The 56606-nt window shown below is 64.3% G+C and carries 54 protein-coding genes and 2 riboswitches (2 of these 56 running past the window's edge); of the genes, 20 read left to right on the top strand and 34 right to left on the bottom strand.

Annotation, left to right across the window (positions count from 1 at the left end; genetic code table 11):
- A protein-coding gene (locus tag QD208_RS02770; RefSeq protein ID WP_279835525.1) for a sugar phosphorylase crosses the window boundary here: on the top strand, positions 1-135 show its 3' portion. It extends 1764 nt beyond the left edge of the window; the window shows 135 of its 1899 coding nt (coding positions 1765-1899); its start codon lies beyond the left edge, outside the window; the stop codon is at positions 133-135.
- 87 nt (positions 136-222) lie between these two features.
- Here QD208_RS02770 and QD208_RS02765 read toward each other — a convergent pair whose 3' ends face one another.
- The 10 genes from QD208_RS02765 to QD208_RS02720 form a co-directional block, all read right to left on the bottom strand.
- Positions 223-1434, bottom strand: coding sequence for a hypothetical protein (locus QD208_RS02765; protein ID WP_054555542.1), 1212 nt, complete (start codon positions 1432-1434; stop codon positions 223-225).
- A gap of 41 nt (positions 1435-1475) precedes the next feature.
- Positions 1476-2372, bottom strand: a complete 897-nt coding sequence (locus QD208_RS02760) for an HAD-IIB family hydrolase (protein ID WP_153636354.1) — start codon at positions 2370-2372, stop codon at positions 1476-1478.
- Positions 2373-2668: 296 nt separating this feature from the next.
- Positions 2669-3970 (bottom strand): TRAP transporter large permease subunit, encoded by a 1302-nt coding sequence (locus QD208_RS02755; protein WP_043331381.1) that lies wholly within the window; start codon positions 3968-3970, stop codon positions 2669-2671.
- Positions 3970-4626: a TRAP transporter small permease gene (locus tag QD208_RS02750; protein WP_153636355.1), complete on the bottom strand. Its 657-nt coding sequence runs from the start codon at positions 4624-4626 to the stop codon at positions 3970-3972. Before QD208_RS02750 ends, QD208_RS02755 begins: the two co-directional genes overlap by 1 nt.
- A gap of 169 nt (positions 4627-4795) precedes the next feature.
- Positions 4796-5878 (bottom strand): TRAP transporter substrate-binding protein, encoded by a 1083-nt coding sequence (locus QD208_RS02745; protein WP_153636356.1) that lies wholly within the window; start codon positions 5876-5878, stop codon positions 4796-4798.
- Between the two features lie 92 nt (positions 5879-5970).
- On the bottom strand, positions 5971-6870 hold the full coding sequence (locus tag QD208_RS02740; protein WP_153636357.1) for an FCD domain-containing protein: 900 nt from the start codon (positions 6868-6870) through the stop codon (positions 5971-5973).
- 222 nt (positions 6871-7092) lie between these two features.
- Complete coding sequence (locus QD208_RS02735; RefSeq protein ID WP_153636358.1) at positions 7093-7374, bottom strand: DUF6506 family protein; 282 nt, start codon at positions 7372-7374, stop codon at positions 7093-7095.
- A 277-nt stretch (positions 7375-7651) separates the two neighbouring features.
- The gene (gene glyA, locus QD208_RS02730) at positions 7652-8914 is read right to left on the bottom strand and encodes a serine hydroxymethyltransferase (protein WP_054555546.1); all 1263 of its coding nucleotides are present in this window, start codon (positions 8912-8914) and stop codon (positions 7652-7654) included.
- 232 nt (positions 8915-9146) lie between these two features.
- Positions 9147-11870 carry an FtsX-like permease family protein gene (locus QD208_RS02725; RefSeq protein ID WP_279835521.1) on the bottom strand — a complete coding sequence of 908 codons (2724 nt, stop codon included), beginning with the start codon at positions 11868-11870 and terminating at the stop codon, positions 9147-9149.
- On the bottom strand, positions 11863-12666 hold the full coding sequence (locus QD208_RS02720; RefSeq protein ID WP_054555547.1) for an ABC transporter ATP-binding protein: 804 nt from the start codon (positions 12664-12666) through the stop codon (positions 11863-11865). Before QD208_RS02720 ends, QD208_RS02725 begins: the two co-directional genes overlap by 8 nt.
- 92 nt (positions 12667-12758) lie before the next feature.
- On the opposite strand from QD208_RS02720, the gene QD208_RS02715 reads away from it, so the two are divergent.
- Both QD208_RS02715 and ppk2 read left to right on the top strand, forming a co-directional pair.
- Positions 12759-13499 carry an arylesterase gene (locus QD208_RS02715; protein ID WP_225347103.1) on the top strand — a complete coding sequence of 247 codons (741 nt, stop codon included), beginning with the start codon at positions 12759-12761 and terminating at the stop codon, positions 13497-13499.
- Positions 13500-13689: 190 nt separating this feature from the next.
- Positions 13690-14610 (top strand): polyphosphate kinase 2, encoded by a 921-nt coding sequence (gene ppk2 / locus QD208_RS02710; RefSeq protein ID WP_225347104.1) that lies wholly within the window; start codon positions 13690-13692, stop codon positions 14608-14610.
- Between the two features lie 39 nt (positions 14611-14649).
- Here ppk2 and QD208_RS02705 read toward each other — a convergent pair whose 3' ends face one another.
- On the bottom strand, positions 14650-15570 hold the full coding sequence (locus QD208_RS02705; RefSeq protein ID WP_043331386.1) for a DMT family transporter: 921 nt from the start codon (positions 15568-15570) through the stop codon (positions 14650-14652).
- A 144-nt stretch (positions 15571-15714) separates the two neighbouring features.
- On the opposite strand from QD208_RS02705, the gene QD208_RS02700 reads away from it, so the two are divergent.
- Complete coding sequence (locus QD208_RS02700) at positions 15715-16740, top strand: zinc transporter ZntB (RefSeq protein ID WP_225347105.1); 1026 nt, start codon at positions 15715-15717, stop codon at positions 16738-16740.
- Between the two features lie 65 nt (positions 16741-16805).
- On the opposite strand, the gene QD208_RS02695 is transcribed toward QD208_RS02700, so the two are convergent.
- A complete protein-coding gene (locus QD208_RS02695; protein WP_054555551.1) occupies positions 16806-17129 on the bottom strand; it encodes a SelT/SelW/SelH family protein in 324 nt (107 codons plus the stop codon).
- A 353-nt stretch (positions 17130-17482) separates the two neighbouring features.
- Here QD208_RS02695 and QD208_RS02690 point away from each other — a divergent pair, with 353 nt between their 5' ends.
- The 5 genes from QD208_RS02690 (at position 17483) to QD208_RS02670 (ending at position 23586) form a co-directional block, all read left to right on the top strand.
- On the top strand, positions 17483-18790 hold the full coding sequence (locus QD208_RS02690) for an MFS transporter (RefSeq protein ID WP_225348163.1): 1308 nt from the start codon (positions 17483-17485) through the stop codon (positions 18788-18790).
- 263 nt (positions 18791-19053) lie between these two features.
- The gene (locus QD208_RS02685) at positions 19054-19494 is read left to right on the top strand and encodes a PAS sensor domain-containing protein (RefSeq protein WP_043331389.1); all 441 of its coding nucleotides are present in this window, start codon (positions 19054-19056) and stop codon (positions 19492-19494) included.
- Positions 19495-19792: 298 nt separating this feature from the next.
- Positions 19793-20038, top strand: coding sequence for a hypothetical protein (locus QD208_RS02680; protein WP_225347106.1), 246 nt, complete (start codon positions 19793-19795; stop codon positions 20036-20038).
- A 193-nt stretch (positions 20039-20231) separates the two neighbouring features.
- On the top strand, positions 20232-21893 hold the full coding sequence (ettA, locus tag QD208_RS02675; RefSeq protein WP_043331392.1) for an energy-dependent translational throttle protein EttA: 1662 nt from the start codon (positions 20232-20234) through the stop codon (positions 21891-21893).
- 316 nt (positions 21894-22209) lie between these two features.
- Positions 22210-23586, top strand: coding sequence for a DUF2254 domain-containing protein (locus QD208_RS02670; RefSeq protein WP_107336204.1), 1377 nt, complete (start codon positions 22210-22212; stop codon positions 23584-23586).
- A gap of 157 nt (positions 23587-23743) precedes the next feature.
- Here the strand turns inward: QD208_RS02670 and QD208_RS02665 are convergent, their stop codons facing one another.
- From QD208_RS02665 to ftsB, 14 genes are all read right to left on the bottom strand, one after another.
- Complete coding sequence (locus QD208_RS02665) at positions 23744-23905, bottom strand: DUF1328 domain-containing protein (protein ID WP_043331394.1); 162 nt, start codon at positions 23903-23905, stop codon at positions 23744-23746.
- A gap of 429 nt (positions 23906-24334) precedes the next feature.
- Positions 24335-24718 carry a hypothetical protein gene (locus QD208_RS02660; RefSeq protein ID WP_225347108.1) on the bottom strand — a complete coding sequence of 128 codons (384 nt, stop codon included), beginning with the start codon at positions 24716-24718 and terminating at the stop codon, positions 24335-24337.
- 8 nt (positions 24719-24726) lie between these two features.
- Entirely contained in the window at positions 24727-25644 is a 918-nt protein-coding gene (gene lpxL / locus QD208_RS02655; RefSeq protein WP_107336203.1) for an LpxL/LpxP family Kdo(2)-lipid IV(A) lauroyl/palmitoleoyl acyltransferase, read from the bottom strand.
- Positions 25645-25704: 60 nt separating this feature from the next.
- Positions 25705-26856, bottom strand: a complete 1152-nt coding sequence (gene alr, locus QD208_RS02650) for an alanine racemase (RefSeq protein WP_225347110.1) — start codon at positions 26854-26856, stop codon at positions 25705-25707.
- Between the two features lie 379 nt (positions 26857-27235).
- On the bottom strand, positions 27236-28606 hold the full coding sequence (locus tag QD208_RS02645) for a TolC family outer membrane protein (protein ID WP_225347111.1): 1371 nt from the start codon (positions 28604-28606) through the stop codon (positions 27236-27238).
- A 382-nt stretch (positions 28607-28988) separates the two neighbouring features.
- A complete protein-coding gene (rpoS, locus tag QD208_RS02640; protein ID WP_043331399.1) occupies positions 28989-29966 on the bottom strand; it encodes an RNA polymerase sigma factor RpoS in 978 nt (325 codons plus the stop codon).
- A gap of 61 nt (positions 29967-30027) precedes the next feature.
- Positions 30028-31281 carry a peptidoglycan DD-metalloendopeptidase family protein gene (locus tag QD208_RS02635; protein ID WP_225347112.1) on the bottom strand — a complete coding sequence of 418 codons (1254 nt, stop codon included), beginning with the start codon at positions 31279-31281 and terminating at the stop codon, positions 30028-30030.
- The gene (locus QD208_RS02630) at positions 31274-32227 is read right to left on the bottom strand and encodes a DUF368 domain-containing protein (protein WP_225347113.1); all 954 of its coding nucleotides are present in this window, start codon (positions 32225-32227) and stop codon (positions 31274-31276) included. Before QD208_RS02630 ends, QD208_RS02635 begins: the two co-directional genes overlap by 8 nt.
- On the bottom strand, positions 32224-32880 hold the full coding sequence (locus tag QD208_RS02625) for a protein-L-isoaspartate(D-aspartate) O-methyltransferase (RefSeq protein ID WP_225348164.1): 657 nt from the start codon (positions 32878-32880) through the stop codon (positions 32224-32226). Before QD208_RS02625 ends, QD208_RS02630 begins: the two co-directional genes overlap by 4 nt.
- Before the next feature lie 184 nt (positions 32881-33064).
- Complete coding sequence (surE, locus tag QD208_RS02620) at positions 33065-33811, bottom strand: 5'/3'-nucleotidase SurE (protein WP_043331401.1); 747 nt, start codon at positions 33809-33811, stop codon at positions 33065-33067.
- Positions 33812-33862: 51 nt separating this feature from the next.
- The gene (locus tag QD208_RS02615) at positions 33863-35038 is read right to left on the bottom strand and encodes a tRNA pseudouridine(13) synthase TruD (RefSeq protein ID WP_318527663.1); all 1176 of its coding nucleotides are present in this window, start codon (positions 35036-35038) and stop codon (positions 33863-33865) included.
- Positions 35031-35531: a 2-C-methyl-D-erythritol 2,4-cyclodiphosphate synthase gene (gene ispF / locus QD208_RS02610; protein ID WP_276315245.1), complete on the bottom strand. Its 501-nt coding sequence runs from the start codon at positions 35529-35531 to the stop codon at positions 35031-35033. Before ispF ends, QD208_RS02615 begins: the two co-directional genes overlap by 8 nt.
- Positions 35532-35622: 91 nt before the next feature.
- A complete protein-coding gene (locus tag QD208_RS02605; protein WP_225347114.1) occupies positions 35623-36420 on the bottom strand; it encodes a 2-C-methyl-D-erythritol 4-phosphate cytidylyltransferase in 798 nt (265 codons plus the stop codon).
- A complete protein-coding gene (ftsB, locus tag QD208_RS02600) occupies positions 36417-36821 on the bottom strand; it encodes a cell division protein FtsB (protein ID WP_225347115.1) in 405 nt (134 codons plus the stop codon). The genes QD208_RS02605 and ftsB overlap by 4 nt, the downstream gene beginning before the upstream one ends.
- A gap of 123 nt (positions 36822-36944) precedes the next feature.
- On the opposite strand from ftsB, the gene QD208_RS02595 reads away from it, so the two are divergent.
- Positions 36945-37256, top strand: coding sequence for an NGG1p interacting factor NIF3 (locus QD208_RS02595; RefSeq protein ID WP_166018843.1), 312 nt, complete (start codon positions 36945-36947; stop codon positions 37254-37256).
- A 52-nt stretch (positions 37257-37308) separates the two neighbouring features.
- Here the strand turns inward: QD208_RS02595 and QD208_RS02590 are convergent, their stop codons facing one another.
- Positions 37309-37893, bottom strand: coding sequence for an NUDIX hydrolase (locus QD208_RS02590; protein WP_054555560.1), 585 nt, complete (start codon positions 37891-37893; stop codon positions 37309-37311).
- Positions 37894-38035: 142 nt separating this feature from the next.
- Here QD208_RS02590 and QD208_RS02585 point away from each other — a divergent pair, with 142 nt between their 5' ends.
- Both QD208_RS02585 and QD208_RS02580 read left to right on the top strand, forming a co-directional pair.
- Entirely contained in the window at positions 38036-38665 is a 630-nt protein-coding gene (locus tag QD208_RS02585) for a CoA pyrophosphatase (protein WP_054555561.1), read from the top strand.
- Between the two features lie 161 nt (positions 38666-38826).
- Positions 38827-39492: a 2OG-Fe(II) oxygenase gene (locus QD208_RS02580; protein ID WP_225347116.1), complete on the top strand. Its 666-nt coding sequence runs from the start codon at positions 38827-38829 to the stop codon at positions 39490-39492.
- Positions 39493-39548: 56 nt separating this feature from the next.
- Here the strand turns inward: QD208_RS02580 and QD208_RS02575 are convergent, their stop codons facing one another.
- Entirely contained in the window at positions 39549-41021 is a 1473-nt protein-coding gene (locus tag QD208_RS02575; RefSeq protein WP_279835515.1) for an MFS transporter, read from the bottom strand.
- A 247-nt stretch (positions 41022-41268) separates the two neighbouring features.
- Positions 41269-42003, bottom strand: a complete 735-nt coding sequence (locus QD208_RS02570; RefSeq protein WP_225347118.1) for a class I SAM-dependent methyltransferase — start codon at positions 42001-42003, stop codon at positions 41269-41271.
- A gap of 331 nt (positions 42004-42334) precedes the next feature.
- Here QD208_RS02570 and QD208_RS02565 point away from each other — a divergent pair, with 331 nt between their 5' ends.
- The 6 genes from QD208_RS02565 (at position 42335) to thiC (ending at position 50219) form a co-directional block, all read left to right on the top strand.
- On the top strand, positions 42335-43369 hold the full coding sequence (locus QD208_RS02565) for a lysophospholipid acyltransferase family protein (RefSeq protein WP_225347119.1): 1035 nt from the start codon (positions 42335-42337) through the stop codon (positions 43367-43369).
- Positions 43370-43439: 70 nt separating this feature from the next.
- The gene (locus QD208_RS02560) at positions 43440-44771 is read left to right on the top strand and encodes a PQQ-dependent sugar dehydrogenase (RefSeq protein ID WP_225347120.1); all 1332 of its coding nucleotides are present in this window, start codon (positions 43440-43442) and stop codon (positions 44769-44771) included.
- A gap of 517 nt (positions 44772-45288) precedes the next feature.
- Positions 45289-45999 carry a TIGR04283 family arsenosugar biosynthesis glycosyltransferase gene (locus QD208_RS02555; RefSeq protein WP_225347121.1) on the top strand — a complete coding sequence of 237 codons (711 nt, stop codon included), beginning with the start codon at positions 45289-45291 and terminating at the stop codon, positions 45997-45999.
- Positions 45992-46717, top strand: a complete 726-nt coding sequence (locus tag QD208_RS02550; RefSeq protein WP_225347122.1) for a TIGR04282 family arsenosugar biosynthesis glycosyltransferase — start codon at positions 45992-45994, stop codon at positions 46715-46717. The genes QD208_RS02555 and QD208_RS02550 overlap by 8 nt, the downstream gene beginning before the upstream one ends.
- A 135-nt stretch (positions 46718-46852) precedes the next feature.
- Positions 46853-46979, top strand: a riboswitch (TPP riboswitch).
- A 146-nt stretch (positions 46980-47125) separates the two neighbouring features.
- Positions 47126-47785: a thiaminase II gene (gene tenA / locus QD208_RS02545; protein WP_043331406.1), complete on the top strand. Its 660-nt coding sequence runs from the start codon at positions 47126-47128 to the stop codon at positions 47783-47785.
- 157 nt (positions 47786-47942) lie between these two features.
- Positions 47943-48083: riboswitch (TPP riboswitch) on the top strand.
- Between the two features lie 126 nt (positions 48084-48209).
- Positions 48210-50219, top strand: coding sequence for a phosphomethylpyrimidine synthase ThiC (thiC, locus tag QD208_RS02540; RefSeq protein WP_225347123.1), 2010 nt, complete (start codon positions 48210-48212; stop codon positions 50217-50219).
- A gap of 129 nt (positions 50220-50348) precedes the next feature.
- Here the strand turns inward: thiC and QD208_RS02535 are convergent, their stop codons facing one another.
- From QD208_RS02535 to QD208_RS02520, 4 genes are all read right to left on the bottom strand, one after another.
- Complete coding sequence (locus QD208_RS02535) at positions 50349-50627, bottom strand: peptidylprolyl isomerase (RefSeq protein ID WP_043331408.1); 279 nt, start codon at positions 50625-50627, stop codon at positions 50349-50351.
- 200 nt (positions 50628-50827) lie between these two features.
- Positions 50828-51196 (bottom strand): phasin family protein, encoded by a 369-nt coding sequence (locus tag QD208_RS02530; protein WP_043331409.1) that lies wholly within the window; start codon positions 51194-51196, stop codon positions 50828-50830.
- A 467-nt stretch (positions 51197-51663) separates the two neighbouring features.
- On the bottom strand, positions 51664-52959 hold the full coding sequence (locus QD208_RS02525) for a nuclease-related domain-containing protein (protein ID WP_225347124.1): 1296 nt from the start codon (positions 52957-52959) through the stop codon (positions 51664-51666).
- Positions 52960-53088: 129 nt separating this feature from the next.
- Positions 53089-54420 (bottom strand): GNAT family N-acetyltransferase, encoded by a 1332-nt coding sequence (locus QD208_RS02520; RefSeq protein ID WP_225347125.1) that lies wholly within the window; start codon positions 54418-54420, stop codon positions 53089-53091.
- Positions 54421-54523: 103 nt separating this feature from the next.
- Here QD208_RS02520 and QD208_RS02515 point away from each other — a divergent pair, with 103 nt between their 5' ends.
- Positions 54524-54913: a DUF4190 domain-containing protein gene (locus tag QD208_RS02515; RefSeq protein ID WP_225347126.1), complete on the top strand. Its 390-nt coding sequence runs from the start codon at positions 54524-54526 to the stop codon at positions 54911-54913.
- Positions 54914-55083: 170 nt separating this feature from the next.
- Positions 55084-56256: a nicotinate phosphoribosyltransferase gene (pncB, locus tag QD208_RS02510; protein ID WP_043331412.1), complete on the top strand. Its 1173-nt coding sequence runs from the start codon at positions 55084-55086 to the stop codon at positions 56254-56256.
- 195 nt (positions 56257-56451) lie between these two features.
- On the opposite strand, the gene QD208_RS02505 is transcribed toward pncB, so the two are convergent.
- A protein-coding gene (locus QD208_RS02505) for a dienelactone hydrolase family protein (protein WP_225347127.1) crosses the window boundary here: on the bottom strand, positions 56452-56606 show its end. The gene runs 712 nt beyond the window's last position; only the last 155 of its 867 coding nucleotides appear in the window; the start codon falls outside the window, past its right edge; it ends in the stop codon at positions 56452-56454.

Here is a 56606-nt window from a genome sequence, read left to right as displayed (position 1 = left end):
AGCTGGCAAGGCGTCGCGCTGACCGACCACCTGTGCCACGACAAGGCCTACGACCCCACCATGGCTCGCCGTCCCTATCAGGCGGCCTGGCTGATGGAGCAAACAGTGCGCCCGCCGGCCATCGAGGTCGTCTGACGCCCGCGTTTCTTCCTCTGCCTACGACAACGGGGCTGCCAGTGGCAGCCCCGTTGTCGTAGGTCTTGCTGTTTCCCGCCGCGAGCCTTACTGGTTGTCCAGCTCCACCGCTTCGTGCATGCGCTCGAGCAGGTCCGGCACGGCAGACTGCACCCGGTTCCAGCTCGGGATGAAGGGCTTGTCGCGCGGATTGTCGAGGAAGGCGCTGCCGGCATCCATGATGTTGGCGGCGAACAGCTCCACCGCCGCTTCCTCACTGTGGCGGTCCACCGTCAGGCCATTCATGACGGCATCGTTGTAGTAGGTCTCGATCAGGTCCAGCGCGATACGGTAGTAGGTGGCCTTGATGGTGCGGAAGGTCTCGCCGTGCATCTCGACGCCCAGCGTGGCCAGCTTGCGATACATGGCCTTGGCGATGTCCAAACTCATGCGATTCAAACCGCCCAGCGCATCTTCCTCGGACAGCGGCTGGTGCTTGTGATCGTAGGCATCGGCGATGTCCACCTGACACAGACGCTTGGTGGAGTAGTTGCGATGGACCTCGGACAGCACGCCGATCTCCAGCCCCCAGTCACTGGGAATGCGGATGTCCGCCAGCACGTCGGTGCGCATCGAGAATTCGCCGGACAGCGGATAACGATAGCTGTCGAGATAATCCAGGTACGGCAGCGGGCCATAGACCTTCTTGAGCGCACGGATCAACGGCGTGACCATCAGGCGTGCCACGCGGCCGTTCAGCTTGCCCTGGGCGATGCGCGAGTAGTAGCCCTTGCAGAACTCGTAGTTGAACTGCGGATGGGCTACCGGGTAGATCAGGCGCGCCAGCAGGCCGCGGTCATAGGTGACGATATCGCAGTCATGCAGTGCCACCGCCTCGGCGATGCCCGAGGCCTGGACGTAGCCTGAGCAGTACCAGACATTGCGCCCCTTGCCGGCTTCCATCGGCGCCAGGCCATGCTCGGTCAGCTCCTCATCCAGCGCCCGCAGACGCGGGCCGTCGTTCCACAGGATGCGGTGATGCTGCGGCAGATGTGAGAAGAACTCCTTGGCATGCTCGAACTGGTCACGGTCGGCGCGGTCCAGCCCGATCACGATCTCGCTGAGGTAGGGCACCTGCGCCAGCTCCTCGACGATATGCTTGAGCGCCGGGCCTTCCAGCTCGGAATACAGCGACGGCAGAATCAGGCTCATCGGTCGCTTGCGGGAGAAGCGCATCAGGTCCGCTTCGAGATCTTCCACCGGACGATCGGTCAGGTTATGGAAGTTGGTGATGATGCCATTCTGGTAAAAATCGCTCATGTCAGCTCCTTGTCATGCCGAAGACACGCATCAGGCAGGCGTCAGGCGCCCAGACCTCTGGATGTCCATTCTTCCGGCTGGCCATTGGCCAGCCAGTGACGCAATCCCTCGACCCATCCCTGCGGTCCGGGGAGATTGGCGCGAAAACAGCGGCGCTCATCCGCCAGTAGCGGATAATCGGCAAGCTCCCGATCACGCTGAGAGGTATCACCGACGCCGGGGATCAGCACAGCGTTGTCGACCGCGGCCAGCAGTGGCAGGTCATTGGCGCCATCGCCGAAGCCCAGCGTCCAGGGGCGCACCCGCTCGTAGAGCCGGTAGCGGGCGATCAGATAGCGCGCTGCCACGCCCTTGTCGCTGTCCCCGGTCACGTGATGGAAGCGCCCACCACGTGTCAGCTTGAGGCCATGGCTGGCCAGACGCGTGCGAAAGTCCTCGAGACGCTCCGGCGCGTCACGCCACACCAGCGGTTCACTGGCATCACGCTGTCCCGCCAGGGCCGCGTCGCCCTCCCCCAGCCCCGTCAGCTCGCTGATTCTCGCCACCGACATCGAGGCAAAGCCCTCGAAGGCGAACTCCCCGCTCAGCTCCTCCAGCACCGCGAGAATCCTGTCGCGGGGCATCGCCACCGCGATACGACACAGGCCGTGTGCGTCCGGGGCGCTGGCCTCTTCCAGCGGGTAGGCACTCAGCCAATCGGCCGGCAACGCCACCACGCCGCCGTTTTCGGCGATCCACGGCTGGCCCGCCAAGCCCAGCGAGTCCATCAGCGGCGCCAGTTCGGCCGCCGTCTTGGAGGTGTTGGGGACGATCCAGGCACCGCGCGCGCGCAGGCGGGTCAGCCAGCTGCGCGCCGCCCCAGGCGAGTAATCGTGGTGATCCAGCAGCGAGCCATCCAGATCGGTCAGCAACAACAGCGGTGCTTGAGTCTCTGACATGTGAACTCTCCTCGTGAAGTGCTGCAGCGTGTCGGGGGTCACCTCGACAGGATCTCGTGGCACCGGACAGGCATTGCAAGAGCATTGCAGGGAATGTGCCAAGATGGTGCAGCTGCCATGACAGCCTGCCCCTTCTCACCGTGGCTGTGTTTGTGCGTCCGCTCATTTGCACCATAAAAGAGCACAAAGCCTGCCATGCATGCCCCCTCGCCACACGACGGCGCAAATCTTTCGTCACCAACGACGACGCCCTCGCATCTGCGAGGGCGTCGAGTCTACGGCTAAGTCTGTTGAGACTAGACCAGCCACAGCGACAGTTGCGGCCACAGCAGCAACATCGCCAGCACGCACAGCTGGATGGCGATGAACGGCAGCAGCGAGACGAAGATATCCTTGAGACTGATGCCTTCCGGTGCCACGCCTTTCAGATAGAAGGCGGCAGGCCCGAAGGGTGGCGACAGGAAGGACACCTGCATGTTGACCGCGAACAGCACACCGAACCATACCGGGTCGTAGCCGAGCTGCACGATGATCGGCACGAAGATCGGCAGGGTCAGCATCGCGATGCCGATCCAGTCGAGGAACAGCCCCAGCAGCAGCAGGATCGCCATCATCACCATGATGATCGCCAGCGGCGGGATATCCAGGCCGAGAATCATGCTCGACACGAAGCGGTTGCCGCCCATCAGGTTGTAGACCCCGACCAGTGCCGCCGCGCCGATACCGATCCAGATGATCATGCCGCAGGTGTTCATGGTCTGGGACAGCGCACGCTGCATCAGGGTGATGGAGAACTCGCCGCGCAGCATCACCGCCACCAGCACGCCGAAGCTGCCCATCGCCGCGGCTTCGGTCACCGAGGCCACGCCACCGTAGATGGAGCCCAGCACCAGCCCCGCGATGACCGCCGGCACACCGATGGCCTTGAGCAGCTCACGCTTGCTCTGGAAGCTGGCGCGGCGCTCCTCCTCGGGCATCACCGGCCCCAGTGAAGGGTTGCGCAGGCAGCGGATCAGCACGTAGATGATGTAGCTTGCCATCAGCACGATGGCCGGGGTGATCGCCGCGGTGAACAGGTCCGCGATCGACTGGTTGGCGATCAGGCCATAGATGATCAGCACGATGGAGGGCGGCATCATGGTGCCCAGCGAGCCGCCGGCACACACCACGCCGATGGCGATGTGCTTGTCATAGCCGAGCCTGAGCATCTGCGGCAGTGCCAGAATCCCCAGCAGCACGATCTCGCCGCCGATGATGCCGGACATCGCGGCGAGGAAGAACGCCACCACGATGGTCTGGATCGCCACGCCGCCGGGCAGTCGCCCTGCCATCACGCGCATGGCATTGAACAGGTCCTTGGCGATCCCCGAGCGATCCAGCAGCGAGGCCATCAACACGAACATCGGCACCGCCACCAGCGAATACTCGGTGACGAAGCCATAGACACGACTGGTGACCAGCGGCAGCGCCATCGGGCCGAACCAGCCGAAGGTGTAGGCCAGCGCGACCAGGCCGGTGACGAAGGCCAGCGGCAGGCCGGTGACCAGCAGCGCGAAGATGCCGCCGACCAGCAGCATCGTAGCCGTTGCAATATCCATCAGCGCGGCTCCTTGTGGTCAGCTGTGGCGTCGGGAGCGGCATCGGAAGTGGCGTCGGATGCGCCACTTCCCTCACTGCCGCCCTCGGGCGGGCGGGGCGAGAAGAAGGTCTGGTAGAGATGCCACAGCGCCTGCAGGGTCATCACCGCCAGCGCGAACAGGATCACGCCCTTGGTCAGCGCCGGAAACGGCGGATTCCATGAGGTGCCGGATCGCTCCAGCTGCCACTCGCCCAGCGGACTGTGCGAGGCACGCCAGAACATCACCCAGCCCGCATAGCTCATCGCCAGACAGAAGACGAACGTCATCACGTCATTGAAACAGTCCAGCACGTAGCGAAAGCGCGTGCCGACCAGGTCGTAGAGCACACGCACGCGAATATGGCGATTGTTGGCCAGGGCCGCCGGGCCGCCCAGCGCGAAGCTGGTCGCGACCAGGAAGATCACCGTCTCGTGCACCCAGGAGGTCGGCGAATCGAGGCCGTAGCGCATCACCACCTCGAACACGCTGATCGCCATCGCCAGCAATACCAGCCACGCCGCGGCGCGCGTGCCCTTGCCCACCAGGCGGTCCAGCGGCGTCCGCGTGCCCAGATTCGGGTCGTGGTCATCCGACGCCTCGGGTAGCCCCGGCGACGCCACATCATGTTCTGCCATATCGAATTCCTTGCTGACTCGCTGCCTCAAGGAGAATCGGCGCGCCCAGTGAGCACGCCGACCTTGATCTCCCGCGTCTTTATCGTTCTGCGATCGTGTGGCCAAAAGCGTGGTTAGCTGATGCCTCTTGCCACACGGCGGCTGGCGCCCATCCCGCGCGCCAGCGGGCTCACATCAGGTTGCGGTCGGTCAGGAAGCTGACCACGGACTCGTAGACCTTGCCGGTCAGCTCATTCTTCTCGGCCCACACCTTCCACTCCTGCTGCGCGATGCGACGGAACTTGGCGCGCTCCTCCGGCGCCATGTCGATCACCTCAATATCCGGATTGGCACGCGCCGCGCTCACCGCCTTGATGTCACGCGCCTTGAGGGTGAAGACCATGTCGTAGGCCATCGCATCGGTGGCGCTCTCCATGATCGCCTTGAGATCCGCCGGCAGGCCGTCCCAGATGCCCTTGTTCATCGACACCGCCACCATCGGCAGGGAGTGGAAGCCCGGGTAGGACGGGTACTTGGCGAAGCTGTGCAGGCCCTGGTCATCATTGGTGGCGAAGACGGTGTAATCCGCCGCGTCGATCACGCCCTTCTCCAGACCGGTGTAGACCTCGGAGCCCGGCAGGTTGACGGGCGCCGCGCCAGCTTTCTGGAAAATGTTGTAGACCATGCCTTCCGGGGCACGCACCTTGAGGCCCTTGAGGTCATCGACGGTGCGTACCGGCTTCTTGGAGACGAAGGACTCAAGCCCGGTGGCGCCCGCGCCGATCAGGTGCACGCCGTAGGGCTCGACCAGCTCGTTGTAGAGCTCCTCACCGCCGCCGTGCTGCATGTACTCGAGATATTCCAGCGGGTCACCCCAGGCGCCCACCAGATTGCCCAGCATGCCGAAGGCCGGATTCTGGCCCGAGAAGTAGGACGGATCGGTCAGGTGGCCCTGCAGGATGCCGGCGCTGACGGCGTCCAGCGTCTGGTTGGCCTGCACCACGGCATTGACCGGCAGGATCTCGATGGCGATGCGGCCATCCGACATGGTCTTGATGCTGTCGGCCCAGGCCTTCTTGACCTCGAACTGCGGCTCCCCGGCCGTCTCGGAGGTCTGGAAGGTCCATTCATACTCGGCGGCCCAGCTCGGTGTGGCGATCAGCGTGGCGGCCACGGCGGTGGACAGAGCCAGCGCCTTGAGCGTGACACGGGCGGGAGCGGCAGTGGTGCGCGGCGAGGTAGTGGTGAGCGGCGAGATAGTGGAACGCGGCATGGTGAAACTCCTGGCTTGTTGTTATGACGTTCTAGGGTCAGTGGAAGACGTGCAGGCACTTCCCGGCGTGGCGAAACGCCGCGAGGTGCCGTTCACTCGCTTGATAGCGGTGCAGACAGGCTGGGCAGCTGGCCGAAGCGGCGCAGCAGCTCCAGCGGTTCCTGGGCGCGCCCGGCGGGATGGCTGCCTTCAGAGGCCGCAGGCATGGCAAGCCCGAGGTCCTGACCGGTGCGGTCCAGCACATGCAGGGTCGCGGCGTGGGCGGCATCGGGCTGGCGCAGACGAATCGCCTCCATCACCGCGCGATGGCGGCCGAGGCTGTCGCCCAGCTCCGAGGCATTGTGATTGGAAGTCGCCACCAGCAGGCTGATCGACGGCTTGAGCACATGGCCAAGCTGCGCCCAGATGACGTTGTGGGTCGCGGCGAAGATGGCGTCGTGGAAGGCGATATCGGCGCGGTCGAACTCCTCCATGGCGCTGCCGCCATGCACCGCTGCGGCCATGCCGTCGTAGGCCTGCTCGATGGCGGACAGGTCCTGGGCGGTGGCCTCGGTGGCTGCCAGAGCGGCGACGAAGGGTTCGATGGAGATACGGAAGGCGTAGATGTCCCGCGCCAGCTGCGGATGCGGCATCGCGTAGCGCGTCATCCAGCCGGTCACGCGCGGATCGAGCAGATGCCACTCGCTGAGCGGATTGACGCGGGTGCCCTGGCCGGTGGTGCGGGTGAGAATCCCGGCATTGACCAGGCTCTGGATCGCGGTGCGCACGGTGGCGCGGCTCTGGGCGTGCTGATCACACAGGTCCAGCTCACGAGGAATCAGGCTGCCCGGCGGGTAGCGATTCTCGAAGATGGCCTGCGCCAGCCATTCGGCGACATCGACACGCGCGGTCGAGGTGTCTCCAGCTGAGGCAGACGCTGTGGATACGGGCGTTGAAGAAGAGGCATTGGTGCGCGGGCTGCCGCCAGCGGCACTCGTGGGAGGCGTGGTCATGATCGAACGTTCCTTGATGGCGTGGCGCGTCATTTGTAGCTCGCGCACATCCTTCATGGGATGCATCGCGGCGCGCTCTTGTCCGTCAAGGAATAGCCCATGTCAGACATGCCAACAAGACACCCTAGACCAAGGGTGGGACCCGACTTTGGTCACACCTTTACGCAAATCCCTGTTGCGAAAGGGCTATTCAGGTACTGGCAATTCCCCCGTGTGCTGGCGTCAGGCCGTGAATCGCACGCGGCCGATCGACACCGTACGCTCGGCACCGCTGTCTGCCACCACCGTTCTCAGCGCTGCCTCGCCTGCCGCGCCGAAGCTGGCCGACAGCTCGATCTGGCTGACGCCCTGGGCGACCAGCTCACTGACCAGCCGCTCGGCCGCCCTCAGCGTCCCCAGCGTGGCGACGGAAATGCGGACCTCGCCGCTGCCCTGACTGCTCAGTGAGGTATTGCCGCTGTTCTCGACCAGGATCAGAAAGGCATGGTGCTGCATGACGGCCATGAAAGCCTCCTTGCACGAAGATGAGCAGAGTGTGTCCGGCATCGAGAATAGCGTAGCGCGTCCGCTCCCGGGCACAGGCTGATCTTTCTGAGCGCTGGTTGACCACTCTCCCACCCCGCTGCGCACCACACCGCTCGGACTCGTCTGGCCGTGGTGCGGGCACAAAAAAACGCCTGCCGCTTGCGCGACAGGCGTTTCTTATCTGGTGCATGACAGCGTTACGCCTCTGTCAGCACTGCTACGGTGAGGGCCAGCCGGGCTGGCACCTCGTCACGCCTCAGGCGTAGACCGGCAGACGTGCACAGACGGCGGAGACCTTGGCCTGCACCTCGGCTTCGGCAGCGGCGGAATCGCCGGCGACCATCGCATCGAGGATATCGCAGATCCAGCCGGCCAGTTCCAAACACTCCTGCTCCTGGAAGCCACGCGTGGTGACGGCCGGGGTACCGATACGCAGACCGGAGGTGACGAACGGCGACTGCGGGTCACCCGGTACGGCGTTCTTGTTGACGGTGATGTGGGCACGGCCCAGCGCAGCGTCAGCGTCCTTGCCGGTCAGGCCCTGCTTGACCAGAGACAGCAGGAACAGGTGGTCTTCGGTGCCGCCGGAGACGACTTCGAAGCCGCGCTCCAGGAACACGGACGCCATCGCCTTGGCGTTCTTGACCACTTGCTTCTGGTAAGTGGTGAAGGCCGGGTCCATCGCTTCCTTGAAGCAGACCGCCTTGGCCGCGATGACGTGCATCAGCGGACCACCCTGGCCGCCCGGGAAGACAGCGGAGTTCAGCTTCTTCTCGATGTCGGCATTGCCTTCGGCGGACAGGATCAGGCCGCCACGCGGACCGCGCAGGGTCTTGTGCGTGGTGGTGGTGACGACGTGGGCGTGGGGCAGCGGGCTCGGGTAGACGCCAGCGGCGACCAGACCGGCCACGTGGGCCATATCGACCAGCAGGTAGGCACCCACTTCGTCGGCGATCTTGCGGAACTCGGCCCAGTCGATGATCTGGGAGTAAGCGGAGAAGCCGGCGATGATCATCTTCGGCTTGTGCTCACGCGCCAGACGCGCGACTTCGGCGTAGTCGATCAGGCCGTTCTCGCCCAGACCGTACTGCACGGCGTTGTAGTGCTTGCCGGAGAAGTTCGGACGTGCACCGTGAGTCAGGTGACCCCCCGCGTCCAGGCTCATGCCCAGAATGGTGTCACCCGGCGAGACCAGCGCCTGGAAGACGGCACTGTTGGCCTGGGAACCGGCGTGCGGCTGAACGTTGGCGTAGGTGGCACCGAACAGTTCGCAGGCACGATCGATGGCCAGCTGCTCGACCTTGTCGACGAACTCGCAACCGCCGTAGTAACGCTTGCCCGGGTAGCCTTCCGCGTACTTGTTGGTCAGCTGGGAGCCTTGCGCCTGGATGACGCGGGGGCTGGCGTAGTTCTCGGAGGCGATCAGCTCGATGTGAGCTTCCTGGCGAACGACTTCGTCGTCCATGGCGCTCAGGAGCGCATCATCAAAACCGGCAATCTGCATGTCACGGGTGAACATCGGGTGTCCTCGCCTGAAGGGTGATGACGACAGCGAATTCCGGCGCGGCCGGCTCGCCATCTGGGGGTAAGATCAGGACCAGCATGATACCTCAGCCAGCGGTCCGATTCACATGAATCAGCATCATTGTTAACGCAAGACGGCCCCATGACCGAGACAACGATCATGAGGCCGCAGGTTGAGGTCGTCAGGTGCCATCATCCGGCGCTGCGATGACGAGGCCTGATGGCGCTCACTGCAGGGCGCGCAGCCCCGCCATCGGCGGCTGACGCCTCACTTCTCTCGACAGCCAGAAGCCCAGCCCGCCGATCAGCACGCCACCCGTCAGCGGCAGCAGCACCCACAGCCACGGATGCAGCACCACCGGCAGCCCCAGCCAGCCGGAATAGAGTCCGACCGCCGCGCCTTCGGCGAGCATCGCCGCCAGCAGCCCACTGAGCAGGCCGAGCAGCACGAACTCAGCGGCCTGCAGGCGGGCCAGCAGCCCCTGACCGGCGCCGAACACCTTGTACAGCGCGCCTTCGTGCTCACGTGCCGGACGACTGGCTACCAGCGCCGCGTAGAGCACGCTGGCCCCCGCCAGCAGCACCAGCCCCAGAATCAGCTCCACCGCGCGCGACACCTGGGCGATCAGCTCCTGCACACGGGTCAGGATGGCGTCGATATTGATCAACGACACGCTGGGGTAGTCGCGCACCAGCGGCGCCAGCTTGCGCTCGTCCTCGAGATGAAACGCCGTCATGTAGCTGTGGGCGAAGCTCTCGAGCGCGCCGGGCGGAAAGATGACGTAGAAGTTGGGCAGGAAGCTGTCCCAGTCGACATGGCGCAGATTGACCACCTGGGCCTTGACGGTCTCGCTGCCGATGGTGAACGACAGGCTGTCACCGATGACCAGCCCCATGCGCTCGGCAAGCTCCTCCTCCATCGACACCGGCACACCCTGAGTGGCGGCGCGGCGACTGCGCGCCTCGCTGTCTGCATCGGCGAAGTCACTGATCGGCGTCCACTCGCCCGCCGACAGGCGGTTGTGGTCCGGCAGATCACGATGCCAGGTCAGGTTCAGCTCACGCTGCGGGACGCCCTGCTGCTCACCGTCCCCCTCGTCGCTGCGCCCTTCCTGCATGCCGCCTGCCGCCGGCTGATCCGACTGGGCTGCCTGCAGGCGCTGCTGGGAGCGTCCCAGCAGGGATTCGCCCTTGAGCGCCGTGATACGACCACGCACCATCGGGTAGAGCTCGCTCTGGCTGTCACCGGCCTGCTCATCCACCATCGCGGTCAGCTGCTCACCGAAGGCCTGCTGCTCTCCGGGCTGGATATTGATCGCGAAGTGATTGGGCGCATCGGTCGGGATCTGCGCCTGCCAGCGGGTGATCAGGTCACCGCGTACCAGCGCGATCAACGCCATCGCCGCGAAGGTCACGGCAAAGGCGACCAGCTGGCCGAGGCTGGCACCGCGCCGCCTGGCCAGCATGCCGCCGGCGAGGCGAATCGGCCGGCTCCAGCCGCCCTGACCGCGCATGCGCGCCACCACCTTGAGCATCAGCGACAGCAGCAGTTGCCCCACAACCATCAGCAGGCCCAGCGCGATGATGCCACCGACCAGCAGGCCGGCCGCCAGCATGAGGTCACCCGAGTAAAGCCACATCAGGGCGCCGAACACCAGACTGGCGATCGCCACCACCACCCACGCCGAGGCAGGCAGCGGGGCCAGTTCACGCCGCAGCACCTTGAGCGCACTGACCTGACGCAGACGCAGCAGCATCGGGCCGGCGAAGCCGACCAGTACCGCCAGCGCCGTCAGAATCCCTAACGCCAGCGGCAGCGGCCCGGGTGCGGGCAGCTCCAGCGGCAGGAAGCGCTCCAGCAGCGCCACCAGCCCCATCTGCCCCAGCAGGCCCAGCACCGCACCCCCGGTACTCGCCAGCAGGGCCAACCAGCCAAGCTGGGCCGCGAACAGCCGTGACAGTTGACGCTGAGAGGCACCGAAGCAGCGCCACAGTGCGGCGCTATCCAGATGCCGCTCCACATAGCGGCGCGTCGACATCGCCACCGCGACCCCGGCCAGCAGCACCGCCACCAGCCCGGCCAGACTCAGGTACTTGTCGGCACGCTCCAGTGAGCGCCCCAGACGCGGGCGGTCTTCGCGCACGTCCTTGAGCCGCACCTCGGCGTTGTCGGCACTCGCCAGCAGCGGCGCGATGGCATCACGCGCCTGCTGAACCGCCGCCGGATCGCCCGCCGCCAGCAGGCGATATTCCATCCGCGAGCCGGGCTGGATCAGACCGGTGGCGTCGAGATCTTCCATGTTGAACATCAGGCGCGGACTGAACTCGGAAAAGCCGCCCTGCTGATCAGGCTCACGCGTGATCAGGCCACTGATGGTGAGCTGCTTGCGTCCGACCGTCAGGGTATCGCCGACCTCGGCCGACAGCGCCATGGCCAGGCGCGGCACGATCCACGCCTCGCCCGGCGGCGGAATCTCCGCGCGTGAACTGGTGCCTGGCGCCTGAGCCTCCTCGCCCGTGGCATCCGACTCCAGCTCCACCCGGCCGGCGAGCGGATAGCCCGGCGACACCGCCTTGAGACTCGACAGCACGAAGCTGTCGCCGTGCGAGGCCATCGAGACCATGCCCAGCTGCGGCGACATCTCAAGCCCCGCTGCGCGGAAGGCCTCGGCAAAACGCGGGTCGAGCGGGTTGCTGGACTCCAGCACCAGGTCCCCGCCGAGCAGCTGGCTCGCCTGGCGATTGAGCCCACGGTCGAGACGGTCCAGGAAGAAGCCGATCATGGTGGTCGCGGCGACCGCCAGCATCAGCGCCAGAAAGAGCGCACGCACATCACTGGCGCGCAGGTCACGCAGCAGGCCACGCAGCGCCAGCGGCAGGCGCGCCCCACGCGGGCGCTGCGCGTTGGCGGAAGATGTCGCCGCGCGGTCAGACACCCGGGACTCAGACATCGTCGCCTCCTTGTGGCGTCGCCACGGCCGGCGCACTCGCCTCATCCTTCCACTCCACCAGCTTGCCGGCCTCGAGATTCAGGCAGCGATCACAGCGCCTGGCCAGCGTCAAATCATGGGTGACCAGAATCAGCGTGGTACCCCGCTCACGGTTGAGGGTGAACAGCAGCTCCGCGATGCGCTCGCCGGTGGCGGTATCCAGATTGCCGGTCGGCTCATCGGCGAACACCAGCCCCGGCCCCGCGACGAAGGCGCGCGCGATGGCCACGCGCTGCTGCTCGCCGCCGGACAGATGACGCGGCAGGTGATCGAGTCGCTCTCCCAGCCCGACCCGCGTCAGCCAGTCACGCGCCTGCGCCTCGATATCGCCCTGCGGGGCCAGCTCCAGCGGCATCAGCACGTTCTCCAGCGCCGTCAGCGTCGGCAGCAGCTGGAAGTTCTGGAACACGAAGCCGACCTGCCCCGCGCGCAGCGCCGCACGGCCATCCTCATCAAGCCCCGCAAGCGAGCTTCCGAACAGGCGGATATCACCCTCGCTCGGGCTGTCCAGACCCGCCAGCAGACCCAGCAGCGTCGACTTGCCGGAACCGCTGGCCCCGATGATGGCGACGCTTTCTCCGGCCTGCACGGCAAGCTCCAGGTCCTCGAGGATGGTCAGGCGCCCTTCGCCACTGGTCACCCGCTGCGCCAGCCCGCTCACTTCCAGCACCGGCGCAGGCGTTGCGCTGGCCTGCGCGTCTGACGAGGTTTGATCCGACGCAGGGGTCGCGTCGTTAATGGAGGCGTTATGTGACATCGTGTCTGCTCGCTTATGGTAGAGAACGGGGTGGGCACGAACTCCAGACCCCGAAACGGGTATGAATAGTGTGCAGATGATGGAGATGATGAATGCAGAAATGGCTAGTGAATCGGCGTGACACCCAGCGCCTGGCGCGCGGTGGCAAAGCCCCCGACACGCCGGGACTCAAGCGGCTGCGCAATGCCCTCGCCAGTTCGGCACTGGCCCTCGTGGCCGTGCTGACGCCTCAGGTGGCGCTGGCCGATGCGCCGGCCCCGTGGCTGGTGGTCGGCGACTCCATCTCGGCCGGCTACGGCATCGACAGCAGCCAGGGCTGGGTCGCGCTGCTTGACGAGCGCCTCGAGGACAGCCTGGGCAGCGATGCGCCTGAGGTCATCAATGCCAGCATCAGCGGCGACACGACCGAAGGCGGCCTCAACCGTCTGCCGGCCCTGCTCGCGCGACACGACCCTTCACTGGTGATGATCGAACTGGGCGGCAACGACGGCCTGCGTGGCCTGCCCCCCGCCCGCATGCAGGCCAATCTGGCCAGCATGATCGAGGCCGTGGAGGACGCCGATGCCCAGCCCGTGCTGCTCGGCATCGAGATTCCGCCCAATTACGGCCCGGCCTACACCGATGCCTTCCGTCAGGTCTACCGGGACCTGGCCGACGAATATTCCGTGCCGCTGGTGCCCTTCATCCTCGAAGGCATCGCCACGGCCCCAGCCAGCGAGAAGCTGATGCAGCAGGACCGCATTCACCCCACCGCCAAGGCGCAACCGCAGCTGCTCGACACCATCTGGCCGACACTCGCACCACTGGCGCAACAAGCGGCGTCAGCGGAGTGATCAATATCAGGCGCGGCGCATGTCACGACAGCTTGCATGCGCCTACCTTGCCGCGAGATGACAATCCGCGCCTGCCTGATCAGTGCCTGTCAGGCAGGCCATCTGGGCCATGAGGCCTTGCAGCGCTGACGTCATCAGCCCGGGTCGTCGGTCGTCGGGGCCAGGCCCCATCCTCACAGGGAGTACTGCCATGAGTAAATCCAACAACAGGAAGGCGGATGCCGGCAAGGCGCATTCGAAGGCCAGGGATGCCAAGCGCAAGGACGCCAAGGGCAAGGCCAGCAAGAAGCACGCCACTGGCGATGCCCCGCGCATGACGCTGGGGCCGGTCTCCAGTGACGCCTACCCCTACGACGAGCGCCTCAAGCGCAAGGTCTATGAGGCCGAGAAGCGCGCGCTGCAGATCGAGCTGCTCAAGGTGCAGCATTGGCTGCGTGACAGCGGCGGGCGTCTGGCCATCGTGTTCGAGGGGCGTGACGCCGCCGGCAAGGGCGGCACCATCAAGCGCTTCATGGAGTATCTCAATCCGCGTTTCGCGCGCATCGTCGCCCTCGACAAGCCCAACGAGACGGAAAAAGGCCAGTGGTATTTCCAGCGCTATGTCTCGCGCTTCCCCACCAGTGGCGAAATCGTGCTGTTCGATCGCAGCTGGTACAACCGCGCGGGGGTCGAGGCGGTGATGGGCTTCGCCACGCCGGAAGAAGTCGAACGATTTCTGGTGCAGGTGCCCCAGCAGGAGCGCCTGTGGGTCGAGGATGGCCTGCACCTGGTCAAGCTGTACTTCTCGGTGTCCCGCGAGGAGCAATCGATCCGCTTCGCCAAGCGCGCCGCCGACCCGCTGACCCACTGGAAGCTGTCACCGATGGACGCCGTGGCGCAGAAGAAATGGGATGAGTACACCAATGCCGCCGAGGCGATGTTCGCACGTACGCACAGCGATCATGCGCCCTGGACGCTGATCCGCTCCGACGACAAGCGCCGGGCCCGTATCGGCGCGCTGCGCCATGTGCTCAGTCAGCTCGACTACCCCGGCAAGGACAAGAAGATGATCGGCACCCCGGACCCGCTGATCGTGGTGGATGCCGATCGCCTCATCCTGCCCGACGACTGACGAGCGAGTGGCGGGCGGTGCGCTGACGGCGCGGCTCGCTCAGGTCGATTGTGACAGCTCCGCCGGCGCCTTCTGCAGCTGCTGCAGGCCGAGTCCGGCCAGAATCAGCACCAGCCCCGCCAGCGTCGAGGTCAGGATCGGCTCGCCGACGATGAAGTGCAGAAGCGTCAATGAGATGGGCGGCGACAGGAAGATCAGGTTGGAGACCTTGGCGGTGCGCGACACCTTGTGCACCGCCAGCTGCCAGAGCACGAAGGCGATACCCATCTCGCACAGGCCGACATAGATGCCCGCCGTCAGCGCCTGGGGGTTGGCGCTTGCGCCGATGAAGTTGCCGAAGCCCGGCCCGAAGGCCACCAGCAGCGTCAGCACCGGCAAGGCGATGCTGAAGTTCTGCCACTGGGCGACCAGCGGCGCGCGCGGGTCACGCGCATTGAGCAACCAGTAGAGCGCCCACAGCAGGGTCGAGCCCAGCGCCAGCCCGACGCCCAGCGGGTCGGCGAAGGCGACATTGAATATCTCGCCTCGCGTGGCGATGGTCCACACACCGGCGTAGGCGATCAGCCCCGCCGCGACATCGATGCGCGTCAGTCGCTGCGCGAGGATCGGCACGGCGAGAAAGGCCATCGCCAGCGCCCAGGTGTAATTGAGCGCCATCGCCTCCTGGCCCGGCAGCCGCGCGTAGGCGCCGAACAGCACCAGATAGTAGCCGACCGGATTCATCAGTCCGGCCCAGAGTGCCGTACGCCAGCCGCCGCGCCAGCCGGTGGTGAGCGCTTCGCGCAGCTTGCCCTGACGCCACATCAGCACGCCGATCAACAGCCACGACACCAGTGCCGCCAGCCATACCAGCTCCAGCGGCGACATCTGCTCAAGCGCCAGCTTGAAGGCGGTCGCCACCGTCGACCACAAGGCCACGGCGCCCAGACCGTAGAGCATGGCTTCCCTATCCTGACTCATGGCATCCTTCCTCGCATTTCGGGTATCGCCTTCCTGGCGATGAGTGTCATGGCGATGGCACCGACAATGCCCACGGCCTGACATTCGAGCATCGCGTGCCCTGCCCGCTGCTGCAAGCCGCGCCACCAAAAAGGAATTTCGTGAATGACTGATGCCACCGATCCGCAAGCCTCGCCGGCACCCGCGCCCTCTGCGGGAGATGCCCCGACCACGGCACTGGTCAGCGCCTATCGCCTGGATGGCAAGGGCGGCGCCAGCCTGCTCGATGACGACAGCCTGCGCGAGCAATGGCAGGACCCCGACGCGCTGATCTGGATGCACCTCGATTACACCCGCGGCGACGTCAATGACTACCTGGACGACCTTGCCCAGCTGGATGAGCCGAGCATCGAGGCCCTGACCGAGCTGGATACCCGCCCGCGCGTAGCGCGCTTCGGCGGCGGCATGGTCACCACGCTGCGCGGCATCAACCTCAATCCCGGCGCCGCGCCGGAGGACCTGCTGTCACTGCGCCTGTGGATGAGCCCGACCCGTCTGATCACCCTGCGCCGCCGGCCATTCCAGTCGATCACTCAGGTGCGTGAGCAACTGGAAGCCGGCCAGGGCGCGGAAAGCATCTCCTGGCTGCTGGCGATGCTCAGCGATGCGCTGGTCGATCGCGTGGCGGAGCTCAGCCATCGCCTCGATGAGCAGCTCGCCATCATCGAGGAAGACCAGCTCAATGATGTCGAGATCGACCCCGATGACATTACCCGCCTGCGGCGCCCCCTGATCACCCTGCGACGCTTCATGGGGCCGCAGCGCGACTGTCTGGCACAACTCTCCCAGGGGCCGTTGTGGATCGATGAACAGGCGCGTCTGGACCTGCGCGAGATCGCCAACCAGCTGTCGCGCTACGTGGAGGATTTCCAGGCCATGCAGGAGCGCGCGCTGATCATCCATGAACAGCGCATGAGCGAGCACAACGAGCAGCTCAACCAGCGTATGTATCTGTTGTCGGTCATCACCGCCGTCTTCCTGCCGCTGGGCTTTCTCACCGGCCTGCTGGGGGTCAACGTCGGTGGCATACCGGGCAGCGACAGCCAGTGGGGCTTCGCTGCCTTCGTCGGCATCACGCTGGGCGTGGTGGCGATGCAGATGTGGCTACTCAAGCGCAAGAAGTGGTGGTGAACGCGCCCATGGCGTAGCGGAGCTGCTTGCAAGCACTGCTTACAAGCACTGCTTACAAGCGCTGCTTACGAGCCCTGCTCACGACTGGCGCGGTCGATATGGCCCAGATCGCGCTCAGGGTCGAGCACATCACGCACGCGCTGCTTGAGGTCACGACTGTCGGGGAAGCCGCCGTCGCGCTTGCGCTCCCACAGTACCAGCCACTCCGAATCTGGGGTGGCCTGGCACAGCACCTCGAAATGGCCCCCGTGACTCGGCGCCAAGGCCACCTCACCGAGGTCTTCTCCGAAGGTGGACAGCAGTTCCTGTGCATACCAGGCCGCACGCAACAGCCAGTTGCAGCCGGTGCAGTAGTGAATCCGGACTTTCAGCGTGGATGCCTGATCCATGGTGGTGCCTACTCCAATCAATGATGTAATGATCACTTCACTGCACTGTCGCGCAATGGTCAACACCAAAACCTACACACAAACTGTACATAAACTATACTCGGCGCAGTCATTCCTTCAGTTGACGTCGCACTGCGATCGATCCTTCTTCAACCGGCGGCACGGGCGTGATCTGCATCACGACTTCCCGTACACGACGCCGATAGCGGAGCCCTGGCCACATGTCACCCCTGTCTTCCTCTACCGAGGCCTCCTCACCGTCAGACGCTCAAGACCGCGAGGCTGAGCGGGAGTCTGCAGACAAAGCCCACGAGAGGCCGTCGGGCAGCGGTCAGAGTCGCTTCTTCGAGCGCATGACCGGCGATGAAGATTCGCGCATGTGCAAGGACATCTCCGAGGATGCCTGCCACCAGCAACCCGGCAATTTCTGGCGTCATCTGCTGGCCTCGCTGGGTACCAAACTGGCCGACGAGATGGCCAGTGCGCGGCTGGTGCTGCCGTGGCTATTGGGGTTGATCGGGGCGCCGGTGTGGATGGTGGGGCTGCTGGTGCCGATTCGCGAGGCCGGCGCCCTGCTGCCTCAGCTGCTGGTGGCAGGCTTCATTCGCCCACTGCCGCAACGCAAGTGGGTGTGGGTCGCCGGGGCCTCCATCCAGGCGCTGATGGCACTGGGGCTGGTGATGATCAGCCTGCTTGCCGAGGGCAACTTCGCCACGCGTCACGGACTCGATGGCACCCTCGCGGGCAGCCTGGTACTGATCCTGTTGATCCTGCTGTCGCTCGGGCGCGGGGTGGCCTCCATCGCCACCAAGGACGTGCTGGGCAAGACCATCGCCAAGAAGCGCCGCGGGCGCCTGATGGGCTGGAGTGGCAGTGTGGCGGGGGCGATGACCCTGCTGGCCGGCGTCGCCTTGATGCTGCTGGGCGAGCAGCCCGGGCAGCAGGTGCTGGCGATACTGATGGCCATCGCGGCGCTGGGCTGGACACTCAATGCCCTGTGCGCCGCCATGATCCGCGAGGACAGCGGTGCCACCAGCGGCGGCGCCAATGCCTGGGAGACAGTGCGCGACGGGGTCATCCAGCTCAAGCATGACGCCGCCTTCCGCAACTTCAATCTGGCACGCGCCCTGCTGCTCTCAAGCGCGCTGGCACTACCGTATATCGCCTTGCTCGGCCAGCAGCAGAGCGGTGAGAGCCTGGGCGGACTGGGCGTGCTGGTGGTGGTGTCAGGACTGGCCGGCATGCTGGCCAGCCCCATCTGGGGCAGGCTGGCCGACACCTCCAGCCGCCGCGTGATGCGCAACGCAGGGGCCGGCGCTGCCGTCTGCTGCGCCCTGGCCGGCAGCATGGCCTGGTGGCCACAGGCGCTGGCCGACAACATCTGGAGCTACGCGCTGGTCTACGGGCTGCTGGTGATCGCCCACGCCGGTATCCGCCTGGGACGCAAGACCTACGTGGTCGATCTCGCCACCTCTGACAACCGCGCCCTCTACGTCGCGCTCTCCAACACCCTGACCGGCGTGCTTATGCTGGTACTGGGGTTGTTGATCGGCGGGCTCGCCCAGTGGCTGGGCAGTGAATGGTTGCTGATGATTCTGGCGGTCGTCGCGGCCTGTGCCGCGCTCTGCGCGCAGCGCCTGCCGGAGGTGGAGGACGAATGAACATCCGGGGCAGGCATGACGGCCCCCCTGTTACTCCCCTTTCTCCCCCTTCTCTATCTGATCGACTCTCACGCTGACAGGGCCTGACAACGATGTCGGGCCCTGTCACATTAGCGGCTGCGATTGCATAAGCCGCGTCTCCCCGCCATAGTGAAACCGATCATGGTGCTGGAATGTCCGGGCACACGGACAGGCACCCTATACCCGTACTCTCGGGCTCGGTCTTCAGGGCCGGGTTCTTAAGCCGCAAGGATCAGAGTCAGATGAAAAGACCCCACATGATCAGCCCCGAGCTGCTCGAGAGAGTCGTGAATGCCTCGGACGATGGCATCGTGGTGGCGGAACAGGAAGGCGATGAGAACATCCTGATCTACGTGAATCAGGGCTTCGAGCGCCTCACCGGTTACAGCGCCGACGAGATTCTCTACCGCGATTGCCGCTTCCTGCAGAATGATGACCGCGATCAGCCGCAGCTGGACAACATCCGTGCCGCGCTGCGCGACAAGCGCCCGTGCCGCGAGATACTGCGCAACTATCGCAAGGATGGCAGCCTGTTCTGGAATGAACTTTCCATGACACCGGTCTTCGATGAGCATGACAACCTGCAGTATTTCGTTGGTGTCCAGAAGGATGTCACCGGCCTGATGACCGCCAAGGAAGAGCTGGAACGCCTGCGCGCGGAGCATCCCAGCGAGTCCAACTGAGCGCCGGACGCTCAAGGCCGCTGAGTGAAGAACGGTCACTGAAGAACAGTCACTGAAAATCAGTGCCGCATTGCACCATCAACGCCCACCCCACCGGTGGGCGTTGTCGTTGTGGGCCTCTCGCCTTTGGCAGTTGGCGAAAGCCCTGACAGGTTGAGCGAAAGGCTTGTCATCCTCGTCAACGGGCGGTATATAGCCAGAGAGCCTTCGGCGCATCGCCGCTGGCGGTGCCCGGTGTCACAGGCCAGTCCAGGCGCTGGATATCGGGCAGGTCGTTCCAAGATCGTGAGGTCCGCCCATGGCCCGTGAACAATTCCTCGATGATATCGATGCCACGGCACTCGCCGAAGACAGCCCCACCGATGTGGACTTCGAGCTGTCGTCCTCCAGCTCACCTGCCAAGCCACAACGCAATGACTCCCGCCAACGTCTTGAAGCCCTGCTCGAGGAGCGCGCTCTGGCTCGCTCCATCCGTGAAGGCTGGGACGATGAAGCCGACGACGATGATCTGATCGACGCCAGTGACTGGGGCGAAGAGGAGTAAGCTTGCCACCAGCGGCGTGCAGGGGAAGGGATACCAGGGAGCGGACAGGCCATGGAAGGGGTCGACGTCAGGACAGGGAATGTCATGCAGTGAGTCGCCGCGCTCGCCTGGCACAGGCTGCCCGGCTGGCCAAGCGTGACGCCGGGCACTATCATCTGCGCGTCATTCCATTCTCCAACCAAATTGGGATTCCATGGCGCAATACGTCTATACCATGAACCGGGTGGGCAAGGTCGTTCCCCCGAAGCGCGAGATTCTCAAGGACATCTCGCTGTCCTTCTTCCCGGGTGCCAAGATCGGTGTGCTCGGTCTCAACGGCTCGGGCAAGTCCTCGCTGCTGCGCATCATGGCCGGCGTCGATCAGGACTACAACGGCGAAGCACGTCCCATGCCGGGTCTGAATGTCGGCTACCTTCCCCAGGAGCCGGAACTGGATGATTCCAAGAACGTGCGCGAGTGCGTGGAAGAATCCCTGGCTCACATCAAGAACGCCCAGACCGAACTTGATGAAGTCTATGCCGCCTACGCCGAGCCGGACGCCGATTTCGACGCCCTCGCCGCGCGTCAGGCCAAGCTGGAAGACCTGATCCAGGCCTCTGACGCCCACAACCTCGAGCGCAAGCTGGAAGTGGCCGCCGAAGCACTGCGCCTGCCGCCGTGGGATGCCAATGTCGGCGTGCTGTCCGGGGGTGAGCGCCGCCGTGTCGCACTGTGCCGTCTGCTGCTCTCGAGCCCGGACATGCTGCTGCTGGACGAGCCGACCAACCACCTGGACGCCGAATCCGTCGCCTGGCTGGAACGTTTCCTGCACGACTACTCCGGCACCGTGGTCGCCATCACCCACGACCGCTACTTCCTCGACAACGTCGCCGGCTGGATTCTCGAGCTGGACCGTGGCCAGGGCATTCCCTTCGAAGGCAACTATTCCTCGTGGCTCGAGCAGAAGGACGCTCGCCTGCAGCAGGAAGCCAAGCAGGAAGCCTCGCGCAACAAGGCCATCCAGCAGGAGCTCGAGTGGGTTCGTCAGAATCCCAAGGGCCGTCAGGCCAAGAGCAAGGCGCGTCTCAACCGCTTCGAGGAAATGCAGTCCGGTGATTTCCAGAAGCGCAACGAGACCAACGAGATCTACATTCCGCCGGGACCGCGCCTGGGCGACAAGGTCATCGAGCTGCACAACGTCACCAAGCGTTTCGACGACAAGCTGCTGTTCGATGATCTGTCCTTCACCATTCCACAGGGTGCCATCGTCGGTATCGTCGGCGGCAACGGTGCGGGCAAGTCCACGCTGTTCAAGCTGGTGACCGGCAAGGACACCCCGGACAGCGGCGAAGTCGTGCTGGGCGAGACCGTCAAGGTCGCCTACGTCGAGCAGCTGCGTGATGGCCTGGAAGACAATCAGACCGTCTGGGAAGCTGTCTCCGGCGGTCAGGACATGCTCAACATCAATGGTCATGAAGTCTCGTCGCGCGCCTATGTCGGCCGCTTCAACTTCAAGGGCACTGACCAGCAGAAGCGTCTGTCTGATCTGTCCGGTGGTGAGCGTGGCCGTCTGCAGCTGGCCCAGACCCTGAAGCAGGCTGCCAACGTGCTGCTGCTGGATGAGCCGTCCAACGACCTGGACATCGAGACCCTGCGTGCCCTCGAAGAGGCCCTGCTGGCCTTCCCGGGCTGCGCGATGGTCATCTCGCACGACCGCTGGTTCCTGGATCGCATCGCGACCCACATCCTCGCCTACGAGGGTGACTCCAACGTGGTGTTCTTCGAAGGCAGCTATACCGAGTACGAAGCGGACTATCACGCGCGTGTCGGCAACGATGCACCCAAGCGCATGAAGTACAAGCGTATCGACGCCTGATGAGCCGGCGGGGTCAGCCACGCTGATCGACGCAAGCCGCTAGACGCCCTCACCGGTCACCGGTGGGGGCGTCTTGCCATCGGGCCCTGCTGTTCGTTCCAGTCTGCCCGCTCTGTCCGCCTCGTTCGGTTCCGCCCGCTCTTGTCTGCCCTGCTCGGTTCTGCCCGCACTGTCCGCCTTGTTCAGCCCTGTTCTGCTTCTTTCCTCCCCTCCTCACCTCCTGCCCCCCTCCTGCCAGCACGTCACGCTGACTTGCAGTGCTCGGCGCGAGCCGTCATAACAGGAACTTGCCAATCCATCCGCTCGGGAATCGTCTATGAATCGCTGGCTACAGCAACCCCTCATGTGGCTGCGAACCTGGACCACCAGCATCGCCTATCTCCCCAGCATGCTGGCCATGGTCTATACCCTGCTGGGACTGATCTCGGTGATGCCCTCCGGGCTGCCGGACCCTTCCTCGCTGCCCAATAGCGACTTTTTCGAAGCACTGACCTTCAAGCAACATGACACCCCGCGCACCTTGCTGGCGGCGTTGGTCGGCGGCCTGATCTCGCTGATGGTCTTCAGTTTCACCATGGTGATGAGCGTGCTCACCCAGGCCGGCGCGCAGTTCTCCCACAAGCTGCTGCTGGGCCTGGTGACCGAGCGCCACCACCAGCTGGTACTCGGCCACTACCTGGGCAGCCTGCTGTTCCTGCTGGTCAACCTGATGGTGCCCAATACGGGCGACTCCCCGACCCTGTGGCGCTCGCTGGCGGTCTATCTCGGCGTGCTGATGATGGTCAATTGCCTAGGGATGTTCGTCTACTTCATCCATCAGGTCTCGCAGTCGGTGCAGATCAACGCCGTCGCGCGGCGACTGTCCGGCCGCACCCGCCTCTCGCTGGAGCGCCTGCGTCAGCGCAATCGGGACGATGGCTTCTGCGAGCGCGAGGTCAGCCGTGACGACGACCAGTGCCAACTGCTGCGGGCACGCCGGCGCGGCTACATCCAGCAGGTCGACTTCTCGGCGCTGCGCCAGCTGGCCATCAAGCATGACATGGTGGTGCATCTGGATTTCGCGCTGGGCGCCTTCATCGTCAGCGGCATGCCCTTGATGCGCATCGAGTGGCCCAACGGCCTGCCAGAGGGTGCGACGGCTGGGGAAGAACTCGATGAAGAACAGCAGGCCGAGTTGATCAAGAACCTGCGTGCCGCGCTTGGCTATCTGGATGGGGAGTCCGTCGAGGACCTGCACGAGCACGGCCTGACCCAGCTGATGGAAGTCGCCATCAAGGCGCTGTCGCCCGGCATCAATGACCCCGGCACGGCACGGCTGTGCATGCACCAGCTGACGGAGCTGCTCAGCGAGCGCATGTCAGTGCCGCTGTGCAATTGTTGCGTGGATGATCACAAGGCCGTTCGCGTCAGCTGGCAGATGGAGTCCTTCGCAAGCCTCCTCTACCGCTCCATCACTCCGATTCTGCATTATGGCCGTGATGACCTCTCGATCTGTCTGGCCCTGCTGGAGCTGTTGAAGACCCTGTCGCTGATGGGCGCGCAATACGGCCATCTGGTGCTGCTGCAACAGCATGCCGACAAGGTGGTGGAGGCGATTCTCGCCCAGGCCGAATTCGAGGTGGATCGTCGCTTCATCGAACACGGCCTGCAGGCCGGTCACCATCGTCTGAACCTGCCCAGCCCTCAGTGGTGAAAAGGCCAGCGCCTGAACGAGCAACGCCCGCGACGGTCGATCACCATCGCGGGCGTTGCAGTCTGTGAGCCGTACCATTTCTGAATCGTACTATCCGATCACATGACGGCTTGCGGCCTGTTGCCGTCAGTCTGACTCGTGGCAGGGAATCAGAGCCTTACGGCTTGCGGCGGCTCTTGAAGAAGGACACCAGGAACAGCACCAGGAAGATCACGAACAGGACCTTGGCGATGGTCGCTGCGGTGCCGGCGATGCCGCCGAAGCCCAGTACGGCGGCAATGACAGCGACGATCAGAAAGATGATGGCGTAGTTGAGCATGTCAATTCCTTATGTCATGTGAGAATTGTCGCGGCGGAGTCAGCCCCTGACGGATGACGCCTCAGGCGCACTCCAGGGTACTGAAAGCGGCGATCAGGAGGCGCGTCTGCCACCTGACTCGTTATTGCCAAGATGGTAATAAACTAAAGCTTTGTCAACATGATGTCGCACTTCAGTAAAAGAATTTGCCTCAGCCCTTGTGATGGGTTGAAAGCCTGCTCCGTCATCCGCACGTCTTGTCATAGGCACACGATAGGCGGCACTCGGTTGACCGCACGCATGCAGCTCGGACAGGTGATGTTGCTTGTCGGGTGCCGCTTTACACAGCAAAGACCCCCGTTCGGCGAGATGCCGAACGGGGGTCTTTGCTGTGCATCACTCGCGTCATCTCCCTGACAGTAGCGGGAGATCGATGCCGGGGGTGTCGGTCTACAGCGCGGCGATCAAGGCCTCGGCGTAGGCGACGAGATCGGGCTCGCTCATCACCTCGACGCGGTTCAATCCACTGTCGAGACTCGCCGGCTGGCCGTGGCGAACCAGCAAGGTGCGTGGATAGCCCGCACCGCCGATACGCTCACTCAGCTGTGCATGAGCATCGCTGAGATAGACCCCACGGGTCTGCTGCACGCACAGGGTCACCAGTGGCAGACCGCCACGGGCAAGCGCCGCCTCGAAGGCAGGCAATGCCGGACGCTGACGCTGGGTGCAATCCGGGCACCATTCCGCGACCTGATTGAGCACGAAGGTATCGCCAGCGGCCAACCGCGCTTCCACCTCGGCCAGGGTGACGTGAGAAGAGATGTCGTTGCTCATGGTTCACCTCAGTACAGGGACGGATCGGTTTTCTCGGGACGTGTCTTGAAGCGACGGTGCAGCCACAGATACTGCTCGGGATGCTTGCGGATCGCCCCTTCGATGAAGGCGTTGATGCGCGTGGCATCGGCGACGTCATCGCCACTCGGGAAGTTGTCCAGCGCCGGCAGATACTCCAGCGTATAGGTACGATTGTCCGGATTGCGATGGAACATCAAGGGCATCACCGGCGCGCCCGTCATGCGGGCGATCTTGGCCGTCAACTTGATGGAGGCGGCATCGATGCCGAAGAACGGCGCGAATACGCTGACCTCGCGGCCGAAGTCCTGATCCGGTGAATACCACACGCCATGGCCGCTCTTGATGCGACGTACCACGCCCCGCAGGTCGTGACGATCGATGGCGGTGCCGAAGATGCCATTGCGCGCACGGGTCATGAAGCGCTCGAACAGCGGGTTGTCGTGGGGGCGATAGACGACATCGGCCGGGAAGAACAGCGAGTGCAGTGCGCCGCCCAGATCCAGGGTCGAGAAGTGGATGCCCACGATGAGCGCCCCCTTGCCCTGGGCCATGGCGCGCTCCATGTGCTCCTGCCCCTTGAAGGTCACGCGATCACGCATGTGCTCAGGATCACGACACCAGCCGGTGGCCGTCTCGAAGATACCGATGCCGTTGGCGTGGAAGGTCTTGCGCACCTGACGCGCGCGCTCCGCCTCACTCCACTCAGGAAAGCACAGCTTGAGATTGGTGTCGGTGATGTGACGACGACGCTTGCCGAAGCGCCATGCCAGCTCACCAAGGCCACGCCCCAGCCACAACTTGGCGCACCAGGGCAGATAGGCCGAAGCCTTCATGGCACCGATGCCCAGCCAGGTCAGCCAGTAGCGGGGGTGTGCAAAACTCTCGGGATAGCTCTTCTTGGCCATGACTCTCTCGTTCGACGGGCAACGGCGGCCATTGTAGACCGCGCGAGCCTTGCCGTCAGGTCAGGCGTGCGTATCCAGCGGCTGAGCGCTGGCCAACTGCGCAACACCCTTGTCGTCCGCCACACTGCCAACGCCGCCATGATAGTGTCTGGGCACGCGCGGCAGCAGCCCCGTCAGCAGTGTATAGCTGATGGTGTCGCAGCTGGCGGCGACGCGATTGACCTCAAGCCCCTCGCCCCACAGCACCACACGAGAACCGACACCCGCCTCGGGCAGGTCCGTGATATCCACCGTCAGCATGTCCATCGACACCTTGCCGGCCAGCACCGTTTCCTGACCATCCACCAGCACTGGCGTACCATCCACGGCGTGGCGATCATAGCCATCACCATAACCGCAGGCGACGACACCGATACGCGTCGGACGCGTGGCCACGAAGCGCCCCGAGTACCCTACAGGCTCGCCGATGGCGATCTCACGCACGGCGATGATGGCCGAAGACAGCGTCATCACCGGCTTCAGGCGCCGACTGGCGTCATTGGCGCCTTCCAGCGGGTCTGCTCCGTAGAGCATGATTCCCGGGCGGTTCCAGGCCGCATGCGTCTCTGGCCAGGCAAGCGTCGCCGGAGAGTTGGCCAGACACAGCGGCAGCTCTGCCTCGGCCGCCAAGGCCGTCACCGCCGCCATCTGCTGCTGGAAGTAGTCTGGTGTCAGGCTGTCAGCGCTGGCGAAGTGCGTCATCAGGTGCAGGTCACGCGCCTTGCCACACGCCTCGAGGCGCGCCTTGGCGTCCAGCACCTGCTCGACCGTGAAGCCGAGACGATGCATGCCTGAGTCGAACTTGATCCAGCAGGACAAGGGCTGCGCAAGCTCACTCTGTTCGAGGGCCGCCAACTGCCATTCGCTGTGGATGGCGCACCAGAAGTCATGCTCGGCCGCCAAGGCATACTCCGCGGCCTCGAACACCCCCTCAAGCAGCACGATCGGATGAGAGATGCCGCCCGCCCGCAGCGCCAGCGCCTCCTCTATCGTGGCCACCGCAAAGGCGGGGGCGAGGTCCGCCAGTGCCTGCGCGCACGCCACCGCACCATGCCCGTAGGCGTCCGCCTTGATCACGGCCAGGGCGCGCGAATGCGGCGCCAGCTCGCAGGCCAGCTGATAGTTGTGACGCAGTGCATCGAGATCAATATCAGCGCGCAGTGGGCGGGACATGAGGGGACTCCAGGGTGATCGGTGAAAATGACAGACAGCAGAGCAAGCCCCTCAATTATTTTCCATCATCGCCGTCAGGTCACGCTGAAAAACACCAAACTTTCCCCAAATCACCGATAGAAACCACTGCCTTTTAAAACACATGCAGGATTTTCGACCAATACCACCACGAAACTGCCTGCCTCGAGGCCGCGCTGCCCTTGCGCGCTGCTTTTTCGGCACCTCCTGTCTGGCCATCACTTGCCTGATGAACACATGCCTGACGATCAGTGACCTGACCAACTGATGCCCTCAAACGCATGCCCCAAAACGCATGCACCCCCGCAGGCAGAGCCTGCGGGGGTGCATGCAGCACGTGGCGTAAGCCAGCGCGGGACGATCAGGGCGTCACGTTTTCCAGCTCGTCGGAGCTCTCATCATTCAGCACCAGGGACACCTGACGATCTGCCTTGAGGCTCTCGTTGAGGTCACGCACGCTGTTGATATCGATGATACCTGCCGCCTGACGCAGGTTGAGCAGGTCGAGCACATAGGTGTAACGCGAAGAGGCGTAGTCCGCCAGCGCCTGATACAGGGCCTGCTCGGCGTCCAGCACATCGACGATGTTACGGGTGCCGACTTCATAACCGGAGCGAGTCGCTTCCAGTGCGCTGCGGCTGGAGACGATCGCCTGCTTGCGCGCCTTGACGGTCAGGACGTCGCTGCGCACCTGGCTGTAGAGCGAGCGCACGCTCTGGGTAGTGGAGCGCTGCTGATCGAGCAGGTCGTACTGGCTCTGCTCGAGCAGATGGGTGCTCTGACGTACCTGGGCGGAGGTGCGGCCACCGGTATAGATCGGCAGGGAGGCCTGGATACCGATCTGGTTGTATTCCTGATACCCCCCGGCAGTATCGATGTCGGTTTCATCGTAGGAGTAGGTCGCGAAGGCGCCGACTTCCGGCAGGTGGCCTGCGCGGGAGGTCTTCACATCGCCTCTGGCGACATCGACACCCTTCTGGGCAGCACCGATCAGCGGGTTGTTGGACAATGCCATCTCGACCCACTTGTCGCGGCTGGCCGGCACCGGCGCTTCGATCGCCAGATCTTCTTCCAGACCATCGATGGAATCGTACTGCTGGCCCGTCAGCTGCTGCAGGGCCTCGAAGCTGACCTGCAGATCGGCTTCGGCCGCGATGCGCTGGGCACGCGCGTCATCGAATGATGCCTTGGCTTCCTGTACATCCGTGATCGCGATCAGACCGACCTCGAACTGCTGATTGGCCTGGTCCAGCTGGCGGGAGAAGGCCTTTTCCTGGGCGATGCGCGCATCGAGCACATCACGATTGTTCAGGATGGTGAAATAGGCAGACGCCACATCATAGAGCAGCTGCTGCTGATCGGAATCCAGCAGCAGTTTCTGCTGACGGGTGGTGTCCTTGCTGGTCGCGAGCTCATACCAGTCGGCAGCATCGAACAGCTGCTGGTTGACGTTGACCACGATATTGCTGTCGGTGTAATCGCCTTCGGTGCCGCTCTGGGAATTGCCGGTGACATCGGTACGCGACACGGTCCCCGTGGCAGTGATCTGGGGCAGCAGGTCAGCAAGCTCGATACGCTCATTGTCCTCGACGCTCTGATAGAGCGAGCGAGAGGAGGACAGGCTGGCGTTGTGGGTCAATGCATCACGCGTGATGTCGAGCAGATTGGCAGCCTGAGCCTGGGTCGCAAAACCCATCGCCAGCACCAGTGGCAGTATGCGAATGTTGGCCATGTATGCGTTGTTCCTGATCAGTGACAGTCGTGACCTGCATGGCGCCTCGAAAGCACCAGGACAAGGTAAAAGGTAGCTCACACATCGGCTGGACTACTGCCTCAGCCCTGCTCAAGCGGGTCGTGGAAAAAGTGGCCTTAGTCTAATCGTCGCTCTTTTGGGCGTCCAGTTAGTTGGCTAACTTTGTTGCACGATACAGCGTTTCCAAATTGACAACAGTGCCATGGGGCACCCTGCACTGAGCGCAGTACGTCAGAATGCCCCCACTCTGCCAGAATAATGATGACACAATATGAAAACGGCCCGCTCGAATCACGAGCGGGCCGTTTTCACTGGCAACATGCATCAGGGTATCGACAGCCATGACGACTGTGCCCGCGCATCATTCAAAGATGGATTCGAGCGTCAGCCCCTGCTTCTCGAGCATGCGCCGCAGCTTCTTGAGCGCCTCGACCTGAATCTGACGCACCCGCTCACGCGTCAGGCCGATCTCCTCGCCCACTTCCTCCAGCGTCGCGGCTTCATGACCGCGCAGCCCGAAGCGGCGCACCACCACTTCCATCTGCTTCTCGGTCAGTTCCGCCAGCCACTCATCGACATGCGCCTTGACGTCGACATCTACCAGACTGGACTCCGGGCTGGTGTCATTCTCGTCGGCGATGGTCTCGATCAGCGGCTTGTCGCTCTCGCCGCCCATCGGGTAGTCGACGGATGACACGCGCTCATTGAGCCCCAGCATCTTCTTGACGGTATCGACCGGCTTGTCGAGGAAGTCGGCGATCTCCTCCGCGGTGGCCTCGTGATCCAGTTTCTGGGTCAGCTGGCGCGCGGCACGCAGGTAGATGTTGAGTTCCTTGACGACGTGAATCGGCAGACGAATGGTGCGCGTCTGATTCATCAGCGCCCGCTCGATGGTCTGGCGAATCCACCAGGTGGCGTAGGTCGAGAAACGGAAGCCGCGCTCGGGGTCGAACTTCTCCACCGCGCGGATCAGCCCCAGATTGCCCTCCTCGATCAGGTCGAGCAGCGACAGACCACGATTCAGATAGCGCCGTGCGATCTTGACCACCAGACGCAGGTTGGACTCGATCATGCGCTGGCGACCGGCGGGGTCGCCCGCCTGTGCCAGACGCCCGAAGTAGACTTCCTCCTCGGGCTTGAGCAACGGGGAAAAACCAATCTCGTTGAGGTAGATCTGGGTCGCATCCAGGCTTTGGTAGTGCTTGCGCTCTTCACGATTCAAGGCGCGTTCGAATGCCGCCTCTTCCGCTTCTGCCTCAAGCGTATCGTCGTCCTCCTCGACATCCTCAAGGGACAACTCAACCTCAGCCTGATCGATATCCTTTTCCAGCATGCTCATGTCGATACCCCGTTGTCTCTGGTCTGGTGCCAGGAACTTGTTGTTGTGGCAGCGGTGGGAATCAGCGTTTAGGCAGGAATTTCAGTGGGTCCTTGGGCTGCCCATCCTCGCGAATCTCGAAGTGCAGCTGCGCACGTTCAGCGTCAGTGGCTCCCAGAGTGGCGATGACCTGTCCGGCGTCGATCACATCGTTCTCTGATACACGCAGAGTGTCGTTGTGGGCGTAGGCGCTCAGATAGCGGTCGTTGTGCTTGAGAATGATGAGGTTACCGTAACCACGTACTCCGCTTCCGGCGTAGACCACGATTCCCGGCCCTGCTGCCTTGACAGGTTGCCCCTTTTGACCAGCGATATCAATGCCGCCGGTGACACTCTCGGACTCGCCGAACTTGCCGATGATCTCGCCTTGCGTAGGCCACTGCCAGTCAACGTTTTTTACCGGAACATAGGTCTTCTTGGCCGGTGCAGCCTTGGCGGTTTCGCCAGCGACATTGGTGCCCTTTTCAACCTTGGCAGCCTCATTTTTCACGCTAGCGGCCGCTTTCTCGCGCTCTGCTGCGGCGGCAGCGGCGGCTTGCTCGGCCTTTTCCTTGGCGGCCTTGCGCGCCTCGGCCTGGGCGGCGGCCGCACTGGCAGCTGCCTCGCTGGCCGTCTGACTGGCTGTCTGACTGGCCGAGCTACTGGCCTGCGCAGCACTGCTGCTGGCCTGCTCTGCGCTGTCAGTGGCTGAGTTGCGCGCCGTCTCGGCGAGTGCCTCTTCACTGCCTTCCTGGTAGACAGGCCCCAGCCCGGCAGCCGCCGCGGCGCCGGTGGCGGCCGAGGACACGCCACCCGAGCCAGTCGTCAGCGACTGGGCCTGGCTGGTGCGCTGTTGCTGCTGAGCCATGGCGGATTCATCCGGTGCCAGCCAGTCAGGCAGTTCGCTGCCGCCGGCGATCGAACCATCACTGCCCCCGCCCATCGGCGTGGCAACAACGCCACCGCTCGAGGCGACGCTCGTGCCGGAAGCGCCCGCCGCACTGGCCGGCAGCTGGGTGTTGGGGTTCAGACGCAGCGTCTGCCCCGGCTGCAGGGTGTAGGGCGGATTCAAGCCGTTCATGCGCGCCACATCCCGGAAATCCTGGCCACTCTGCCAGGAGATGCCATACAGGGTGTCACCGCGCTGAACGGTATAGGTGTCGGAGGTGATACGCGCATTGCCGGCGTTGAGGTCCTGAACCTGCGGGCGAGTGGTCGCCGTGCTGCAGGCTGTCAGCGCACCCAGCGCCAGACCTGCCAACGTCAGTTTGATTCCCTTGTCCATCCTGTCACGCATGTTCCTGCTCCTTGCGGGAATTGCTGGAGTCGTCATCCGGGCCGGAGCGCTCTCCGGCAAACCAGACAAGCAATACGCCGGCCAGCATCAGGGCGAGTGCCGCCCACAGCTGGGCAGGCTCACCGGTCACACTGGTATAGGTATCCGGCATCATGAAGTGGTAATCCAGCGGAACCTGTTCACCCTTGGGTCCCAGACGATAATCGGTGATGGTGCGCCACGGCCACAATACCGGCAGCGAGCCGAGAATGAAGCCCGTCAGCAGCATCAGTGTCGCGGTGTGATGATGACGAAACAACCACGACAACAAACGCGAGAAGGTGAACAGCCCGATGGCGCAGCCGCTGCCGAACAGCATGATCAGCTGCAGATCGAAGCTCTTGATGCCAGTCATCACCGTGCCGTAGAGGCCCATGGTCAGCAACAGGAAGCTGCCGGAGACACCCGGCAGCAGCATGGCACTGATGGCGATGGCACCGCCGACCACCAGCACCCAGGAGGCATCGGTGGCGGCGGGCAACAGGCTGGGCAACTTGCTGGCCAGCACCAGCCCCAGCGCCAACCACACCAGATAGCCCATCCGGAAGGTGGTGATACGCCGCGCGACCACCACCCCGGAACACACCACCAGCCCGAAGAAGAAGGCGTTGAGCAGCAGCGGCTGCGCCTCCATCAACCAGGTCACCACATGCGCCACGCTGATCAGGCTGGCGAAGATGCCAGCGACCAGCGGCAGCAGAAAGGCCAGATTCAAATGCTGCCACAGCGCCTTGAAGCCCTGCTCACGCCATACGCCGATGGCGGAGGGGCCGAAGCGCTTGATGGACTCGATCAATTCTTCATAGATGCCGGTCACGAAGGCAATCGTGCCGCCTGATACCCCGGGCACGGCATCCGCCGCCCCCATGCCAGCGCCCTTGAAGAACACGCTCAAAGCTCGTTTCACCTGATCACTCCCTCGAGCAACGGCACGAAGCGCACGGCCTCGAACCGCTGAATATCCTGAGTGTCGCCGACGTGGCGCACTCGTGTCAGCCACTGACGATCACTGTCGTCCTCGGCCAATGGCACGATCATCACCCCCTGCGGGGCCAACTGCTTCAACAACGCCTGCGGCAGATGCGGTGCGCAGGCGGTCACCACGATCAGATCAAATGCCGAGTCATCGTCCTGCCAGCCATGCCCACCATCGGCATGGCGCAACGCGACATTGTCGAGTCCGAACCAGCCAAGGCGTTGAGCGGCCCTGGCATGCAGCACGGCGATGCGCTCGAGCGAAGACACCCGAGCGAACAGGCGCGCCAGCAGCAATGTCTGATAACCCGAACCGGTGCCGACCTCCAGCACCCGACACTCCTCGCGCGGGCGCGGCGCTTGCGCCAGGGCAAGCTCCGTCATGCGGGCGTGCATGTAAGGCTGGGACAGGGTCTGCCCCTGCCCCAGCGGCAGCGCGGTATCTTCATAGGCACGGTGCGCCAGCGCCTCATCGAGAAACAGGTGGCGCGGCTCACTGGCCATCAGCTCCAGCACCCGCTCATCGCGAATGCCGGCATCCTCCAGGCGCGCCACCATGCGGTCTCGCGTGCGCTGGGACGTCATGCCGATACCGCTCAGCTGCGCCGTGTCCGGTCGCCTGAGATGCAAGGGCCCGGCGATTCCCGCTGCGCTGTCTGACTGCGCAAGCGGGAAAGCGTTCTGATACACGTCCTTCATGGTCTTGATTCATATCCTTCGAACGAGGACTTCACAGCGAAATCTTGAGCCTTGGCTGGCGCTACGTCGCTCAGGTCAGCGCCTCGAGCCACTGCGCCACATCGTGACGCGCCCCGTGGGAGGTGAGATCCGTCATCAACGGCGTGATGGACACATAGCCTGCCGCGATGGCGGCGAAGTCGGTGTCATCGCCATCATCGATGCCATCGCCGGCCAGCGCGATCCAGTAGCGGGTACGGCCACGCGGGTCCTTGACCTCGATCGGGGCGCCCGCCGGGCCACGGTGGCCCTGACGCGTGACGCGAAAACCACGAATCTCGCTCCACGGCACATCCGGCACATTGACGTTGAGCAATGAGCGCGGCGGCAATGCCAGGGTCTCGGCCGCGCCGACGAGGCTCGCCGCCACGCGTCCAGCGGTCTCGAAGTGGGTCTTGCCGCACAGTGACATCGCGATCGCCGACATGCCCAGCGAGCGCCCTTCCATCGCCGCGGCCACGGTGCCGGAATACAGCACGTCATCGCCCAGGTTGGCACCATGGTTGATGCCGGAAATCACGATGTCAGGCTTCTCGTCCCAGACCCCATTGACGCCCAGGTAGACACAATCCGCGGGCGTGCCGTCGACGCTGTAGAAGCCGTTCTCCATCGCGGACAGCAACAACGGCCGACTCAGCGTCAGCGAGTTGCTGGCCCCTGAGCGGTCACGGTCCGGCGCGACCACACGAATGCGTGCCTGCCCGGCCAGCGCGTCATGCAGCGCCTTGAGCCCCGGAGCGTGCACGCCATCATCATTGGAAAGCAGAATCCTGCGCATCATCTCACTCCTTTGCGAATCATCGGATAGTCGTCATATCGCCTGACGGCACTACAGCAGCGGATGGGCGATCAGCTCACGCAACAGGCCCGTCGCGAAGCTGCCGCGCGGTAGATCGAAGTGCAGCCAGACACTGGCCTCGCCACCTTCGGTTTTTGCCTGCTCTGGCGTGATATCCCACTCCAGACGCGGCTTGCCGGGCATCAGGCGCAGCGGACGACGCTCCGCCTTGACGCCGGCCTTCTCGAGCCCCTCGCACAGCTGCGGCCAACGCGTGGCCAGGACCTGCTCGAGCTGGGCGACCTGCGCATGAGCCTCCGCCCGTCCGGTGCCCCACAGCGGGCCAGTGGGATGAATATCGCCACTCGCCAGGCGCTGCGCCAGCGTCTCGGCCGACTCGCTGCCATCGGTGACGAAGCGCGAGCCCGTCCCGTTGAGCGCAAACACCTCACCGCTCAACGCCGTCGCCCAGCAATGCGCCTTGAGGCGCGCAGCCAGCACCTCGTTGAACAGGAAGCTGCGCGCGGTCGACAGCAGCATGCCGCTGCGGTCATCACGCTTGCGCCAGCCACGCACCAGCACGGCACGTGCCCGGCCGAGATTATGTCCCTGATGCCCGAAGCGCTGCGGCCCGAAATAGTTGGGCACACCATCACGTATCAGCGTCTGCCAGCGCGCCTCGAACTCGGGATGCGCGACGGCCTCACCACTGACACGCAGCGCGAAGCGGTTGCCGCGATGCACGCCACGCTTGAGCTTGCGCGGATGACGCACGCTGGCCAGCACGCGGACGCCCTTCTCGGCCAGCGCATCGCTGAGATCCTGCGGCGCTTCACGCCCCGGCAACCACACGGAGACCCACTGCTGGGTGATCGCCTGCTTGTCCTTGAGACCGGCCACGCCGATATCACGCGACGCGACCTCACACAGGCCGGCCAGTTCACGGCACAGCTCATCGGTGGTCAGGCCACGTTTCTCGACCCACAGCCACTGATGCTCGCCGTGACCTTCGGGCACGAAGTCCATCAGCTCGGTGACCCGGAAGTCCTCCGGCGTGTGACGGAAGTCGCCGGCTCCCAGCGGGCCGCCATGCGCATGCGGCCAGCGCTGCATCAACTCGGCTTCCTTGACCCACGCCTCGCTGCCCGCGGCGTCCAACGCCGTCAGCGCCTCGGCAAACAGCGCATCCGCCTCGGGCGACTCAGACATGTCATTCACTTCAGACATGCTCGGCTCCGACCGCGGTCGGCAGCGCGCCCAGCAGCACCACCGCCTCGGCGGCGATGCCTTCCTTGCGACCGGTGAAACCGAGCCGCTCGGTGGTGGTGGCCTTGACGTTGACGACCGCCAGCGGCACGCGCAGGTCTTCGGCGATCACTTCCCGCATCGCCTGGATGTGCGGCGCCATCTTCGGCGCCTGCGCCATCACGGTGAGATCGACATTGCCGACCCCGAAACCGGCGGCATTGACCAGCCCGATCACGTGGCGCAGCAGGCCACGGCTATCGGCGCCGGACCACTCGCTGTCGGTGTCCGGGAAATGCTTGCCGATATCGCCCATGCCACAGGCACCGAGCAGCGCATCGCACAGCGCATGCAGCAGCACGTCACCGTCGGAGTGCGCCACGAAGCCATGCTCGTAGGCGATCTTCACGCCACCGATCATCAGGTGATCGCCATCGCCGAAGCGATGCACATCGAAGCCGTGGCCGATGCGCAGGGCCATCGGCACATGGCCAGCCTGCGGGGAAGAGGTCGCGGATTGCGCAGAGGAAGTGGCAGCAGCGGGTGTTGCAGATTGCTCAGTCATGTCAGGCAGATGTCCGGGGGCTATCGGGAAGCGCCTCGCGCGCGGCCAGCAGCAGGCGCGCCATGGCGAGGTCTTCCGGATGGGTGATCTTGAGATTGTCGCGGGCGGCGGCGACCAGCACGGGGGCACGGCCACAGGCCTCCAGTGCCGAGGCCTCGTCCGTGATAAGCGCGGGGTTATCCCCAAGCGCTTCACGCAGCGCCCGCCGCAACAGGCCCAGCGGGAAGGCCTGCGGCGTGAAGGCATGCCACAGGCCGACGCGGGATTCGGTGTGCGCGATGCTCGGCGCGCGCTCTTTATCGCCATCGCCATCGCCATGCGGGCGGGAGTCGCCGGCCGGCGCGGCGCGCTTCATGGTGTCACTGGCGGGGGCCGCGAGGATGGCGCCATCGGCACTGCGACGAGCGGTCGCCACCAGCGCATGGATATCGGCTTCGCGAACGCAGGGGCGCGCGACATCGTGCACCAGCACGAGGTCATCGTCATGGGCGTGGCGGCTCAGGCAATCCAGGCCTGCCAGCACGCTGTCGGCACGCTCGCTGCCGCCATCGGCGCGCAGCCAGTCCTGCCACGGCACCATCGATGGCGAGAAATAGCCATCGTCGGCGCCCAGCACCAGACAGAGTCCTGCCTCGGGCAGCGCGCGCTTGAGTGTCGCCAGCGTCGCCTCCAGCACGCAGCCCCCGGGCGACAGCTCCAGATACTGCTTGGGGCGGTCGGCCTGCATGCGACTGCCCACGCCGGCGGCCGGCACCAGATACCACAGACGGGGCTCGCGCGAGGCGTCTGTCGGCATCATGGCGTGATCACCTTGGGCAGCCCGCCTTCCAGGCCCTTGCCCTCCAGCGCACCGTCAGCCACTTCATCGGGTGATGGCGCCTTGCGTTCCGGCACCGCGACATTGGGCACCCACAGGAACTGCTCGTCCTTGCGCACCATGCCGAGGTCATTGCGTGCACGCTCCTCGATGGCCGCCAGACCATTCTTGAGGTCGACCACTTCCGCACCGAGCCGCTGATTGCGGTTGTCCAGCACCGCATCTTCCTTGGAAAGCTGCTGCACGCGTGCGCGAATATCGAATAATTCGGTGATGCCATTTTCGCCCCACCACAGCCGATACTGGAGCAGTGCCAGCAGCAGCAGCAGTGAGATATTGATCCATTTGAGCATGGCGATGTCCTTGGCCGTTGCAGCGCGCATTATGCCATCATCCGGGAGCGTGACGCAGGCACTGCCAGCATCCGTTGCCACGCTTGACGCACCCCTGTCGATCAGGGCCACCTGATGACAGCGCCCTCTCACCCTTCTGCCAGGAGTCATCCGATGTACAAGCTTGCGTTCTTCGTCCCGGAGAATGACGCCGAACACGTCAAGGAAGCCGTCTTTGCCACCGGTGCAGGGCGCATCGGCGACTACGAGGCCTGCTGCTTCGAGACACGCGGCACCGGCCAGTTTCGGCCACTGGCCAGCGCCAATCCGCATATCGGGACCTGCGGCACGCTGGAGCGCGTCGCCGAACTGAAGATAGAGCTGGTATGTGACGATTCGCTCATCGCCGCTGCCGTGGCGGCGCTGCGCGACGCCCACCCCTATGAAGAAGTCGCCTTCGATTGCTGGCGACTGGAAACGTTCTGACCCCGCGCACCCCGAAGAGCGAGGCACGCGAGGTCAGCATTGGCCAGACGATCTAGCTCGCGGGCAGGAAGGTGGTGTTGAAGAAGTGCTCGCGGGTTTCCAGGTCGATCTGCTCGAGATGCAGCGGGAAATGCTCGTCACCCTCGCCGTGGCGGCGGTCCTCGAAGTAGCGGCGCAGGGTCACTTCCATGGTCGGGAAGGCCAGTGACTGCCAGGGGACCTCCTCCTCGGCGAACAGCGCCACCTCGAGGCTCTCGACGCCGGCCGAGTAGTCACTGATCAGCTCGGCCCGAAACAGCATGTAGACCTGATTGATATGCGGCAGGTCGATCAACGTATAGAGCCCCTGCAGCTTGACCTCGGCGCCGGCTTCTTCTCGCGTCTCGCGGGCAGCGGCGTCGCTGGTGGTCTCGGCGTTCTCCATGAAGCCGGCCGGCAGGGTCCAATAACCCAGGCGTGGCTCGATGGCACGCCGACAGAGCAGCACCTTGCCGTCCCGCACCGGCAGGGTGCCCGCGATGATGCGCGGATTCTGATAATGGATGGTGCCGCAGCTATCACACAGGTAGCGCAGACGATCATCGCCCTGCGGCACTGCCAGACGCACCGTTTCACCACAGTGACTGCAATAATTCATTCGCTCTCCCATGAAATCTCAAGGCGCCCTTCAGTGACATCCCGTCTCCGCTTCCTCGTTGCGCGGTGGGGCCAGCGGCATGGCAGTCGCCTTGACCGCCAGGACCCTCGCGCCACATGATGAATGCCTACGAGGAAACGACATGCTAGAAGCCCTGCGCCAACGCCTGCAAGCACATCAACCCCTTGCGACTGACCACCAGCTACCACGCGCCGCCGTCCTGATCGCGCTGATCGATCGGCCCGAACCGACGCTGCTGCTGACGCGGCGTGCCAGCCATCTCAGCCAGCACCCCGGCCAGGTGGCCTTCCCCGGCGGCAAGGCCGAACCCGATGATAGCAATCTGTTGGCCACCGCGCTGCGCGAAGCCGAGGAAGAGGTCGCGCTGCCGCCCAGCGCCGTGGAGGTCTTCGGCCAGCTGAGCGACGTGATTTCCCTGCACGGCATGCGCGTCACGCCCTTTGTCGGACGCATTCCCGCCGACCTGCCGCTGCGCGCAGACCCCGGCGAGATCGAGCAGATCTTCGAGATGCCGCTGAGCATGTTGCTCAAGGACGAGCGCGAGCATACCGATGTGATCACCGTCGGTGACGAGACCTGGTACGTGCCCAGCTATCGCGTGGCCGACCAGGTGCTGTGGGGGCTGTCCTCGATGATGCTGGTCGAACTGATGGCCATCGGCTTCGGCCATGCTGTGAGTCTCAAGGCAGCGCCACCGCCTGGTGCCCCGCTGCGCCATCTGCCGCCGCGCCCCGTGCCGCCTCGGCCCTGAAGCTCAAGATCCTGAACTCCTGAGTTACTGAGCTCCTGCACCAGACAAGGTGCGTTCCCGCCTAACGGCTCGTCATTGCCCCGACGATATTGCACCGACAATGGCACTGGACTATAACTCCTCGCCCACGATGCCACGCCACTTCCCGTTCGGAGCGCCTGATGCCCGCTGCACCTGCACCCGCCCCACTGCTGGACCCTGTCGCACTCAACCTGCTGATCGATGAACTGGTCGAGCATGGCTACAGCGTGCGCCCCGACTTCCTGCCGCGCCAGGTCATTCGTCAGCTCAATGATGAACTGACGGAGCTTGAGACGCGGCAGCAACTGACGGCGGCGGGTATCGGGCGCGGGCGCGAGCATGATCTGCGCCCGGACATCCGCGGCGACGCGATTCGCTGGCTGGACCGCAATTCGCGTGCCCAGCGCGCCTATCTGGAAGCGATGAACGTGCTCAAGGATGAGCTCAACCGTGCCCTCTATCTGGGGCTGTTCGAGTATGAGGCCCACTTTGCCCACTATCCGGTCGGCAGCTTCTACAAGAAGCATCTCGACAGCTTTCGCGGCCGCGGCAATCGCCTGATCTCCAGCGTGCTCTATCTCAATGAGGACTGGCCGCGCGATGGCGGCGGCGAGATCGTGCTCTACGACCCCGAGGATGACAGCCGCGAAATGGCACGCGTCACCCCCGAGGCCGGCACCTTCGTGTGCTTCCTCTCCGAGCAGATCCCCCATGAGGTACTACCGACGCATCAGGCGCGCGCCAGTGTCACCGGCTGGTTCCGGCGCAACAGCTCACAGGGCAATCTGGTCGATCCCGCACGCTGATTCCCGGGCGGGAAGGCCCGGCCAGACAGGTCTGGACAGCACCGCACCAGCGGCCCTCAGTCGCGCGCCAGCGGCGAATCATCGCGTGGCGGCACTTGGCGCTGCGCGTCCTGCAATGATTGCTCGTCAGTCAGGGCCTGCTCGTCGTGCAGCGCCTGCTCCTCCTTGACCTCGATCTCCTCGAGGCTGTCCAGCGAGGCATCCGTGATCAGCTCCGGCATGTCAGCGACCAGCTCACGCGTGACCTCGACCAGCGGGTCATCGGCCTCGGCGTCACGCAGGTGCTCCTCGGCGGCCTCGACCAGTTCAGGCCCGACCGCAAGCTCGGTGCCCAGCGGCGTCTGCGGGGCATGGGTCTCGAAGGGTGCCAACGGCTGCGGCGCCGGACGCATCACGCGTCGCCAGACGAAGAAGAGCAGCATGCCGCCCCCCATCACCGCCAGACTCAGTGCCATGCCGGGCATCGCGCCCATCTCGGCCATCGGCAGCGATACCGCCGGCGGTGACAGGGTCGACCCCACCGCGTTGATCAACAGCAGGCCCTGACTCATGCGCACCAGGGCGCCGGCGGGCGCACGGTCGGCGGCGTGGCTGACCGCCACCGGATAGAGGGTGAAGGCGGCACCGCCGAGCAGGAACAGCACCGTCAGCTGGGCGATGCCCTCGCGCGCCGGCCCCATCAGCAAGGCGGCGAAGCCGACGATGGCGACCGACAGGATGATCAGCACCTGCTGGCGATCGTGGCTGTCAGACCAGCGGCCGATGGGGTACTGCAGCAGCATGCCGCCGAGAATCACCAGCGCCATGCGCTGACCGATCTCCGCGGTGCTCAAGGTGCCGCCATCGCCCAGCGCCAGAGGCAGCAGACTGTAGATGACCGCCACCACCAGCCCCGAGGCCAGACAACCGAACACGCCCGTCGGCGTGATGCGAATCAGGCGCCACGGACTCAAGGGCTCGGACTGTTCGATCAGCGGCGAGACGCGCGGCAGCAGCACCAGCGGCAATACCGAGGCCGCCGCCAGCATCGCCACCAGCATGAAGGCCGCCTCGAGGCTCAGCATGGCGGTCACGCCCAGCAGCAGCTGACCGAGCACCCCAGCGCCGTAGAGCACGATCATGTAGAGCGCCAGCAGACGCCCGCGCACGGCGGGGTCGGCGGCGCTCAGCAGCCAGCTCTCGATGACCAGATACACCCCGACCAGCGACCAGCCGATCATCATGCGCAGCAGGAACCACACCACCGGGTGATCGCCCAGCCCCATGGCCAGCGCCGCGACCGCCACCAGCGAGGCGAAGCCGGCATAGGCGCGGATATGACCGATGCGCAGCAGCAGGCGGTCGTTGACCAGCGCGCCGAGCCCGAGGCCCAGATAGTAGGCCGAGCTGATCAGGCCGATCGCCTCGCTCGAGACGCCGGCGGCAGACAGCCGCAACGGGACCAGCGAGGTTAGCATGGCGTTACCGATCCCCAGCAAGGCAAGGCCGAGCAGGGGCGCAAGGGACATCAACAGCAGATGACGGGGCATGACCAGATCCTCGGCCGGCCGCCAGTCAGCGATCAGCCAATGCCGCAAGGTGCGGATATCGTCGGGAGGGGGAATTTGCCCTGCGAGAATACGTCAAGGCGCGGGCAATATAGTGACAGTCCGCGCCAAATCCAAGCCTTTTTGCGTCATTTGGCGACAATATCGTCTTGGGTGTCGCTGCGCGCTGTCCTGCGCTCTATCCATGCCCTGTCCCGCGCCCTGTCCCATGCCCTGCCCCGCGCTCTTGTCAGGCGGGTTGGGGCACGCGGAAGATGACGCTGTCGTTGGCGACCTGCTCAAGCTCGAGTCCGTGCGTGCGCGCAAGCCAGGCAAAGGTCGCCGGGCTGAACAGGCACACATGCGTCGGATCACGCAGGTAGTGCCAGCGCCTGAGCGCCTCCGGATCATCCGAGGCGGGCTGCGTCATCACCCCCAGCAGGCCGCCGGGCCTGAGGCAACGCAACCACTGGCGGAAGACCTCGCCCGGCGCGTAGAGATGCTCGATCACCTCGGTGCTGACGATGAAGTCATGCTGGCGGGTGAGCGCTGACGGGTTCGGATGATAATAGAGGTCGTGCAGCGCCATCGGATGGCCCGCCTCCTCGAACATCTGCGCCAGGGCAGGCCCCGGCCCACAGCCGAAATCGAGCCCGCGGGCCCCGGCCGCGAGCCGCTCGCACATCGGCGTGAAGAGCTTGGCCAGGAAGCTTCGATAGCGCGGGTCTGCCGGGTCGTTCTCGTGCTGGTCGTAGATGTCCTGCTCTGCCCTGGCATCCAGGCGCTGGGATGGCGCCAGATACAGCAGATGACATTCCGGGCAGCGCAGGTAATCGCGCTCGTCGGCGGGCGGTCGCTGACCGGTCTCGGGGCATGGCCTGCGTCGCTGTACCAGGTGCAGTACATGCTGGCTCTGGGACGCCTCACACAGCGGGCAGACAGTATCTGAAGGCGGATAGGGAACGGGGGAATCAGGGGCTGACATCAGGGCTCCGCGGCAAGGGACACTGGCGATGAGGATCGACGTCACCACACGACTGGCGGTGACAACTCGCCGCCACGCGCGACACCACGGCGGCAGGGGTGATTCCGCAGCAGGTGAACGTATCGAAGGTGGCGACTGTCTGAGTGCTGAATGATACCCCGCGCCAGTGTCTGGCGCCTGCCACGATGGAGCCTGCAGGCACCGCCCCCCTCTGGCACAATGAGCATCATTCGAGTGCGGCACCGCGACACCTGACGATGTCACGGCGCCTGCCTTCGCGTCAGACAGGCGCGATCTTTCACGCCAGACCACCGGAACTTCACGTGTGACGATGGACAAGACTCTCAAGCGGTTCGAACAGGCCATGGAACAGCGCCTGACTCCTCTCAAGGCCAACTCCGTGGCCTGTCTGTGGCAACGACTGTCCGGGCTCAGCACCCGCCAGCTCTGGTGGCTGGCGCGCCCGTTGGCGCGTGTGGTGCAGCTGTGCAATCCCCGCGAGCGCCGGGTCACGCGCCAGAATCTGGGCCAGGCCTTCCCGCAGCTCGACAGCCAGGCGCGCGCGCGTCTGGCGAGCGACAGCCTCGCGCATTCCACCGCCACCATGCTGGAACTGGGCAAGGTGTGGCTGGGCGATGAAGACGCCGTGCGCGATTCGATTCTCGAGGTCCACGGCCGCAACCTGCTCGACGAGGCGCGCGCCGAGGGGCGCGGCGTCATCGTGCTGGCGCCACACTTCGGCAACTGGGAAGTGCTAAATTTCTGGCTCTCCAGCCACTTCCCGTTCACCGCCATGTACGAGCCGCCCAAGTTCGAACGCCTCGACCCGATCATCCGCAATGGCCGTGAGCGCATGGGTGCGAGCCTGGTGCCCACCAACTCGCGTGGCGTCGCTGCCTTGCTCAAGGCACTCAAGCGCGCCGAAGCGATCGGCATACTGCCGGATCAGGAGCCGGGCCGTGGCAGCGGCGTCTTCGCCGACTTCTATGGCCGCCCCGCCTATACCGCCACCCTGCTGCCCAAGCTGGTGGCGAGAACCGATGCCCGCGTCGTCACCGGTGTCGCCCAGCGTCTGGAAGATGGCCATGGCTTCGCCATCCACTTCCTCGCTGCGGATGAGGGAGTCTATTGCGAAGAGGAAGTCGCCTCGGCACGCGGGGTGAATTCCTCGGTGGAAGCGGCGATCGCCTTGGCGCCGGCCCAGTATCAGTGGGAATACAAGCGCTGGCGCAAGAGCCCGCAGGAAATGGAGCAACAACCGGGCTGGCAGGAAGCCCGCTTCTACGCGCGCACCTATTCCTTCTTCTCGCTCAAGGGCTGGCGCCGCTATTTCAAGCATCGCCGCAAGGCCAGCAAGCGCGGCTGAGGGCAACACTGGCGGATCAAGCCATCAGCTCCCAGACTGAATGCGCATGGCTCAATGACAGGAGGCAAGGATGCCGATCGAGACTCACACCGCTCACCTCACAAGCTCATCGCCCCGGCGCCCCTCCTTGCCCCGGGCAGTATCGACACGCCTGCCGGCAAGTCTGGCGACACGCCTGGTCGCAAGTGCCGCGGCGGCCTGTCTCGCATTGTCTCTGCCTGCCCAGGCAGAGGCAGAGACAGAGGCCGCTTCCTCGCTGTCGCTGGTGAGCGCTCAGCAAGTGCCCAGTGATGCCCCTGCGCTCAAGCTGCCTGAGGGCGCCACGCTCGAGCGGCTGGCCTCGCTCGACAGTCCACGCATGCTGCACCTCACTGATGCTGGCGAACTGCTGATCGGCTCGCGGGCCGAGCGTGTCTATCGCGCTCAGCTGACGCCGGACGGCAGCCTCCCTGCCGTGAAGACGCTGGTCGAACTGTCGGGCTACCCTCACTCGCTGGTGGTGCGTGGTGACAAGCTCTATGTCGCGACCACTGCAGCCTTGCTGGTCGCCGACTATTCACCCGGCGAGTCTCTCACCCGCGATGACTTTCGTGAGCTGATCGCCCTGCCCGGCGGCGGTGGCCATAACTCGCGCACCTTGAGTCTCGGGCCGGATGGTGGCCTCTATCTGGCGCTGGGCATCCAGGGCAATTGCTCGAATCAATACCTCGCAGGCAGCGAGCAGGGCTACTCCTTCAGTGAACGCCGCGGCGGCGTGCTGCGCCTTGAGGAATCCGGCGATGCGCCGCACTGGCAGCCCTGGGCCAGCGGGCTACGCAACCCGGTAGGCCTCGCCTGGCAGCCAGGTAGGGAAGATGAGCCGCGTCTGCTGGCTACCAACAACGGCCCCGACCACTGGGGCTATGAGCAACCCCGCGAACTGGTGGTTGCTGCCCGCGAAGGCAGCTTCCATGGCATGCCCTGGTATCAGTGGGTCGATGGCCGCTGGCAGGCGGATGACTGCATCACGAGCGATTCACCGCGTGAGCGTGACGAGATTGCGCCGCCGCTGGCCGAGATCCCCGCTCGCAGTGCACCGATGGGAATCGCGGTGGTAACGCCAGAGCATCCATTGGCGGCAGACATGGATGTCGTGGTGGCAGTCCACGGCAGCTGGGGCACGGCGCCCTCCGGCAACGCCGCGGGTGACCCGGCCAGCCGCCGTGAGCCTCGCCTGCTGGGCCTCAAGCTGGCGACGCCAGACACTGAAGCACGCCTGGTGCCAGTGCTGACCGGCCTGCAGGACAGCAGCAGCGGTCAGCGCTGGATTCGCCCGCTCGATGTTCTGTTCGGCCCTGATGGCAGCCTGTACTTCACCTCGGATAGCGGCGCGGCTGGCCTCTATCGCCTCACCTTCGATTGATGGCCTGACCTCCAGCAGAACGGGCTTTTGATAATCGAGGCCCTGGCCCTTATTCACGCGCTCTCTCCAAGCCCTCTTGTCCAAGCACTCTCTTCAGGCTCTCTTTCCAGGAGCTGCTTGGCAGAGGGCCTATGGAGAGGGCCTATAAATAGGGCCGATGAATGCAGCGCTTGCCTGCTACAGATACTGAAAACCTGCCTTGCATGCCCCGCCTGCGAATTACAGGAATGTAGTCCTGTGCCCTCGCATGCACCCAATGGCCAGCTAGGCATTGTGTGGCCATGGAGCGACACTGGGTCGACGCCAAGCGTTTATTGAACGATGACGCGCTGATAGAGCCTATCTCGCCCGTGCATCCAGCCTACGAACTCCTGCGTATGATCCAACGAATACGCCATCGTCGGAGCCTGCCGCCATGAACCAGCAGCCACCCCCAGCATCACGGACGTCCGCCAGCCGGGACTCCCTGTCGAGCACATGCACGCACCTGACGCGCGCTCCCTGGCTGAGCATCGTGATGCCGGTGCATGACGAGGCAGCCGGCATCGTGCAAACCCTGATTGCCCTGAGTCGCCTGCGCGCGGGGGGTGACTGTGAAGTGATCGTGGTGGATGGTGGCTCGACGGATGGCACCCCCTCACTGGCCCGACCGCTGTGTGATGCCGTGCTGAGCAGTGAGCCGGGCCGGGCACGCCAGATGAATGCCGGAGCCGCGCGTGCACGCGGAGAATGGCTGCTGTTTCTGCATGCCGATACCGACTTGCCCGACAATGCGCTGGCATTGCTCAAGGAGGCCATCACGACGCATCGCCGCAGCGACTGGGGCCGCTTCGATGTCAGCATCAAGGGCGAGTCGCCGTGGTTACCGATGATCGCCGCCATGATGAATCTGCGCTCGCGGCTGACCAGCATCAGCACGGGCGACCAGACCCAGTTCGTGAAGCGCTCGACCTTCGAGGCCATCGGCGGCTTTGCCGACATGCCACTGATGGAAGATATCTGGCTGAGTGCCCATCTCAAGCATCTGACCCCGCCAATGAACCTGACCGCGCGTGTCACGACCAGCGGTCGACGCTGGGAGACCCACGGCGTCTGGCGCACCATCGTCAAGATGTGGGGACTGCGGCTGGCGGCCTGGTGTGGCGTCTCCCCTGCACGCCTGGCACGCCTTTACGGCTATCGCGCCGCGGCGCAGGCCTGTGAGCAGCGCGGCATGCCACATGCGTGATGCGGTGTTGCCTACCTTGCCCACCGCTGATGCCGCGTCAGAGGTGCGCCCGACTCTCATCATCTTCGGTCGCCTGCCCATCGCCGGCCACTGCAAGACACGCCTGATCCCCGCACTCGGCCCCGAGGGCGCAGCTCGACTCTATGCGCGGATGCTGAGCCATATCGTTGACCACGCCTGCGCCGCGCGCCTCGGCAAGGTCGTGGTGATGCTGACGCCCTCTGCCGAGCCGTCGAGTCAGGCACCTGAACAGGCGGCTCTGCGGGCAGCGCTGGAAGCCCGGCTGCGAAGCGTTGTCGATGCCACTGCCGACCTCACCTTCGAGGCACAGCCGCAGGGGGAGCTCGGTGAGCGAATGTCCCGGGCCATGGCCCGACATCTGCCCGAGGGGCCGGTGTTGCTGATGGGCTCCGACCTGCCAGCGCTGGATAGCCAGCGGCTGCGCGAGGCAGCCCACAGACTGCGCACTCACGACGCGGTGCTGCAGCCCACCGACGATGGTGGCTATGGCTTGATCGGCCTCAAGGCGCCCTGCCCGCAAGCCTTCCTGCTGCCCCACTGGAGCCATGCCCATGTCTGCCGGGACACTCTGGCGCTGCTGGCCCGGGCGGGGAGAACGGCCGCTTGCCTGCCGACCAGCTGGGATGTCGATGAGCCGCGTGACCTTGCGCGACTGTCGCGCCACCTGCCGGCACTCATGGCCGACCTTGCCGCTTGAGACTTTCCATAAATAAGCCCGCTTGAGGCTCATCACAGGTTCGGCATGCCTCCCAAAGTCGTATGCATTTTTGCTCACACTGCCCTTCTTCTACGCCGCAGGGCTGTTACACTCGCTGCATCGTGACTCACATGTCACAGCTTGACGGGGTGCCGGTAAGACCGGCTGAGATGTCATGCGCAGGCAACGTCCTTGCGTGAATGACGATCCCGCCGAACCTGATCCGGCTAGTACCGGCGTAGGGATCAAGCGCGAAGCGATGCCACTCGATATCGTCACCACTTTCTCACGGTGACTGTCGGCACCTCCCCCGCTTTTCCCCTGCTCCTGTTCCGGTACTGGCCACGCTTGCGCCAGAGACCTGCCGCCCCATTACGGGTCGTCAGCACGCTCACCGAGGGATGCGTCATGCCTAGTTTCAACGACCTGACCAGTGCCTGCGCCGAGGAATGGCGTGACTATCTCGAGCACGACTTCGTTCGCCAGCTGGGCGAAGGTCGTCTGCCGGAGGAGTCCTTCCGCCATTACCTGCAGCAGGACTACCTGTTCCTGATCCACTTCGCGCGTGCCTGGGCGCTGGCCGCCTACAAGAGCCGCACCCTCGCGGAGCTGCGTCAGGCCACGGCCAGTCTCGACACCATCCTCAATACCGAGCTCGATCTGCATATCGGCTACTGCAGCGAGTGGGGCATCAGCGAGGATGACCTGAGCGAGCTGCCGGAATCCCGCGCCACCCTGGCCTATACCCGTTACGTGCTCGATTGCGGCCAGCGCGGCGACCTGCTCGATCTGCACGTGGCGCTCGCGCCCTGCCTGATCGGCTACGGCGAGATCGCCGAGTGGCTGCTCGATCAGGACACCACCGAGATCGAGAACAACCCATACGCGGACTGGATCGCGATGTACTCAAGCGATGACTTCAAGGAAGCCGTCGAAGCCGAGCGCGAATGGCTGGATGCGCGCCTCTCGGAGGTCTCGGAGCGCCGACTGGGTGAGCTGGTCGATGTCTTCCGGGACGCCACGCGACTCGAGATCGACTTCTGGCAGATGGGCCTCGATCGCGCTTGAGTCATCACAGACTGACGTCCCGGCACTCGCCATGAGCCGCTCGGGATGACGCCATCCCCATGGATGGCACGACTGACAGGCCAACAGAGCCTGGATGCGAGAATGCTCCCCGTGGCAAGCCTGACGCTTCGGGCAACACCCTCGCATTGAAATCTGCACACGCTTGACGGGGTGCCGGTGGAACCGGCTGAGATCCTGCATGCATGCTTCGCCGCCCTGACGCGCGAGCTTGCCAGCAAGGGGTCCCGTGGAACCTGAACCGGTTAGGACCGGCGTAGGAATCAAGCTGATGGCCAGCCGCTGCGCGCGGCCGCCTCGCTCCCGGGCCACCTGCTGGCAAGGAGTCGGCGACGACCATCCTCTCCCTGCGCACGGTCTTCCCATGATGACGTCAGCCGTGACGTCGCCCTTTGAGGAGACCTGCATGAGCACTGCCCCGACGACACAAGACCCGCAAGCCACCAACGCCGCCGAGTCACCGCTCGCCTCGCAGCCTGAGGCTGCCCCCAAGGCACGCGCGCGCGCCGGTCGCAAGGATGGCAGCCGCCATCTCGCCAGCGAAGCACGAGTCGACGCCGCCGCCATCGCGCCGCTGAGCGGCTCGCGCAAGATCTATATCGAAGGCTCCCGTCCGGACATCCGCGTGCCCATGCGCGAGATCGGCTGCTCGCCGACCCAGACCTCCAGCGGCCTGGAAGAGAACCCGCCGATCGTCGTCTACGATACCTCCGGCCCCTACACCGATCCGGCGGTCGAGATCGACATCCGCCGGGGCCTGGCGCCGCTGCGCGAGAAGTGGATCGAGGAACGCGGTGATACCGAACAGCTCAATCAGCTGAGCAGTGAATATGGTCGCGTGCGCCAGGCCGACCTGCGCCTGTCGTCCCTGCGCTTCGAGCTGGACCACCGCCCGCGTCGTGCCCTGCCGGGCAAGAATGTCACCCAGCTGCACTACGCGCGCCAGGGCATCATCACCCCGGAGATGGAATACATCGCGATTCGCGAGAATCAGCGTCGTATCGCGCTGCGTGAGGAATATCAGGGCAGCGAATCCGTCGAGAGCATTCTGGGCCACCAGCACCCGGGCCACAGCTTCGGCGCCAACCTGCCCGACGAGATCACCGCCGAATTCGTGCGTGAGGAAGTCGCATGCGGCCGCGCCATCATTCCCGCCAACATCAATCACCCGGAAAGCGAGCCGATGATCATCGGCCGCAACTTCCTGGTGAAGGTCAACGGCAACCTGGGCAACTCGGCGGTCACCTCCTCCATCGAGGAAGAGGTCGACAAAATGACCTGGGCGATCCGCTGGGGTTCCGACACCGTGATGGACCTCTCGACCGGCGCCAACATCCACGAGACCCGTGAATGGATTCTGCGCAACTCTCCCGTGCCCATCGGCACGGTGCCGATCTATCAGGCGCTGGAGAAGGTCGATGGCGTGGCCGAGAACCTCGATTGGGAGATCTTCCGCGACACGCTGATCGAGCAGGCCGAGCAAGGCGTCGACTATTTCACCATCCACGCCGGCGTCCTGCTGCGCTATGTGCCGCTGACCGCCAGCCGCGTGACCGGCATCGTCTCGCGCGGCGGCTCGATCATGGCCAAGTGGTGTCTGGCACATCACGAGGAAAGCTTCCTCTATCGTCACTTCGAGGACATCTGCGAGATCTGCAAGGCCTACGACATCAGCCTGTCACTGGGCGATGGCCTGCGCCCGGGCTCGGTGGCCGATGCCAATGACGCCGCCCAGTTCGGTGAGCTCGAGACGCTTGGCGAGCTGACCAAGATCGCCTGGCAGCACGATGTCCAGGTCATGATCGAGGGCCCGGGTCACGTGCCGATGCACCTGATCAAGGAGAACATGGACAAGCAGCTCAGCGAGTGTGACGAGGCGCCCTTCTACACCCTCGGCCCGCTGACCACCGACATCGCCCCGGGCTACGACCACATCACCTCCGGCATTGGTGCCGCGATGATCGGCTGGTTCGGCTGCGCCATGCTCTGCTACGTGACCCCCAAGGAGCACCTGGGCTTGCCCAACAAGGACGACGTCAAGACCGGCATCATCACCTACAAGATCGCCGCGCATGCCGCCGATCTGGCCAAGGGCCACCCGGGCGCGCAACGCCGTGACAATGCGCTCTCCAAGGCACGCTTCGAGTTCCGCTGGGAAGACCAGTTCAATCTGGGCCTGGACCCGGACACCGCGCGCAGCTTCCACGACGAGACGCTGCCCAAGGACTCGGCCAAGGTCGCCCACTTCTGCTCCATGTGCGGGCCGAAGTTCTGCTCGATGAAGATCACCCAGGAAGTGCGCGATTACGCCAATGAGCATGGTCTGACCGGCGATGCCGACAGCGTGATGGCCGGCATGCAGGAGCAGGCCGACAAGTTCAAGCGTGAAGGCAGCCAGCTCTATCAGGAGGTCTAGCCAAGTGCCTGACGCACAGGAAGGCTGACATTCCGAGCGACACAAAAAACGCCCCGACCAGTGATGGTCGGGGCGTTTTCGTCACATCCTGCCACACGCTCATGACATCTCATGAGCGTGACAGAAGGCTCACGTGCGGCTGGTGACTTCCAGCAGGTGATAACCGAACTGGGTCTTCACCGGGCCCTGCACGGTGTTGATCGGGGCGCTGAACACGACTTCGTCGAATTCCTTGACCATCATGCCCGGGCCGAAGGCACCCAGGTCGCCGCCACTGCGGCCGGACGGGCAGGAGGAGTGCTCGCGAGCGGCATCAGCGAAATCGCGGCCGTTCTCGATTTCGGTCTTGAGAGCTGCACACTGTTCTTCGCTGGAAACGAGAATATGACGCGCTGTGGCCTGTGCCATGTCTATCACCTGTCACTGATCGAATAAATGCCGCCGGCAATCACCGGCGGCGTGGCAGGTCATTGTGGCCCAAGGCAGCGCTCGCCGCTAGCGTCGCGCGCCTCCCCACCTGCTCAGCGATATCCCAGACACGCGAACGCCCACCCGGAAGACCGGATGGGCGTTGGGGACGCTCGCCTGAGAGCGTCGGCAGCAGTCGCTTACTTGGCGACTTTCTGCATGGCCTCGGAGGCGGACTTGGCGTTGCTTTCTGCCAGTTCCTGACCTTTCTTGGCGTATTCCTGGTTCAGCTCGACCACTTTCTGGGTGTCGTTCTGCAGCTTCTCGCCCAGAGTCTTGACGGTTTCCTGCTGCTCCTTGACGAAGTTCTTCAGACCTTCGCTGTCCTTGATCTCGAGCATGGAACGCGCCTGGGTCAGGGAAGCATCAGCATAGGACTTGGTCAGTTCCATCTGTGCGCCGATCAGCTTCTCGCTGTAATCGATGCTCAGGGCGCTGAACGCACGCAGCGGAGACAGGAACATATCGTCGAACTGCTGAGCGGACTTCTCGAAGTTGGCATTGAACATGTAGGCACCCTCCAGGGTATTGGCATCACGCTGAAATGAACCGGAGCGTTGCTCCGTTCGGTTATCAGGACTGAACCGGGCTGGTGCACCGTAGTGACCGAGCCATCATTATCAAGCCGTCACTATCGAGCCGTCGCGGTCAGATAGTGCTATCGACCAGGTTCCATCCTCGCTGCAACGCAGCATAAGACAGTCTTTGTTGCACTGCAACATCAAAAACATCGCAACGACTGATCTGTACGCCCTGGTTGATGCAGTGGCTTGATTGCACTGGAGAAAAACAATCAGAAGTTGAAAAGAAAATTGACGCCTTGGGGCCCCGTCATGCCACACACCACGCCCTGGAACGCCAGACTGGGCCAAAGTGCTGGGCCATAGGGCTGGGAGGATAAAGGGCTAGGACAGAGGGCTGAGGCAGAAGCCCGAAGCTGAAAGCCTGAACTTGAGGATAGCGCCGTGCTGCTGCCTCACTGGCATGAGGCGTCGCGACAGCGTTTGCAGAGCAGGCGCCCGCCCAGCGCGCGTGCCTGATCTGCCTGGCGACAGAAGTCGACACTCTGGGTGGAAAGCCATCGCCGACAGCCCTGACAGCGCGGCAAGCCTTCCTCATCCTGCGACTGGGCGGAAGACGCGCCTTGCTGATTGTCGGCCGCAGCACCCGGCTGCTCGCCTGCCGCCTGCGGGCTAGCGGGGCCTTCTCGGCCATCCTGATCCAGAGCCTGGTGCCCGGGCTGCCAATGCGCGGCCTGCAGCCCTCGGCCCCCAAAACCGCACTGCCGTTTCAGGGCAGCCGTAGATGTCACGCCACGCTGGACCGCCAGCGTCGTGTCATCCGACGCCCCTTCCATGTCATCGGACTCTGCCGCCATGGCAGCGCTATCGCCTGAGGCCCGCGCCAGTTCTTCAGGCGATAGCGGCGGTTGCCATAGATAGGCCAGCGGGGATACCTGAGTGGCAGCGTCGCCATCCGTCGCGCGCGTGCCAGCGGCCAGGCCCAGCTCCGCCACCCAATCCGTGTTGGGGGCCACATGCTGGGTGGCGATGGCGCGCCCCAGCTGGCGCAGGCGGCGCTGATCGAGGCGGTGGGTAAAACTGCGCAGCCGTGTCACGTAAGCGGTCTTGCCGCTCACCTGCAGGCACTGACGCTTGAGGCGCGCGAAGGACAGCAGCGCACGACTGTCCACGATATCTTCCGGCGGCCGGCTGACCTGAGCCGCATCGGCCACCACGATGCGATAGCGCAATTGCGGCTGCAGGGTCATCCCCAGGCGCACAGGCAACAACGAGGAGGCCTCCAGCCATTGCACGATGGCGCGGCTACGCTCAGGGATCGCCTGCAAGGGACACGGCGTCACGGCATGCGCCATGACGCCATCTTCGCCTGAGGGTGTCTCGCCGCCCTGCGCGACTCGTCCGCTATGGGCCAACAGCTCACCGAAGGGGGTGATCGAGAGCGTCAGATCAAAACAGGAGGCATCCAGCACCCAGACCTGCATGAGGCTGTTGATCAGCAGGTGATCGATCTCGATCACGCCCTCTGCCTGCGCCAGCCGCACATCATGCAGCACGACCCAATCATCCCGCGTCCCCAACAAGGCATCCAGCTGGCTTGCCAGCGCACGGCGACGCGCCTGACGGGCACGTATCGCACGCAGGGCCTCCAGCACCTTGTGGCGCTCGGGCGCGGCAAGCGCAGCATCCTGCGCCAGCACCTCGAGCACCAGCAGGTCGTATTCCCGTGAATCGCAGTCCTTGATCAGCATGGGCGCCTCTGGATTAGAGCATTCATATATAACTCAGTGTAGTGCTCTATTCGCAATCTTTCTTGCCTCTGACTCCGCGGGAGAATCCGCCAGCGGATAGCGGATGACAGTGAAGAAGGCTGAGGGTCATCACTCCTGCGCTGTCTGAGGCGCGGCCTCCCGGTAGGGCAGCATTGCCGTCACCTGCTGACGCGCCTTGCTGAGCCAACGTGCCTCCTCCTCGACCGCCTCTGCCACCGCCTCCTGAAGCCCGGGATGCATCAGCCAATGCAGCGACCCGGTGGCATACGCCGCGAAACCGCGACTGATCTTGTGCTCACCCTGGGTGCCGGGATCGAAGCGCTTGAGCCCTCGCTGCAGGCAGAATTCGAGCCCCTGGTAATAGCAGACCTCGAAGTGCAGACAGTCGGCATGGACTTCGCTGCCCCACCAACGACCATACAGGCAATCACTGCCGATCAGACACAAGGCTGCCGCCACCGGCGCGCCCTGCTCATCTCGCGCCTGCACCAGCAGCAATCGCTCGGGCATGCTGCGCCTGAGCTGCTGGAAGAAATCGAGCGGCAGATAAGGGCGCTGGCCGCGCTCGAGATAGGTCATGCAGTAGCAGCGGTAGAAGGCCTCGATATCGTCAGAGCCAATCTGCGCTCCCTCGAGCCTGGCCAGCGTGAAGCCTTGCTCGGCGACCTTGCGCCGCTCGCGCCGGATCTCCTTGCGCCGTTTGGAACGCAGACTCTCAAGCCAGGTGGCAAAGTCCGGCTCGCCGCGTGACTGCCAGTGATATTGCATCCCGGGACGCGAAATCAGCTCCGGAATCGCCGCCTGCCAGTCTTGCCGCTCCTCTGCCGAGACAAACAGCAGATGAAACCCGCTGTGCTCATAACGACGTAGCGCGCTACCCGGCTCAGCCGCGGGTGCGATGCCAGCCTTGAGATGCGGCCATAACCACTCAAGCAAGGCACGCCGGGCTGCGGGCGACGCCAACTGTGGCGAGGTGACAAGGCGTGGGCCATCGCTGGGAGTGAACGGCACGGCAGTCAACTGCTTGGGATAATAGCGCCCACCCGCCTGCTCCAGGGCCTCCGCCCACTGCTGGTCGAACACATATTCGCCACGCGAGTGCAGCTTGAGATAGCGCAGCAGCCCCGCCAGCAAGCGGCCGTCGGCGTCGCGCACTACCAGATGGGCAGGATGCCAACCACTGCCGGCGCTGGCCGCACCGCAGCTTTCCAGCGCGCTCAGATAGGCATGTTGCAGGAAGGGATAGTCATCGCCTGCCAGCGCATTCCATTCACTGGCGGTGAGGGCGTCGAGGGAATCCAGCACCTCCAGGCGCCAGCCCTGTTTCTCTGCGGTACCTGCGGCGCTCGCAGCCTGCTGCTGGCCTGTTGCCGACCCTGTCGCCGCCTGAGCCGCCGACCCTGTCGCAGCCTCATCCTCTGCCTGCCATTGCCCTGTCACCGTACTCTCCTCATAGTCTTGCCATGCCTACCACTGGTGCAGACATGCCGCACAACCCAGGACATGCTAGTGTGTCGTCATGATGCAGGACAACGAGACCCACATGACAGAGACTCCCACGCCGCCCGACGATACGTCCACGAGCGGCTCACAGCCCCAGGGGCGCGCTCAAGAGTCCTCGCAAGGGCCCTCTCAAGGGCCTTATGCGCCGACCCCGCCCGCGCAGGACACCCACGCCAGCACGAATCTCATGGCAGTGGCCGCCTTTGCCCTGAGCGTGCTCGGCTGCCTGCTCGCGCCTGCGGCACTCGGCGGCGTCGTGTGTGGCCACATTGCGCGCAGCCAGATCCGCCGCAGTGGCGAAGCCGGTGACAGCTGGGCCCTGGCCGGACTGATTCTCGGCTACCTGCTGATCGCCCTATCGCTGGCCGGCCTGCTGATGTTCGGCGGCATGATGCTGACCATGTTCGGCATAATGGCATTCAGCACCTGACCAGCGCCTGACCAGCGCCTAGGCACTCCGGCTTGAACGTGCAGCGCGCCTGCACGGATAATGCGTCGACATTGCTTCCCCGTGCCAGCGGGGCATGCCTGCCTCTCGCAGCGTCTGCCCTGCCAGCGATTCCGGTTCCCCCGAGCCGCCTTGATACTGAGCGAGCCTCGATGTTGTACTCGATTCTCGATAATGATTTCTACAAGTTCACCATGCAGAACGCCGTGGTGAAACTGTTTCCGTATGCGCGCGCTCGCTACGCCTTCATCAACCGTGGCGAGCATTCGTTCCCGCCGGGGTTCGGCGAGGCCTTGCGCATCGCGGTAGACAACATGGCCGAACTGGCATTGAGCGTGGAAGAGAAATCCTTCCTCGAGCTTCACTGCCCCTTCCTGGACCCGACCTACCGCGACTTCCTGGCGGGCTTCCGCTTCGATCCCTCCGAAATCACCATCACCCAGACCGGTGATGAGCTGGAGGTGCATATCGAAGGCTACTGGTATCGCACCATCCTGTGGGAAGTCCCGCTGATGGCGATGATCAGCGAGCTCTGGTATCAGCTGGGCGGAGATCAACGCGACAGCGATCAGGCCCTGCGCGACAGCACCCTGGCCAAGATCGAGCACTACAAGCGTCTCGGCATCCGCGTGGCGGAATTCGGCACTCGTCGTCGTCACTCCTACGATGTGCACGACAAGGTGGTCGCGGGTCTCAAGGACCACGGCCGCGGCTGCTTCATCGGCACCAGCAACGTGCACATGGCACAGCGCCACGGCATCAAGCCGATCGGCACGCACGCCCATGAGTGGTTCATGTTTCATGCCGCGCGCTTCGGCTTCAAGATGGCCAACATCCTGGCGCTGGAGAACTGGGTCAAGGTCTATCGCGGTGACCTGGGGATCGCCCTGTCTGACACCTTCACCAGCCAGGCCTTCTTCAAGAGCTTCGACAAGAAGTTCGCCAAGCTGTTTGACGGCGTGCGCCACGACAGTGGTGACCCCATCGACTTCGCCGAGACCACCATCCGTCACTATGAGTCACTGGGCATCGACCCCAAGACCAAGACCATCGTGTTCTCCGATGGTCTGGACACCGACAAGGTCGATCGCATCGTGCGCTATTGCGCCGGACGTATCGGCATGTCGTTCGGTATCGGCACCAACTTCACCAATGATGTCGGCCCGCAGCCGATGAACATGGTGATCAAGATGACCGAAGCCCGTCCCGAGGGCCAGGAGTGGGTGCCGGTGATCAAGCTGTCCGATGTCTCGAGCAAACACACCGGCGACCCCGACATGATTCGTCTGGCGCACCAGGTGCTGTCACTCAAGGAGCTGGATTGAAGCGCACGCTCAGCGATCGCTGAACGCCTTGCCATGGCCTCCTGCCAGAGACCTTGAAACAGGCTCATGAAATAGCTGCTAGAAAAAGTCCCATGAAAAAGCCCGCCCGGAAACTTCCCGGGCGGGCTTTTTCATGTCGATCACCTTCAGCACCGGTGACGACGGCTCAGGTCTTGCAGCTCAGGTCTTGACGACTCAGGTCTTGACGGACTTCTTCGGTGTCTTGAAGACCTCATTGAACAGGTTGAGCATGACCTGCCAGGAAGCCGAATCCGCGGCCGCGTCATAGCCCAGCGGCAGATCGTACTTGGCCGCCTTGGCATCCGATTCCGGATTGGTGAAGGCGTGCT

Origin of the sequence: Cobetia sp. 29-18-1 (assembly GCF_029846405.1) — a bacterium.
Classification (GTDB): domain Bacteria; phylum Pseudomonadota; class Gammaproteobacteria; order Pseudomonadales; family Halomonadaceae; genus Cobetia; species Cobetia amphilecti.
Note: the sequence above shows the minus strand (reverse complement) of the source record. Positions and strands in the feature narration are given on the sequence as shown.

What these genes read in the sequence shown, in the direction of transcription:
- QD208_RS02665 (WP_043331394.1), bottom strand. Translation starts at nt 23,905, where the DNA reads ATGCTCAACTACGCCATCATCTTTCTGATCGTCGCTGTCATTGCCGCC.
- QD208_RS02715 (WP_225347103.1), top strand. Translation starts at nt 12,759, where the DNA reads ATGCAGAAATGGCTAGTGAATCGGCGTGACACCCAGCGCCTGGCGCGC.
- ettA (WP_043331392.1), top strand. Translation starts at nt 20,232, where the DNA reads ATGGCGCAATACGTCTATACCATGAACCGGGTGGGCAAGGTCGTTCCC.
- QD208_RS02765 (WP_054555542.1), bottom strand. Translation starts at nt 1,434, where the DNA reads ATGAGCGATTTTTACCAGAATGGCATCATCACCAACTTCCATAACCTG.
- QD208_RS02525 (WP_225347124.1), bottom strand. Translation starts at nt 52,959, where the DNA reads ATGCTGATCAAGGACTGCGATTCACGGGAATACGACCTGCTGGTGCTC.
- QD208_RS02745 (WP_153636356.1), bottom strand. Translation starts at nt 5,878, where the DNA reads ATGCCGCGTTCCACTATCTCGCCGCTCACCACTACCTCGCCGCGCACC.
- QD208_RS02555 (WP_225347121.1), top strand. Translation starts at nt 45,289, where the DNA reads ATGCCGGTGCATGACGAGGCAGCCGGCATCGTGCAAACCCTGATTGCC.
- QD208_RS02615 (WP_318527663.1), bottom strand. Translation starts at nt 35,038, where the DNA reads ATGTCTGAAGTGAATGACATGTCTGAGTCGCCCGAGGCGGATGCGCTG.
- pncB (WP_043331412.1), top strand. Translation starts at nt 55,084, where the DNA reads ATGTTGTACTCGATTCTCGATAATGATTTCTACAAGTTCACCATGCAG.
- QD208_RS02660 (WP_225347108.1), bottom strand. Translation starts at nt 24,718, where the DNA reads ATGAGCAACGACATCTCTTCTCACGTCACCCTGGCCGAGGTGGAAGCG.
- QD208_RS02565 (WP_225347119.1), top strand. Translation starts at nt 42,335, where the DNA reads ATGGACAAGACTCTCAAGCGGTTCGAACAGGCCATGGAACAGCGCCTG.
- QD208_RS02645 (WP_225347111.1), bottom strand. Translation starts at nt 28,606, where the DNA reads ATGGCCAACATTCGCATACTGCCACTGGTGCTGGCGATGGGTTTTGCG.
- lpxL (WP_107336203.1), bottom strand. Translation starts at nt 25,644, where the DNA reads ATGGCCAAGAAGAGCTATCCCGAGAGTTTTGCACACCCCCGCTACTGG.
- QD208_RS02670 (WP_107336204.1), top strand. Translation starts at nt 22,210, where the DNA reads ATGAATCGCTGGCTACAGCAACCCCTCATGTGGCTGCGAACCTGGACC.
- surE (WP_043331401.1), bottom strand. Translation starts at nt 33,811, where the DNA reads ATGCGCAGGATTCTGCTTTCCAATGATGATGGCGTGCACGCTCCGGGG.
- QD208_RS02695 (WP_054555551.1), bottom strand. Translation starts at nt 17,129, where the DNA reads ATGGATCAGGCATCCACGCTGAAAGTCCGGATTCACTACTGCACCGGC.
- ftsB (WP_225347115.1), bottom strand. Translation starts at nt 36,821, where the DNA reads ATGCGCGCTGCAACGGCCAAGGACATCGCCATGCTCAAATGGATCAAT.
- QD208_RS02580 (WP_225347116.1), top strand. Translation starts at nt 38,827, where the DNA reads ATGCCCGCTGCACCTGCACCCGCCCCACTGCTGGACCCTGTCGCACTC.
- QD208_RS02570 (WP_225347118.1), bottom strand. Translation starts at nt 42,003, where the DNA reads ATGTCAGCCCCTGATTCCCCCGTTCCCTATCCGCCTTCAGATACTGTC.
- alr (WP_225347110.1), bottom strand. Translation starts at nt 26,856, where the DNA reads ATGTCCCGCCCACTGCGCGCTGATATTGATCTCGATGCACTGCGTCAC.
- glyA (WP_054555546.1), bottom strand. Translation starts at nt 8,914, where the DNA reads ATGTTCACCCGTGACATGCAGATTGCCGGTTTTGATGATGCGCTCCTG.
- QD208_RS02755 (WP_043331381.1), bottom strand. Translation starts at nt 3,970, where the DNA reads ATGGATATTGCAACGGCTACGATGCTGCTGGTCGGCGGCATCTTCGCG.
- QD208_RS02585 (WP_054555561.1), top strand. Translation starts at nt 38,036, where the DNA reads ATGCTAGAAGCCCTGCGCCAACGCCTGCAAGCACATCAACCCCTTGCG.
- QD208_RS02535 (WP_043331408.1), bottom strand. Translation starts at nt 50,627, where the DNA reads ATGGCACAGGCCACAGCGCGTCATATTCTCGTTTCCAGCGAAGAACAG.
- QD208_RS02530 (WP_043331409.1), bottom strand. Translation starts at nt 51,196, where the DNA reads ATGTTCAATGCCAACTTCGAGAAGTCCGCTCAGCAGTTCGACGATATG.
- QD208_RS02690 (WP_225348163.1), top strand. Translation starts at nt 17,483, where the DNA reads ATGACCGGCGATGAAGATTCGCGCATGTGCAAGGACATCTCCGAGGAT.
- ppk2 (WP_225347104.1), top strand. Translation starts at nt 13,690, where the DNA reads ATGAGTAAATCCAACAACAGGAAGGCGGATGCCGGCAAGGCGCATTCG.
- thiC (WP_225347123.1), top strand. Translation starts at nt 48,210, where the DNA reads ATGAGCACTGCCCCGACGACACAAGACCCGCAAGCCACCAACGCCGCC.
- QD208_RS02760 (WP_153636354.1), bottom strand. Translation starts at nt 2,372, where the DNA reads ATGTCAGAGACTCAAGCACCGCTGTTGTTGCTGACCGATCTGGATGGC.
- QD208_RS02680 (WP_225347106.1), top strand. Translation starts at nt 19,793, where the DNA reads ATGGCCCGTGAACAATTCCTCGATGATATCGATGCCACGGCACTCGCC.
- QD208_RS02590 (WP_054555560.1), bottom strand. Translation starts at nt 37,893, where the DNA reads ATGAATTATTGCAGTCACTGTGGTGAAACGGTGCGTCTGGCAGTGCCG.
- QD208_RS02685 (WP_043331389.1), top strand. Translation starts at nt 19,054, where the DNA reads ATGAAAAGACCCCACATGATCAGCCCCGAGCTGCTCGAGAGAGTCGTG.
- QD208_RS02725 (WP_279835521.1), bottom strand. Translation starts at nt 11,870, where the DNA reads ATGTCTGAGTCCCGGGTGTCTGACCGCGCGGCGACATCTTCCGCCAAC.
- QD208_RS02735 (WP_153636358.1), bottom strand. Translation starts at nt 7,374, where the DNA reads ATGGCCGTCATGCAGCACCATGCCTTTCTGATCCTGGTCGAGAACAGC.
- QD208_RS02575 (WP_279835515.1), bottom strand. Translation starts at nt 41,021, where the DNA reads ATGCCCCGTCATCTGCTGTTGATGTCCCTTGCGCCCCTGCTCGGCCTT.
- tenA (WP_043331406.1), top strand. Translation starts at nt 47,126, where the DNA reads ATGCCTAGTTTCAACGACCTGACCAGTGCCTGCGCCGAGGAATGGCGT.
- QD208_RS02605 (WP_225347114.1), bottom strand. Translation starts at nt 36,420, where the DNA reads ATGATGCCGACAGACGCCTCGCGCGAGCCCCGTCTGTGGTATCTGGTG.
- rpoS (WP_043331399.1), bottom strand. Translation starts at nt 29,966, where the DNA reads ATGAGCATGCTGGAAAAGGATATCGATCAGGCTGAGGTTGAGTTGTCC.
- QD208_RS02720 (WP_054555547.1), bottom strand. Translation starts at nt 12,666, where the DNA reads ATGTCACATAACGCCTCCATTAACGACGCGACCCCTGCGTCGGATCAA.
- QD208_RS02740 (WP_153636357.1), bottom strand. Translation starts at nt 6,870, where the DNA reads ATGACCACGCCTCCCACGAGTGCCGCTGGCGGCAGCCCGCGCACCAAT.
- QD208_RS02550 (WP_225347122.1), top strand. Translation starts at nt 45,992, where the DNA reads ATGCGTGATGCGGTGTTGCCTACCTTGCCCACCGCTGATGCCGCGTCA.
- QD208_RS02705 (WP_043331386.1), bottom strand. Translation starts at nt 15,570, where the DNA reads ATGAGTCAGGATAGGGAAGCCATGCTCTACGGTCTGGGCGCCGTGGCC.
- QD208_RS02595 (WP_166018843.1), top strand. Translation starts at nt 36,945, where the DNA reads ATGTACAAGCTTGCGTTCTTCGTCCCGGAGAATGACGCCGAACACGTC.
- QD208_RS02750 (WP_153636355.1), bottom strand. Translation starts at nt 4,626, where the DNA reads ATGGCAGAACATGATGTGGCGTCGCCGGGGCTACCCGAGGCGTCGGAT.
- QD208_RS02515 (WP_225347126.1), top strand. Translation starts at nt 54,524, where the DNA reads ATGACAGAGACTCCCACGCCGCCCGACGATACGTCCACGAGCGGCTCA.
- QD208_RS02700 (WP_225347105.1), top strand. Translation starts at nt 15,715, where the DNA reads ATGACTGATGCCACCGATCCGCAAGCCTCGCCGGCACCCGCGCCCTCT.
- QD208_RS02635 (WP_225347112.1), bottom strand. Translation starts at nt 31,281, where the DNA reads ATGCGTGACAGGATGGACAAGGGAATCAAACTGACGTTGGCAGGTCTG.
- QD208_RS02625 (WP_225348164.1), bottom strand. Translation starts at nt 32,880, where the DNA reads ATGACGTCCCAGCGCACGCGAGACCGCATGGTGGCGCGCCTGGAGGAT.
- QD208_RS02560 (WP_225347120.1), top strand. Translation starts at nt 43,440, where the DNA reads ATGCCGATCGAGACTCACACCGCTCACCTCACAAGCTCATCGCCCCGG.